A 57,671-nucleotide genomic window follows, 5' to 3' on the forward strand; every position below is an offset into this window, starting at 1 on the left:
TTTAAGATGTGATTCACATCTTTTATTAGAATTTTCAGGGTTGTTTTACTGTTCAATTATCAAGCTTCTCTCAAGCGTTCCCGCTTGTCTGTTGTTCGCTTGTCTTGCGCGACAACGATATATATATTAGCACGCTTTCTCGATGTTGTCAACACTTTTTTTAAGTTTTTTTATTTTCTGCAAGCTCTCGTCTTCCGACCGTCTTTGCAGAAAAGATTTCCTTTCGAAAATCAAAACTCGTCAGTGTCACCAACGAACTTGCGGTGCACAACACAGTATGAATCAACTTACTGTGTAACGGAGAAGGAGGGATTTGAACCCTCGCGCCGCTATTAACGACCTACTCCCTTTCCAGGGGAGCCCCTTCAGCCTCTTGGGTACTTCTCCAGGCTGATCTAACACATAATATTGTATTAGTTCTTTTATTCTCCCGGCTGCATTTGCCAGAAAAAAATTGCACGGTGTCGATATGACTCCGGGCAATAATAACGGAGAGGGTGGGATTCGAACCCACGCGCCCTTGCGGACAAACGGTTTTCAAGACCGCCTCGTTATGACCACTTCGATACCTCTCCACATATTCATTTGTGACGTCCGTCTTCCCGAACGCTGCTTGACAAGTATAACACCCGACACGATCTCCGTCAAGTCTTTTTTTTATTTTTTGCAAAAAAATTTAAAATCGAAAAGAGGACCACATTAATATGATCCTCTTGCTGTCAAAGAAGCCCAAAATGCCGGTTCCTGAATTTTGAGTCCTAGCATGTGCTAGGTGGGTAACCGCACATGTACTTCTGCCGTCCCAGGTAATAGGGCATGACATCCATACATAGATATAGGAATCCCTGTTCAAAAGTGTAGGTTCAAAATGTCAGGAGTGTCGCACACCCCAGGTGATTTCTTTTATAGATAGTATACTCAATTTGATTTCAAAATACAACACTTTCTGCAAAGTATTTTTTCCATTTTTTTGAAACTGCCTCTAGCACAGTTTGTGCAGTACCTCTGCCAGCCGTATCAGTTCTTCCTCCGTTGTATATCTTCCCACGCTGACCCGAACCGTTCCTGTATCTCCGGTTCCGTAAATGTCATGTACATATGGTGCACAATGATATCCGCTGCGCACGGCTATATCGTATTCCGCACTTAGGATGTCTGCCGTTTCCTCCGGTGTGTATCTTCTGAGACGAAATGACAGGATCCCCGTAAACTGCTCCTGAATACGGTGCGCCGGATAAAAACAGATTCCTCTCTGTCCGTGAAGCTCCTTCTGCAGCAATGCGATCTGATGCTGCTCTCTCTGCAATGTTTCCCGTGGATCAGGCAGAACCTCCAGTGCTTTTTTCAGTGCTCCGATCGCCGGTGCGTTACTGCTTCCGGCTTCATAACGTGCGCTTCCGGTCAATGGCATCTGCAGATTCCGGGAATCCACGCCGTTGCCTCCATACAGAACCGGCTCCGGCATTTTGCCGCCGCATACAATAAATCCTCCCGTACCAAACGGTCCGCCAATCCCCTTATGTCCTGCAAAAATTATAAAATCCGGTGCATCCTTTGTCAGCTCAACCGGAACGATACCAAGTGCCTGTGCCATATCTGAAATAACAACAGCACCCGCGGCATGTGCATATTGTGTTATCTGTTTCACCGGCAGGATATATCCGGTCACATTGCTGACCATCACCGCACATACAGCTTTGGGTGCATACGTCCGGAAAAGCTGTCTCGTCTGCTCCAGATCAATGTAACCATCCCCATCTACCGGAAGCAGCCTGATCTGAAGCTTATACCGCAGACGCAAAGTTTCTATCACACGGGCGATTGCATTGTGCTCATACGGCGATAAATACACAATATCCCCCTGCTCCCAGGATAGCCCTTGCAGCACTATATTACACGCCTGAGTTGCCGACGCGGTAAAATAGACATCTGAAGGATCATACCAGCCGGTCTGCGATGCTATTTGCGCCCTCGTCTCATCAATCAGCTTCTGTGCCTGCCGGCTTGCCGGATATGTTCCTCGTCCTGCATTGACGGACATTGTCCGAAACAGGCGATCCATTTCCTGATAAACACACTCTTCTTTTATATATGAGGTTGCTGCATAATCAAGATAGATCATTCTCTATCACCTCCTGCAGCACCCGGATCAAAACCGCTGCTTTCTCTTCCTGTTCCAGTGCATTTCTGGTCTCCCCGATCAGATAATGTATCTGCCGCTTCAGAAGCTGTGCCGTCTGCCCGTGCGATTCATGATATATTCTGCAGCTGATATCCTTCGCAGCTTTTTCGCAAATAACAATTTCCAGAGTCGGAGTCCCCAAATACTTTCCGCCAAGTTTCTCATTCATATAGTTTTGGAGCTTTCCGGCATAAATTTCAGCACTGTCCGGCTGAAAATACTCCATTGTAACCCCCATAAGCTGTTTTGCAAGCCTCTCGGTTTCTTCTACCGATGCCTCTCCACATATCTTCCCGGTGATTTCACAAAGTTCTTTCTGCAGTTTCGGATAGCAGGCTTCCAAAAGACTCTTCTGCGCCTGCAGTGCCTGAATGCATTCCTTTGCATTCTGTGCCAGCAGACAGTCCGGGATGTCCCGATAAAGGAAGGAAAAGAAACGATCTCTCTTCCGGCGGCATGCTCTGACAAATGCTTCCGTCTGCTTCCCGCATGCTCCGGCGCTCCCCATCGACCAGGTATACAGAGGAAGCTTTTGATACCAGTCCGCGATCCGGTCTGCCACTAACTTCGTCCTCTCAAACCTTCCGGTTTTGTCCAGTTCTTCCCGGTCAATGTCAAAAAGACCGGCAAGTTCCTCCTGATATTCCTGTGGATGCAGAAATACATTTTCTATATATAACTCATAATTTGCCGGTTCCTTATCTGCATTATCCAGCGTCTTTCCACAGATCACCTGCTCTACCGCTGCGACGCGGAGCACGCCATCCAGCTTCTGTTCCATCAGCGCCACTGCAAGAAGAACAGGAATAATACCTCCCGGCAGACCATACGGAGGTGCTTGCAGTGTATTGTACAATGTCTGCAGATTTTGCGGACTCTTCCGTGCATCGTCTATAAACCGGTGAAACTGCAGCAGGATCCGATTCATGACAGGCTCTGCCTGTTTGTCTCCGTTCGCCCCGGTCATCTCTGCCACACAGCGGCAAAGACGCTCTTCCTCCATATAAGAGGTTCTCCTCTTATATCCTGTCGTCCGCCCGAAAATTGCATCAATAACTCTCATTCTCACCCGGCGCTGTGTCAGTGTCAAAGCATCTGCCATCAACGTTTCCATTCGAAGTAACGGTGTTTCCGGATAATATTGTTTGCTTTGCTCCCACATTATTTGCAGAAGACGGCTTATACTTTCGCAGGATACCGCACCCTTTCCGGCACGCACTGCCTTCCACCGTCCGTCCACCTTGCCGACAATGATCGCCGGATACGTACTTATCCGATCAATGACATTCTGAATTTCATCCGATGCTGTTATTTCTCCGCGAATCAGACAGATGACAGACTGTTTCCGCATACAGGACTGTTCCAGAACCGTCTCACATTCCTCCGGCGCACATTCCCTGCAGCGATATATCCGGCGCATTCCTTTCTCAATATAATACCGGCACGAAAACAGTATCATCCCATCCTGAAGAAGTTCAACCGATGTCCGGTCTGCCATTTTGTAGCAGGCTGCCATCTGTTCTTCCGGCAGAGACAGGTTCTGTTCCAATTTCCACTGCATTTTCCGGCCAGACGCACCTTGAATAATCTGTACGATTGCCTCATCCGCTCCGCCTGTCGTCTGTGCCGTCCGGTTAAGAAGCCAGGCAGACTCGAACCGTTCCAGATACGGATCACAGTGAAGAACCAGTTCTCCAAGCGGTGTCAGGAATGAGTGCTTTCCCGTCTGTGCCAGTCCCAGTTCTGTAAGCCTTGTTCCGATATTGCGCACAGTAACCGGTGCATGTCCGAGAATATCCGCCCCTATGCGTCCGTTTTTATCAAACAGCTCCGGTCGCCCCTGTAATTCGTGCATTGCTTTTATAAGCCATTCCATCTTTATATTATCTGTTTTCCTGTTCATGTTTGCTCCTCTGCTGCCGCGGAATTGAAAGGATTTTCCGGATATAACAGCCTCCACTAAAATAATTAATACATTTTCTGCATCGAAAACACTTTTCATCATTGATCCGGTAACCTTCTGTATCACAATGCAGTGCACCATGCGGACAAATTTCTTCACAGGCATGACAGCCGATGCACATCTGATATTTGGTGATCTGTGCTTCCACATATCTCCTCGCCTTGTCCCTGCTTTTCGTTCCCATTCTGTCTAAGGCTTCAACAACAATCTTGACCGCCATGTCACCCTCTCTTGCCTGCAGACGAAGAACCGGCATTTTATCCCGGTCAAGTACATAAACCTCACCGAGATGTCTGCTGCCGAGTTCTCTGTGGATCCACCCAAACGGCTTCCACAGTTCAAAAAACGAAGCGGTCACCGGACGTGTCAATTCATAACGATACGCATCCGCTTCATTGACACAGGGCGTATACGAAACGACCGACTGTTTTGCATGCGCAAGACCGTATCCTCCCAGTCTCGCTTTCCATTGTCCGGTGCGGACATACTCTTCCGGATCCTTTTTATTTGTTTTGACCGCAAAATCAAGAAGCAGCCGCTTAAAGCTGCGATGCTGCTGCGGCATATAAATCTGTGCCAATATTTCTGACCATGTACTGTTATTGGGACAGCACCAGCATCCCACTCTGGCATATCCCAGACGATACGCCTGATTAAAGTCAATCCCTGTTGTGGCAATATACAGCCATACATCAAAGTCCTGCCAGTCGATGATCGGCGATGCTGTGATCTGTCTGCCAATCTTGTTTTTATGAGATGTTCTGTCATATTTCCGACGCCCATAAGACTCTGCCCGCCGGATTCCCTGAAAGGACAGGATCTCTCCTTCCGGGAAACACATTTCCAGCCGCCGGTTTAATGCGCTTGTTTTGAATACCGTACAGCACCAGCGCATGACTCTGCTCGGTGGCCCCAGTATTTCACAAAGTGCTTCAAACTGCTCGCCCCTGCTTTTTGCATCAATAAAATAGATATCCGGATGACCTCGTCTGTAACGCCGGATGTATTCCAGTGTCTGCGGAAGTTCTAAGGTAGTATCCGCAAATCCGTGCATCAATTCCATTCCCAGCGCACGGCGCACCAATTCTGCTACAACTGTAGAATCTTTTCCGCCACTGAACGAAACATAGCATTTAGAAATACCATACCGCTCCACGCTGGTTCGGATATAATCCACGGCTTCTGTTTCAAGTTCGCAAAACCGCCTGCAATTAGCTCGCACAAACCGTTCCCGCATCCGGTCAAACTCCCGCGTGTCAATATTTCGGAATGCCTCCGGTATCTTCTGTGCTGCCCGACGGATCTGTCCCTCTGACAGCTTCGTGATCTCTAACGGCAGCCTCAGTCCATCCGCATAATAAATGCCTCCCCCGTTCCACACACTGCTGTGGTCATATGTACCGGGCTCTGCCTCCATCAAAAGCTCCAGAAGCCGTTTTTCCTCAGGGAATACTATACGACAGTCACGTACAAACTCCTCCGCAGGCGCATGGCACAGCGGACAGTTCTTTTCATACAACGGTATCCGGCAGTGTGTACACCAGTAAAGCCGCGATTCCACTTCAACGTGATCCCGGCTTTTGCATATCGGACAGACTGCCTCCTCAATCAGCAGATACGATGCAGCTGCTTCCCGCCCATCTGTCCTCTCCTGTTTTCCCTGTCCATGCCTTCCGTAACACCGGTATGTCAGCATCCCTTTCTCCATTCTTCCGATGATCTGTCATAAAAATCATACGGATCCACCTTCAGGTAACTGCAGATCGCCAAAAACTCCGACGCATTCAGTCCTCTTTGCACCTTTCCGGAAAGAATCTCTCCTGCAACGCCCGTCTTTCCGGCAATTTCCTCTGCCGAAAGATGATGCTTTTGTATATAGTCAACCACTCGATGCGTTATTTCCATGCCTTTCTCTCCTCTCCATTCACAGGGATATTTCATTTTTTCCATTATATCCTCGTTTAAATAGAATTTCAACGCATAGTATTCCCTTTTAAAGAGAATTTTATGTATTACGCACATTTTGAGTGCAGGATTTCTTGACAATGTCATTTTTCGTTTGATAGTATAAATGTAAATAGGGTAAATACTCAGATGGATCGGAGATTCTTATGAAAAATCCAAAAATTGCTGAAAAATTAAAAGAATATCGTAAAATAAATCATTTATCTGTCGATGAAGTCGCAGCTTACCTGCGTGAAAAGAATATTGATGTTGCCACAAAGACAATTTACGGCTGGGAGAACGGACAGACACAACCCAGTGCTGATAATCTGATACATCTGTGCCGCTTTTATAATATCCAGAATGTTCTGGCTGCTTTTGGGTATCTGCCTTCCGGCACAGAGCTTCCGTCTCTTTCCAATCAGGAATACAAGCTGATCGAGGCATACCGGAACCATCCCGACATGCAGCCCGCAATAGATAAGCTTCTTGATCTTAATACGGCAGAGACTCCAGAAAAGCCAGAGACTGAAACGTATGATGCAGATAATGTTCATAATAGTGTGTCATAAATTCTGAAAGTTCTTTTTCTATCTGTTCCGAAACACGAAATGTAAATAAACGCTCTAACGGTGTCGTCACTATAAACTGCAGCGCATAAACTGCGTCCGGACTAAGGCGGTATCCCTTTTCCCTCTGCTCTGACATAAACTTCGCAGCGCAGCTGTCACAAAGAAATCCACCTCTCGAAAAATAAACGCGAAGATTCCCCTGTGATGTTTTACATCCAAGACATTGAAACAATTCAAGTGCTTCACCCTCGATCTGCATCATACGCATCTCGTAGATTACCCGGACAAGCGGCAGTGAAATCTTTCCCCTGGTCATTGCGCTGCATGCCACATACAGAAGCAGAAGTTCATCCGGTGCCTCAACGTTTTCTCTTGTAAAATACCTTGCAAGCTCCGCAAAATAAGATGCATAGCAGAGAGTGTCAAAATCATCTGCTATTCCCGCAAAAAACTTCTTAATCTGCGCAGACTGCACGTTATAGGAGCTTCTGCCCTCGTACAGTCGATAAGTACCAAAAGTAAAAGGGATCGCACAGGCAGAGACTGCGCTGTTGACTCTTCTTGCTCCTGTGACAAAGGCAGAGATTCTCCCGCGTTCTTTTGTCAGCAGCTCTATTCGTTTGTCATATTCCTTTACCGGAGATGCCGTCAGCACCATTCCGGTCACTTCTATCAGCTCCGCCGCCATACCGTGCCTCTACCCTGTTTTCTGTCATCGTCCCGTCAGGACTATGTTCCCTTGTGTTATCATTCTGTCTTGCTCTGCAGTAATTCAGATAATCTTCTATACGTCCGCTTTCCATAAAACAATCCCATCGATTCGGTAATTCCATGATCCGTTCTCCTTTGCCCGTTACTTGACTGCAGGCATTCCTGCCGTCTATTCTTAGGATGGCAAAACGGTCTCCCGGATATACTGGAAGCTTATGGAATCTTCTATATGCCCTTATACACAGCGCGCTTCGGACCGCTTGTTTTTAGAAGCTTTTTGTATTTGGTACGGACGGAACGCGGCATCACAAACCGTATCCCGGATGCCGTGGAACGAAATGCATCATCACCCACTTCATTTAATTTCCTGCCCTGAAATGTAACCTTTCCAAGCTTTCTACAGCCCTGAAATGCCCCATACTGGATCCTTGTTACATATCTTCCGACCGTGACATTTTTAAGCTTTCTGCAACCCCGGAATGCTTCAAAATCGATCATTTTGACATCATAATATATGTCCTGCACACAGATCTTGGCAGGAATACGGATTGCAGTTTTGCTCTGAGCGGCTTTCGTACAGCCGATCAGATTTGCATGTGTTCCGGTATACTCGTAGATCAGTCCCTTTTTGGTAATCTTTTGCTGAACCGGTGCATTCATCACAGACATCGGCGGTTCCTGAGTCGGACTCACACTCGGACTCGGTGCTGCCGATGCAGATGCAGAAGCGGACGGACTTGCCGAAACAGAAGCGGACGCTGTGGAGGTTGGTCTTGGCGTTGTCGTCACCGCCGGTGTTACCGTAACCGCTGCTGCCGCTTTCTCCTCCGTTGCGCCTGACGGCATTGCTGCTGCCGCAAGAAACGCTGTCAGCACACCTGCTGCAAAAATATATTTTAGCTTTCTTTGAAACATCGTATTATTCCTCATTTCCCTCTGAGCGGTAGCCAAAATTCTTAATCAGAAAATCACTGTCCCGCCAGTCCTTTTTGACCTTTACCCAGAGCTTCAAATTCACTTTACAATCTAACAGTGCCTCGATATCCTTTCGGGCATCGGTACCGATCTTTTTGAGCATAGAACCCTGCTTGCCGATAATGATTCCCTTATGGGAATTGCGCTCACAGACGATCGTTGCATCAATATCGATCAAAGTTCCGCCCGGGCGCTCCTTCATCCGGTCGATTGCCACGGCAACACCGTGCGGAATCTCATCACTTAAGTTACGCAGAGCCTTCTCGCGGATAAGCTCTGACACGATCTGGCGCTCCGGCTGATCTGTGATCGTATCCTCATCATAATACTGCGGACCTGTCTCGAGATACCGGAACATGGATTCCAACAGCTCATCCGTATTCTCTCCCTTCAATGCCGATACCGGAATGATCTCCGCAAAATCAGCAATGTCCTTATAAGCATCGATAAAGGTTAAAATCTCTGCCTTTGCTACCGTGTCGATCTTATTGATCACAAGAAAGACCGGTGTCTTGACCTTGCGAAGCTGCTCTGCGATATGGCGCTCTCCCGCGCCGATAAAGGTCGTCGGCTCAACGAGCCAGAGGATCAGATCGACCTCCTTAAGCGTACGCTCCGCCACCGAAACCATATATTCTCCGAGCTTGTTTTTCGCCTTGTGAATGCCCGGTGTATCCAGAAAGATGATCTGTCCACGCTCATCTGTGTAGACAGTCTGGATCCTGTTACGGGTGGTCTGCGGCTTGTTGGAAGTGATCGCGATCTTCTGTCCGATTATCCGGTTCATCAGCGTTGACTTTCCTACGTTCGGACGGCCGATCAGTGTCACAAAGCCGGACCGAAACTCCTGTTTTTTTGCCATGGTACTCCTCCATTTTATATTTTATAAGGTTAGTAATTTATCAAATAAGTCTTTCTCTTCCCTGATGTGGTTCTCATTACCGATCACGCAGATGCTGCCGGTTGAAGCGATCGCCTCTGCCATATCTGCCACAGCACGGATATCCTCTCCGGAACATGCCAGAACCTGATCTCTTTCCTCCTGCAAAACCTCCTCCGGGATCTCAGAAAGATAAACTCCCATAGAGCGCTTGCCCTTTGCTGCCGGCGGCTTCGGGGTATCCAGTCCGCTGATCGTTCCGATAATGGTCTTGAGAAGCTCTCTCTCCTCGGCATCAAAGCTGCGGAGATAATCTGCCGCCTTCCGGTATGCCTCGAGTGTACTTCCAAGACCCGGATCACGGTAGGAAGTAAAGAAGCCCTCGCCGTTACGGATGAGCTGGCAGGATACGCCATAGGCACCTCCCTTGACACGAACCTCATTCCAGAGATAACCAAAATTGAGCAGATGGCGCGCCACATCCAGCACACCACGCTTAATGCCGCTCATGTCCTTACACTGACCTGCAATCGCAACATACTGTACCTCTGCCGGTGTCATAATACCTTCATTAACCGGTTTAAGCTCCATAACAAACGGTGTCATCACATCATTAAGACTGCCGCCCTCTGCCTCCTGTTCAAATGTATCCAGACGTTTCAGGAATGCCGGAAGCTCCTTCTCAATTTCCTTTAATCCATTCCGGTCTGCCGTACAGGATATCGTCAGTCCGGAGCGGGTAAATATCTTCTTCATCAAGGCCGCACAGCCCTTCTGCAGACGTTCCTTTTCTTTATCAAACTGATCGTCCAGCTGTGCCAGATATTCATAATAACCGTATCCGCCGTAGCGGTCACTGAGCCAGTCCACCTCAGAAAGATGGGACATCGCACGCACCATTGCAGCCTGATGACCTGCTGACATCATGCTCACCTTCTTACGTGAGCGTGCCTCGGCAACAACCTCACGCAGATGTTTCTCATCCGCAAAGCTTGTGGTAAACATGATCTGTGCCATCAGATCAAGAGCCTCGGAAAGCTTGCTGCGAAGCACCTTCGTGCTTATCTCAAAGCGTACACGGCAGGCATCCTCTCTGCCATAAAGACGATAGAAGTTCACGTCCGCACCGATGCCGCCGGTATGGAAATTGATCTCTGTATCCAGACTGCTGTAGCTGTAATCCTTTGTATCCATATAGCCAAGCAGCGTCTTAAGGAAGCTCATCTGCGGCATAAATTCCTTACAGTCATCTACGTCAAACAGCAGATCAAGATATACGATATCATTGGTATGAATGTCATGGTGCATCACCGGAACATTTTCAATCTTGCACTCCCTGTTATAGATCGGCGCGATCTTCTTATCAATATCTTCTCTGGAAAGCATCGGGATCTTCTCCAATACCTCCTTTGGAGACGGCTCCTCCTGATATGCCTTTAATGCTTTGGTATCCTCGATCAGCTGCGCAATCTCTTCGTCAGATAAAGATGCCTTATAGGCTGCCAGACGATCCTTTTCCTTCTGCTCTGCCTCGGCAGAAAGTCCGTTTTTCGGCTTCATTTCCACAAGAACAGCATGCGGGTTGTCGATCAGATACTTCCGGATCAGTTCTTCATAATAGCCGGTTCCAAGCTTTTCACGTAGAAATTCATAAGCACTCCGGAAGCAAAGTGCATCATACGGCATCTTATCATCATACAGCCAGGTCTTCATCGTATTGAGACCATAGATCAGTCCCTTTGGGAACATTCCGTAATCGGCTTCTCTTTCCTTAAATTCCATTGCATTGATCGCCGCCTCCAGTGCTTTCTGATCAACGCCCTTCTCCACCTGCTCCTGCAGAGTGCTTTTGATAATATCATAAAATCGCTTGCGCTCACCCGCTTTGGCATTCTGGGTGGTCAGAGCAAAATAGCTCTGGCGCAGAATATCGCAGAAATCAACATCGATGTCCGTTCCGATCCCGGCATCCAAAAGTGCCTGCTTGAGCGGTGCGCCCGGCATCTCTGCCAGAACATACGCAAGCACCTCAAACGCCTTGCAGGTCTTGACATCAAGCGTAATATCCATAGCTGCCGCAAAGGCATAGTAAGTCTTTTCGTCACTGTCCTCATTTTCGGACACTGCATACTCGGTCTCAAGCGACTTCATCTGCGTAAACGGCTTCTGCAGAGGGATCGAAGAATCCAGCTCGATTGCAGGGAAGTCCTTCAGGTAATGCTGATCCATCCACTCGAGACGCTCCTCAATGTCCATGTTACCATAAAGATAAATATAGCTGTTGACCGGATGATAATAATGACGGTGAAAGTCAAGATACTCCTCATAAGTCAGATCCGGGATATTCGCCGGATCTCCGCCGGATTCATTGCCATAGGTATTGTCCGGAAAGAGCCCGTTCATCACAAAACGCTCCAGTTTTCCGTCCGCAGAGGAGAATGCTCCCTTCATCTCATTGAACACAACACCGTTATAGGTGACCGGTTCATCCGGAGCATTTAACTCGTAATGCCAGCCCTCCTGTTTAAAGATCTCCTCATGCTCGTAAATATTCGGATAGAATACTGCATCCATATAGACATGCATAAGATTCTGAAAATCCTTGTCATTGCAGCTTGCAACCGGATACAGGGTCTTGTCCGGATATGTGGTTGCATTGAGGTAGGTATTTAAGGAGCCCTTTACTAACTCCACAAACGGATCCTTCGCCGGAAACTCTCTCGAGCCGCACAGAACCGTATGTTCAATAATGTGCGGTACACCGGTCGCATCCTTTGGCGGGGTACGAAAGCCAATGGAAAATACCTTATTCTCATCCTCATTGCTTAAAAACAAAACTCTCGCTCCACTCTTTTTGTGACGCAGTGCCAGCGCTATGCTGTCGATCTCAGGAATGGATGCTGACTGTTCCAGTGTATATGTCTCCGGTATTTTTACCTCTTGTACGTTTTTGATCCTTGATGCCATAAAAACCTCCATCTATCATTTTGCAAAGTTTCTCTATTTATACTATACCCAAAATCTGTAAAAAAGTAAAACGAAAAAAACGACCGGATACAACATATTTGTGTCCGGTCGTTTCTTTGGATTAATTACAATATTCAATATAAGTCATTAAAACGACGGTAAGCTTCGTCCCACTCTCCGGTATCCTGCGGCAGATACTGCGCCGTCTCAAAGGAAGCAGCAAGAATATCGCATTTCTCAGCGCGTGTCTTGTAGGCGCCGAGTGCATATAACTGTTCCATTACATTACCGACTGCCGTTGCTTCACTTGCTCCGGTAATAACAGGGATTCCGAGTGCATTGGCGGCAAACTGGTTGAGTACCTGATTCTGTGCACCGCCGCCAACAATATAAAGCTTCTCCTCCCAGATAATATAGGGCTTCAGACTCTGATAAACCTGGCGATAACGCATTGCAAGACTCTCCAGGACGCAGCGCACCAGAGCTCCGTCTGTCTGCGGAACCGGCTGACCTGTCTTCTCACAGTAGGCACGAATCTTCTCCGGATAATCTCCCGGCTGCATAAAGTCGTCCGGGCGGATAAAGCTCTGCAGCGGCTTCTCTGCCGCCGCCATCTCATTCATCTGCGCAAAACTGTAGCTCTTGCCTTCGCGTTCAAAGCTGCGGCGAAGCTCCTGATTCAGCCAGAGTCCGATGATATTGACGGTCGGACGGTAGCCTCCGTCCCACGTACCCTCATTGGATATCTTGTCACGGATAACCTGTTCCCCGGTCAGCATGGTCTTGGCGGAAATCCCCATGAGAGACCATGTTCCGCTGGACAGGAAAGTAAATTCCTCTTCTCTTGCCGGTACGGCTGCCACTGCACATGCGGTATCATGTCCTGATACAGACAGAATATGAAGATTCTCCTGTCCAACCTCCTTAGCAATCTCCGGACGAAGTGGTCCGAGATCCTTTCCGGCATAATCAAGCGGTGCCAGAAGCTTCGGATCAATCCCAGCTTTCCGGATCAGCTCTGACGCCCATTTCTTCTCCTTCATATCAAGCAGCTGCGAGGTTGATGCAATGGAATATTCGCTGTGCACCACACCGGAAAACAGATACTCGATCAGGTTTGGCATAAACAAAAGCTTGTCAGCCGCCGCCATCTGCTCCGGCATTGCCTTGTTCAGATAACAAAGCTTGTAAAGTGTATTGTAAGCAAGACTCGCAATTCCCGTCTGCTCAAACGCATACTTTTCTCCGGCTTTCACTGCCTTGTCCCTGTCCTGTTCCTCCGGCACAAGACTTGCGAGTACATCATTCATGTTCTCCTCATCCAGTGCTGCATCACGGTAGCTTCCCGGCATACCGAGCAGATTACCCTCGCGGTCGATCATACCGCAGTCGACACCCCAGGTATCAAAGCCCACCCCCGACAACGGCTCTTTGCACAGGCGCATTCCCTCCTTCATTGCTTCATAAAGCGAAACAATGTTCCAGTAAGCACGTCCGTTTAATGTAGAAAAGTTGTGCGGAAAACGGTGTACCTCCTCCAGTGTGATCTTCGTTCCGTCGAACTTCGCAAGCATTCCTCTTCCGCTGCTGGCACCCAGATCAAATGCCAATACATTCATTGTCTCCATAATCATCCTCCCCATATTCTTCTATACATTGATTCCGTTTGTTTCACGCAGATACTGTAAAAATTCGCGTTCCGGCAAAGGCTTGGAATAAAAATAGCCCTGCAGAAAATCACCCTTTAACCTCTTGAAAATATCGATATGCTCCTGCGTCTCGATTCCCTCCGATATGATCCGTTTGCCCTCGGCATGGATCATCGGTACAAGCTGGTCAAGATATTTGTTCTCGCCCCTGCCATAGGACCACACAAGACTCTTGTCGATCTTGACATAATCCACCGGCAGACTCACGATACTACCGACATTGGAATAGCCGGTGCCAAAATCATCCAATGCGATCTTGGCACCGGAGGACCGCAGTGTCTCCAGTGTCTCCCGGATCTCCTCCTTATCCATAATGCCACTCTCGGTAATCTCCAGGTGCATTCTTGTCATCGGTATCCCGTATTCACCGGCAATCCGGATCAAATCCTGCGCCAGTTCCTCGTAACAGCACTGTACCGGCGAAAGGTTAATGTTGATATCATCAATTCCCATCTCAAAAATATGATTCTGTGTTGCAAAGATACAGGCCTTACGGTATATCTGTTCGCCGAGTGGGATGATATCCCTGTTCTCCTCCGCCACATGAATGAAAAACTCCGGATTGATAAAATTCTTATCCCTATCTTTCAGTCGTGACAGCACCTCCAGAGACGTAACTCGTCCCTTCTCCAACGAATAGATCGGCTGAAAATAAATCTCAATGCTGTCGTTGATGACCGCCTGCTCCACAAGCTCCGCAACCATCTGCTTCTCCTCCGCAGGCTTAACTGCATCATGTGTCAGCGGGATCAGCATTCCCGGCGTATGATGTCCCGGATGATCCGATCTGGCATAGGCGATTCTCTGCAGCAGCTCCTCCACCGTATCACAGCTGTCCTGAATATTTACGGCATAAAAACAATATTCGTGAACGATCTCTTCTCCATCGATCGTCCATATCTTCGGCATCACATCGACAAGCCTCTGATAAACTACCTTCGTCTCCTTCTCATTCGGAAGGATGATTGCAAAGGTTGATGCCGCAATATGATAAAAATCCTGATCGCCGCATTCTCTCTGCATCAGTTCCGCCATTGCCGCCTGGATCGCAGTCAGCTTGGAATCCTCGTACATCTCCGTCATCGCATTATAGTTGATAATACGGAGGATCAGTACAGAGCACTCCTCCTTATATACCATCTTCTCACGGACGGTTTCCTCAAAGCCGTGCATTTTGAAAAATCCGGTCACCTCATCCATATAATAGTCGGAGTTCTGGAGAAACAGATAACAACAAAACAAAACAACGCTGTTGACCGCATATGCGAACAGATAACGAGGAAAAAATACATACTGAAGGATCCTTGCTGTAACAACCGCTACGGGAATCGCAATGATCCAGCGCTTCGTCTTCTGCGGCACAAAGGATACTCTTCGCATCAGGATCCACGGTACCATCACATACAGCAGAGTGATCAGCGCAATACTGTAAAAGCCCAAACCTCTGTGATACATTCCCTGCTCATCATAGGTATATAAAACACCGGTAAACGGGGTGGTCATGATCAGAATAATTCCAATTACAAACGGAATGCACCATAACACCTTTCTGTCACGGATATAATCCAGCCGGTGCAAAAGCTCCATGGCGTACATGGAATAGACCACCGAATACACCAGCGATGCAATGAAAAGCAGAGTATGTGCGACAATTCCGGCGGTAAATGGAATCTGCTTCAGATCTGTAATTCCACAGAACACATCACAAGCAGCAGTCACGACTCCCAGCACCATCAGCCAGAAGAACAGACTGCTTCGGTATACCCGTAAATGTCTCTGTCGAAAAAATACCAGCGTGGCGGCAAGCATAAATGTCAGAGCCGCAAGCTCATAATGTATCTGAACCTCCATCACATTTCCTCCATGTAACTATGTATCTGCTCCGGTTTCATCAAACCGCCGTAATACTTCCCCTGAAGATAGGAAATCTCTCCCAGCTTCTTTACCTTCTCATAATGCTGCCGATCCTCAATGCCCTCCAGGCAGATCTCCCAGCCATTATCCCTAAGCATCTGGATCTGATATTCCAGAACATCACTCTCTCCCTGACAATATCTTTCCACCATATGCTCACTGATCTTAACAACACGAAATGGCATCTTCATGATTCCCTGCAGATTGCAGACATTGTCTCCATACCTGTCGAGCACCACTGTAACACCCTCCTCCATCAGATGCGCAATATGCTGCTCGAGCCGTTCAAACGGTACACTCATATCCTCGGTCATTTCCAGACATAACCGATTGAGCGGAAACTCATACTTTTTAGAGAGAAACCTGTACTCCCTCACTACTGTTTCAGAACTGATATGAAGCGGTGTCACATTAACGACAAGCTTCTTAAAGCCGTGCTCTAAAATTCTCTCGCGCATCGCCATCTCCATCGCACTTTCCAGAGTAATGCGTCCAAGCTCTCTGACATAGCCCATGTCCTTTGCCACTGCCCAGATTGCCCCCTCCGGTATCCATCTGCCGTTCTCGCGAAGCATGTAAAGCTTTGCTTCCACTGCATGTCTCTGCCCGGTATGTGCATCAACGATCGGTACGATACATACATCGCATCGTTTCTCCTGCATGATTTTCTTAAGCATGCGTGCGATCTGAAGCTCGAGATCGATAGTCCGCTTAACCTCTCCCTGATAACGCAGGAGCTGTCTGTCGTGAAGCTGGTCACGAAGCATTTTCTTCATGCTGGCAACCATCTTGTAAAACTCCGCCTGATCATATGCCGCCTCGTCGAGCGTCAGCATATAAAAGCCATAGGAGATCGGTATGCTCTTATTATGAATACGAACCTTTGACGGAAGGATCTGCGCAACTGCCTTATAAAGCTGTACACTCTCTTCCTCACGTTTCTGCAAAACCGCAAAATCCGCTCCATGAATATGAAACTGATTCTGTCTGCCGCCATAACGCCGGAGAATAGCACCGATCTCGCCCATAACATCAGCAAGCTCATCCTCCTCGCAGATTCCCATAATGTTCTGATAATTCTGTATCGTGATAAACAGACAGCTGAATCTCTGCCGGTACTTGAACTTTTCCTGAATGACCTTCCTGAAACCCGCTCTTGAGAACCCACCGCTGATCCGGTCAGAATAGCGGTCCAGATTCTGATACAGCAGATAGCACACAAAGATCATAAATGCCATCGCATAAAACATCAGAAGAATCGAGTTCTTCATCAGAATAAACTGAATAACCACAGACAGGTCAAACACAAGGCATAATATCAGGCAGGAAATGCCTCTGTGTATCCACAGTCCCGTTTTCCTGCTGAATGCCACAAAGCATGCCCCTGCAAAGTAAATATTGACAACGATCAGAACAATTGCCTCCAGGCTGCCTGCATGGTAATGTCCCTGCCGGTCATAATAAAAGATCAGATGTGTCACCGGGCTGGTCACATCCAGTATCGTCACAACAGCAGCCGGAAGGATCATTTCGAGGCTCCGGACGCTCTTAAGAATAAGACGGTGTCCACTGAGCGCATGCCAGTACTGAAAATAAAGCATAGCGATCCCCATCATGGCAACCGCCGGAATCACTGAACTTAAGTTATAAACATAAAAGGAACCCGGAAAAATATATTCCCGCAGAACACGAACTGCCACATCAAGAAATGTAAACAGAAGTCCGGCCCGAAGCAGCTGGTCAAAACAGCGGTTCATATAAAGATCCAGCCAGTTTTTCTTCTTGTAACTGACAGCGATCACTGCGAGAAAGATCACTGCTGCCACTTCATACGCACACTCAGTCCTCATGAGCTCCTCCTTCTGCCATTTCTTTCTTCAATCGATTAAGATCCGCCCTGCTACTCGTCTGCAGCACTGTGCTGAAACAGATTGTACCGGTTCTTGCCGGAACGCTTTGACAGATACAACGCCTTATCCGCCTTCTGATAGATCGTTAAGAAATCCTCTCCGTCCACCGGTGCGGATGCGATTCCGATACTTGCCGAAACCTGAACACTCTTGTCACCGCTGACATACTCTTCCTTGAGAATGTCACAAAGCTTATCGCCTTTCTGTGTCATATACTCGGTCAGATTGTCAAGGTCAAATGCATCAAAGGATGCACACACGCTGAACTCATCGCCGCCAAGACGTCCGATCAGTGCCTTGGCAGGAAATACTTGCTTCAGCTTCTCTGCCGCTTCTGTGAGCACCTTATCTCCATAGACATGTCCCAGCGTGTCATTTACATCCTTAAAATTATCGAGATCGATCATGAAGAATATAAGATTCCCGCTTCCCGCGCGATGCTCAAGCTGGGCTTTAACCCGCTCTTCCATCGTCTTCTTGTTCAGGATGCCGGTAAGCTGATCATTCTCTGCCTTCTCGGTAAGCTCTTTTTCCTGCGTCATCTTGGAATCAATGTTCTCCATCCGAACAACAAACCGCTTATTCCTGCCTGTCTTCTCATGCTTCACCAGTGTTCCCGTAAGAGCGTACCATGCATATGTATCATCCAGCCGTCTGATCAGAAGATCCGTTTTGAAATACTGCTCGCCACTGTCAAAAAAGCTGCGAACTGTGGAACGGATCGGCGTTATGTCCTCATTCACCCAGTTATAAATATCATAGACCTCCACCCCCATGAAGTCTAGCATGTCAAATCCCGTAAACTGTCCGATACTGCCGGTCACTACCAGATGCTGCGGAGAAAATGTGTAATCAAGCCAGATACATTCACTCTGCGCTGCGATCAGATCATAGCGTTCTTTCACCTCATATACTTTTTTATAACGAAGCCCCAGAAATACAATTCCCGCACAAAGTACAACTGCAAGCACAACCAGTCCTGCAATCACAAACGCAGTTGCCGTCCTCGCTGATACCGCGATCACCTGCGTTCTTGTTAAATTCTGCCACATATCGTCTGTCTTTTCCTTTCTGTGTATGTGATTTTCCGTAATTTGTGCCTTCTCTTAATGTACTCTTCTCCATATAAAAGCTTAATGATATAATTATACCATCGTTCGGATAAAAAAGGAAGAATGTTTTTTACTTTCCCATACCAGAACAAAGTGGGCTTGCCCACTTTGCGCGTCACCGCACAATTGCTTATGTAATCTTCCTCTGTGCGGTGATCGCATCCTCGCGGAGCGTTTTTACATTATAGGAAACGACAAGTTTCCTATAATGTAAAAAACGGCTGCAATTTTGCTGCAGCCGCCTCAAAAAAAGAGATATGTTCAACTTTCTTATGCCAGTCCCTCAACCATCTCATGTACATAGTCGTAAATATGCGATCCTGCTTCCCCGCCATATTGGGCAATGATCTTTACAATGGCACTTCCAACGATCGCACCATCTGCAATTGAGCTGTACTTGTGTACCTGCTCTGCGGTGTTGATTCCAAAGCCGACTGCTGTCGGAACATCAGTCACTTCTTTGATCAGTCCGATAATCTTGCTGACATCGGTTGTGATCTCGCTGCGAACACCGGTGACACCCATGGAGGATACCACATAAATAAATCCTGTCGCATCCTTTGCGATCATCTGGATACGATCCTCAGAAGTCGGTGCGATCAGAGAAATAATATCCACATTATGCGCGGCGGCGATATCCGCAAGCTCGCCCTTCTCCTCGTAAGGCATATCCGGAATGATCACGCCGTCAATGCCAACCTCCTCGCATTTTGAGCAGAATTTCTCATAGCCGTATTTGAACAGGGTGTTCAGATACGCAAGAAACACTAACGGGATCTGTGTTTTCCGGCGAAGACGTGCCACCATGTCAAAAAGCTTGTCGGTGGTGCAGCCTGCCTTTAATGCACGGATATTGGCCTCCTGGATCACAGGGCCCTCTGCGATCGGATCAGAGAATGGGAGACCAAGCTCAACAAGACCGGCACCTGCGCGCTCCATCTCCAGTACAAATTCTTCTGTTTTATCAAGATTCGGATCTCCTGCTGTTACAAATCCGATAAATGCCTTTTTGCCGTCAAATGCGTTATGAATCCTAGTCATGTAAATCAACCCCCCTGTATCTTGCTATTGCTGCAACGTCCTTGTCACCACGTCCTGACAGGCAGCAGATAATGATCTGATCCTTGCGCATGGTTGGTGCAAGCTTCATCACATGAGCTACCGCATGGGAGCTTTCGATGGCTGCAATGATTCCTTCTTCTTTTGCAATGTATTCAAATGCCTGTACTGCCTCTTCGTCCGTAACCGGAACGTACTGTGCTCTTCCGATATCCTTAAGATATGCGTGCTCCGGACCAACACCCGGATAATCCAGTCCTGCGGAAATGGAATATACCGGCGCGATCTGTCCGTACTCATCCTGGCAAAAGTAAGATTTCATTCCGTGGAATACACCCTCTGTACCGGTTGCCATCGTTGCAGCGGTACGATCCGTGTCAACGCCAAGACCTGCCGCCTCACAGCCGATCAGCCTGACGCTCTCATCATTGATGAACTCATAGAACATTCCCATTGCGTTGCTTCCACCGCCGACGCATGCCATAACAACATCCGGCAGCTTTCCTTCCTTCTCAAGGATCTGTGCTCTTGCCTCACGGCTGATCACGCTCTGGAAATCACGTACGATCATCGGAAACGGATGCGGTCCCATTACAGAGCCGAGCACATAAAGTGTATCATCGACACGGCTTGTCCACTCACGCATACACTCGTTGACGGCATCCTTCAAGGTCATCGTGCCGCTCTCAACCGCATGCACCTTTGCGCCAAGTAACTCCATACGATAAACATTTAATGCCTGACGGATCGTGTCCTCCTTACCCATGTAGATCTCACATTCCAGTCCGAGAAGAGCTGCGGCTGTCGCTGTTGCCACGCCGTGCTGTCCGGCTCCGGTCTCGGCGATGATGCGTGTCTTACCCATTTTCTTGGCTAAGAGTGCCTGACCGAGTACATTGTTGATCTTGTGGGAACCGGTATGGTTGAGATCTTCTCTCTTAAAGTAGATCTTTGCTCCACCCAGATCCTTTGTCATCTTCTCCGCATAATATAACAGAGACGGACGACCTGCATACTCTTTTAACAGGGTATTTAACTCGTTATTAAACTCCTCATCCTTTTTATAAAATTCATAGGCATCCTCTAATTTCTTGATCTCATTCATCAAGGTTTCCGGGATATACTGCCCGCCATGAATGCCATATCTTCCTTTCTGACTCATAATTTTTCTCCATTTCTTTAAAGTATGATGATGCTGCTATCTGGAATACCCGATAAACTCTCTGACGGCTGCCACGCGGTCTAAAGCCCGCATCATGGTCTCGCCGATCAATACACCGTTGACGTTGTTGTCCATCAGCCGACGGATATCCTCCTTCGTCCGGATCCCGCTTTCCGATACAAATAAAACATTCTCCGGAACACTCTGACGATAGCGGATACTGTTGTTAATGTCAACCGTAAATGTGTGAAGATCCCGGTTATTGACGCCGATCAGTCTCGCCCCCGCCTTTAATGCACGGTCAACCTCCTCCTGATCGTGAGCCTCCACAAGCGCGGTAAGTCCAAGGCTGTCTGCAATCTGAAAGAACCTCTTAAGCTCTTGATCATTTAAAATTGCACAGATCAGAAGCACCGCATCCGCTCCCATCAGCTTTGCCTCGTAGATCATATATTCATCCACAACAAAGTCCTTGCGGATGATTGGAATACTGACCGCCTGACGAATCTCCTGCAGATAACTGTCTCTTCCCTGGAACCAGTACGGTTCAGTCAGCACCGATATTGCACTTGCGCCGCCCTCTTCGTAGTCTTTGGCAATCTCCACATATGGAAAATCCTGTGCAATGACACCCTTGGAGGGTGATGCCTTTTTCACCTCGCAGATGAAGGACAGCCCGTCTTTACCGATCGCTTTCTCAAAGGGATATCCGGTATCGCTGTTCATTGCCTGCGCTTCATCCTTCAACTGTTCCAGAGACCGGATACACTTCTGCTCTTTGACACGCTCTCTTGTCTTTGCCGCAATTTCATTTAATATGGTCATAATCCACCTCGTCTTTATCTGCTCTTTTATGCATTGGTAAGCTGAATAAATGTCTCTAACTGCTTTAATGCCTTGCCGCTGTCGATGATCTCGCGTGCCATCTCAATTCCCTGCTCGATCGTTACATTTTCCTTTGCAATGTGGAAGGCTGCACCGGCATTGAGAAGTACCGCATCACGCTTCGGTCCTGTCTCTTTTCCCTCGAAAATGTTTCTGACGATCTGTGCATTTTCTGCTGGCTCGCCACCAACCAGATCACTCTTCCGGCAGGTCTTTAATCCGAACTGCTCCGGTGTGATCTCATAGGTCTTAAAGTCATCCCCGTTAAATTCACAGACCTTTGTCGGTGCACTCAGAGAAATCTCATCCATGCTGTCCATTCCGTAAACGGCCATGCCTCTCTTAACACCGAGGTTATGAAGTACATGTGCAAGCGGCTCTACAAGACTTTCGCTGTAAACACCATAAAGCTGCATGGTTGCTCTCGCCGGATTTGCCAGAGGTCCCAGCAGATTAAAGAGCGTACGGATACCGATCTCTTTACGGACTGCACCGACGAAACGCATTGCCGGATGATATTTCTGTGCGAAAAGGAAACTTATATTGCTCTCATCCATGACCTTTTTCATTTTGTCCGGCTCAATGTCGATCTTAACGCCAAGAGCCTCAAGGCAGTCTGCGGTACCACACTTGCTGGAGGCAGCGCGGTTACCGTGCTTTGCCACCATCACGTTTCCTGCCGATACGATCAGGGAGGAGATGGTGGAAATGTTGATCGTATTGGAGCCGTCTCCGCCCGTTCCCACGATTTCCAGTGCGTCCTTGTCATTCTCAAAATATTCGCAGTGATCTCTGAGATATTTTGCTGCTGTTGTGATCTCGTCGATCGTCTCACCCTTCATGGAAAGTGCTGTCAGGAACGCTGCCTTCTGTGCATCCGTTGCCTCTCCGGTCATGATCTCCCCCATCACCTGCTCTACCATGTCGTTTGTCAGATCTTCCTTCTTCGTCAAAAGTGCAATTGCTTCTTTAATCATGAATGAAACACCTCCAAAAAGTTTTTAAGTATTATTCTGCCTTCCGGTGTCAGAATTGACTCCGGATGAAACTGTACACCATATATATCATAATCTGCATGCTTTACAGCCATGACCTCGCCATCGTCCGTCTCGGCTACCACCTTAAGGGCATCCGGGATTGTATCCTTTACTGCGGCAAGAGAATGATATCTTGCCACCTCTGCGGTCTCTCCCATGTGTGCAAACAGCGGACAGGATGTATCGAGCTTTGCCACCGACATCTTGCCGTGCATCAGATGCTTCGCATAGGAAACCTCCGCTCCGTATACCTCACAGATTGCCTGATGACCAAGGCACACGCCAAGGATCGGAACCTTTCCCTCAAAGTAACGGACCACATCCTCACAGACCCCGGCATCGGCAGGTCTTCCCGGTCCCGGTGACAATATAATGTGTGTCGGATTCATCTGCTCCAGTTCCTGCGGGGTATATTGATCGTTTCGCACCACCCTGATATCCGGTTCCAGCTCTCCGATCAACTGATACAGATTGTAGGAGAAGCTGTCGTAATTATCTATCAGTAATATCATAATCTCACCTCCATCAGTCTAGCTGATCACTTTCGTTTACTGCATTCATCACGGCTCTCGCCTTATTCAGGCACTCGTTGTACTCGCTGACCGGTACACTGTCTGCCACAATACCGGCTCCGGATCTGACAAATACCTTGCCGTTCTTCTTATAAGCGATACGGATCGCAATACAGGTATCCAGATTACCGGTAAAGTCGATATAGCCGATCGCTCCGCCGTAAATACCGCGCTTGTTATTCTCCAGCTCATTGATGATCTCCATCGCACGGATCTTCGGTGCTCCGGAAAGTGTTCCCGCCGGGAGAACCGCATCCACAGCATCCAGACTGCACTTGTCCTCACGGATCTTTCCGGCTACGGTCGAACCGATATGCATGACGTGTGAATAACGCTCAATGGACATATATTTCTCAACCTTGACGGAGCCGAACCGGCTGATCTTGCCAAGATCATTTCTTCCGAGATCGACAAGCATGTTGTGCTCTGCCCGCTCCTTCTCGTCAGAAAGAAGGATCCGCTCGAGCTCCTCATCCTCTTCCTGCGTCTTTCCTCTCGGCTTTGTTCCTGCTAACGGGAAGGTGTGAAGTACGCCATCCTCCAGCTTCACCAGTGTCTCCGGAGAAGCTCCTGCCACCTCCATGTCATCACTGCTAAAATAAAACATATACGGAGAAGGGTTGATCGTTCTTAAATGACGGTAGGTATTTAAGAGGCTTCCTTCATAATCTGCCTCCAGACGATTGGAAAGCACCACCTGAAAAATGTCCCCCTCATAGATATACTTCTTGGCTCTCTCAACCATATCGCAATATTCCTTCTCCGAGAATAAGGAACGAAACTCTGAAGTAATCCTGCCCGGTTCGATCGGTGTCGGCGTGCCGTGACGGATCAGTTCTACGATCTCATCCAGTTCTGCACAGCAGCGCTTATATTCTTCTTCGATATTTTCCATTCTGGCATTGGCGATCACGACGATCTTCTGACGGAGGTTATCAAATGCGATGACCTTGTCAAAAAGCATCACATCCACATCCTTGAAGCCCTCGGTATCCTCCGCATCCAGATTCAGCTTTGGCTCGCTGTATTTCACATAGTCATAGGAGAAATATCCAACCAGACCGCCGGTAAAGGTCGGAAGACCCGGAACCTTCGGACTTGTGTACTCCTTTAACAGTTCCTTGATTTCTTCCCCCGGATGCTTTACTGTCTTCGTGTGTGCGCTTCCGTTACGGATCGTCATCTTGCCGTTCATGCAGGCAATTTCCAACTTGGGATCGTATCCGAGGAATGTGTATCGTCCCCATCTCTCCTGATGCTCCACGCTCTCCAGCATGTAGCAGTGTCTGCTGACCCCCTTCAGGATCCGGAGTACCTCGATCGGCGTCCGGATATCAGAAAGGATCTCCCGGCTGACCGGTACGACCTTATATCCTTCTCCCAGTTTCTTTGCTTCTTCTAAAGAAATCATCGTTCCACCTCTTTCTTGTCTTTGTACTGCTGAGCGGAGCGTTTTTATGTTGTTCTGAAATACTTATAAGATAACACAAAAAAGTCCCTGACTATCACAGCTATTGTGATAATCAAGGACGGTAAATTCTATAACCGCGGTGCCACCTTGCTTCATGGTTTCCCACACTCTCAGCGAAATACAATCATATTTCCGGCAACTGACGTATGCCTGCACGTCATGAAATACTCGGAAGATCACTTCCTTTGACCATGCCCTCAGTGGTCCATTTAATGAATCGCATCTCCGCAGGTTCTCAGCAATCCCCGCTCTCTGTAGGCGCGTGCCTCATTTTTATCTCCACTTCAACGGTTTGAGATATTTGATTTGACTAATATTATACTCTGATTTTTTGATTTGTCAAATACTTTTCCGACTTTTTTGATATAGTATATATCCTATTTTTGCCGATCATCGTACGCAGGTAGAGATTGCCTCAATAGCAACACTGCCACCGCGCACAACCTCCACACGGTTGATGAACGTTTTCTTGAACAGCTCGATCATATCATTATTATGTGCTTCTGTCTTAACACATTCCACCAGCACGGTATTCTTGTCGTAATCGACGATCTCCATGCCGAAGGTCTGCACGATCCGGAAGATCTCCTGCTTATCCTTCTCACTGCAGCTGTTGACCTTAATGTATAAAAGCTCCTTCTTACGGATCGGAATGTCCGTAAAGTCAATGACCTTGATGACCTCAACACTGCGGTTGAGCTGTTTGATGATCTGCTCAAAGGTCAGATCGTCACAGGTCAGTCCGATCGTCATTCTGGAGATGGTCGGATCCTCCGTTTCTCCAACCGTCAATGTATCGAGGTTATAGTTCTTGCCGGAAAATAAACCGGACACCTTCGCCAGTACACCTATCTGATTTTCTACATATGCAGAAATCACTCGTTTCTTCGTTTCCATCGCCATTCTCACCTCTGCCTTTCCTAGATTTCCATGATCATGTTATCCAATGAATTGCCAACCGGAACCATCGGTGCCACATTTGCTTCCCGCTCAATGATAAACTCTAACAAAGTTGGTGCATTCTTGTGGGAGCGGGCAAATTCAAATGCTTTCGGAATGTCCTTCTCGTCTGTGATGCGCATGCCGTATGCATCGTAGCTCTCTGCCAGCTTGACGAAATCCGGACTGTACTTCGGACATTTCTTATTCGGATCCATACAGTTGTGCTGACAGCTTCTGCGGTAGGTCAGGCAGGTGCAGGAGTATCTGCGGTCAAATAACATCTGCTGCCACTGTCTTACGTTGCCGAGATATCCGTTGTTCAGAACGATCAGCGTCAGTGGAATCTCCAGTGCAACCGCCGTTGCAAACTCCTGAATGTTCATCTGCATGCCACCGTCTCCTGAAATCGCAAATACATCGGCATCCGGATTTCCAAGCTTTGCACCGATTGCTGCCGGGAAGCCGTAGCCCATCGTACCGAGACCACCGGAGGTTAAAAGCTGGCGGTTGCCTTCCAGCTCCAGAAACTGCGTGGTCCAGAGCTGATTCTGTCCAACGTCCGTCGCAACAATCGGACGCTTATAATTCTCGGCAATATAGCGGATGATCTTCTCCGGTGTCAGTCCCTCATAACGCTCCATCGTGATCGGATATGTCTGCTTCCATTCCTTGAGGCGATCCACCCATGCATCGATCTTTAACGGAGAGGCATATTCCAGGATCTTCTGAACCGCAAGCTTTGCATCTGCCACGATCGGCACATCGACGACAATGTTCTTGGAAATAGAAGCCGAATCAATATCAATATGTATGATCTTGGCATTCTTGGCAAACTCGCTGATCTTACCGGTGATACGGTCGTTAAAACGGGTACCGATGGAGAACAGCACATCACATTCGCTGACCGCATGGTTGGCTGCATAGCTTCCATGAATACCGATATTTCCCATGTAAAGCGGGTGACTAGTCGGGATCGCGCCCTTACCCATGATGGTCGTGATCACCGGCACTCCCGTCAGTTCTACTAACTTCTTCATATCTTCATTAGCACAGGCGATATTGACACCGCCGCCAAGCAGGAACAATGGCTTTTTCGCCTTTTTTAAAAGAGAGACTGCTTTCTTGACCTGACCGACATGAACGCTCTCGTTCGGCTTGTAACCGCGGATATTAACCTCCTCCGGATACTCCTCGTCTCCCATAGCCACCTGAATATCCTTTGGCAGATCGACAACGACAGGACCCGGTCGACCTGTGCGCGCAATATAGAAGGCTTCCTTAATGATGCGTCCAAGATCTTCTCTCTTTCTTACCGTAACCGCATATTTGCAGATGTTGCGGGTAATTCCGACAATATCAACCTCCTGAAAGGCATCGTTTCCCATCAGCCCTAAAGGCACCTGTCCGGTAAAGCAGACTAACGGAACGCTGTCATAGTTGGCGGTTGCAATTCCGGTGACAAGATTTGTCGCACCCGGACCACTAGTTACCAGACACACACCCACCTTGCCGGTGGATCTGGCATAGCCGTCTGCGGCGTGGATCAATGCCTGTTCATGACGCGGAAGGATCATCTCGATCTCATGCTCATCATACAGGGCATCAAACAGATCGACCGCCTGACCACCCGGATACGCAAACAGGGTATCTACGCCTTCTGCTTTCAATGCTTTTACAAATAACTCGGTTCCTTTAATCATTTCGTTACCCCTTTCCGTACAGGAGCTTATCGTTCCTGTAAAGTAAAAAAATCCTAAGCCATATACGACTTAGGACGAATATACTCCGTGTTACCACCTAATTTCGGAAAATCTGCTCTTTCTCAGATCGCTTCCGCACTCTGCCGGCACGCAGACACCGAATACCGTGTCTGATATACCGTTCCCCTGTAACGGTGGGAATCCGTTGGATGCTACTTGGGATGTGCTCCTGTTCGTTCCACTGCTCAGAGGCTACTTCCATACAACCGGAATGAGAACTTGCACCAACCGTTCTCTCTCTTAAAATCCGAAAAGTATGTACTCCTCCTCGTCCTCGCTTTTCACTTATAAATAATACAAAATATTACTCTTTTTTGTTGCCGCTGTCAAGTCAAATTGTCCGAAATCCTGACTAATGAACAAACATCATCATGAAGTCAGCAGGAAGGAATTTGGCAAGTACACGGAATCCCTTCATAAGCGGTCCGTATACGGAAACGCTTCTTCCATGCTTTGCATCTACCAGTGCCTGGTACACAACCTTATCTGCCTTTGCCATGGTGAGCTTCTTGTATAACCTGACTGCCTCATAGGTTTCTGCGATATCGAAAAATTCTGTTTTGACCGGTCCCGGACAGACTGCTGTCACGGAAATATCCCTTCCCTTCAGTTCGCAGCCAAGTGCTCTGGAAAAGCTGAGTACATAAGACTTGCTTGCCGCATACACTGCAAAGCCGGGCTGCGGCATAAAGGCTGCCGAGGATGCCATCTGAATGATCTGTCCTTTTTTCGTAATGTAAGGAAGTACAATATGTGTCACGGCGGTGAGAGCACGGCAGTTGATGTCCACCATACCGGTGCAGTCCTTCTCCTGCATCTTTCCGACCCTGCCGATCATTCCAAAGCCTGCGGCGTTGACAAGAATGCGCACATGTGGCTTCTCCTCTTCCAGCGTCTGCTTCAACGCATCGATGTCTTCCTGTCTTCCAAGATCCAACGCAAGGATCTTAACCCTGCGTCCCAGAAGCTTTTCCTGCAGCTCCTCGAGACGCTCCTTTCTCCTTGCAATGATCCAGAATTCCTGAATGCTTGGATAAAACTGCGCAATCTGAATTGCAAACTCTCTTCCCATGCCGGAGGATGCCCCCGTAATGATCGCTACATTTCCCTTTTTTCCCATATAATACCTCGTTTCTTTCTCAGCCCGCAAACTTTGGGCCGCAGGCACAAATTTGCCGTATGAAAAAACTTTGATATATGGTTTTTTCATACTTTCCTTAATCCTTTCATTATTTAGAAGTGCCGCTCAGTTGAAAATGATCGTCCTTCCGATTCTTTTCATCGAACAGGTAATTGTACTGGACAATGCGGTATTCCCTGATCCACTCCTGCAGCTTTTCGTCCGCCTCATCCAGATCATCCCATCCGTAAAGATTTCCCTGTCTGTCATAAAATCCATTTGCACTGATGGATGGTATGTCCTGATACATATCTAACAGAAATTTCTGAAAATCCGTCAGCTTAAGCCCCGCCGTTTCCATCATCAGTGTGGAAAGATAATTGATGGAGATCTTGTCGATCTGCGAGGACTTGATACCATAGTTCGCCCATATCATAAACGGAACCTGATACCGTTTCATGGCATCCTTCTGCGACAACTCATCCGGCAGCTCGCCCATGATATTTTTGTAAAAATAGTCCGGCAGATGCGGCTGATGATCCCCAAAAAATGCGATCAGTACCGGTTCATCCACCTTTTCAAAATACTCCAGCATATTCTCCAGAGCATCGTCAGACATCTTTATCAGAGAAAGATACTGCTCTGCCTCCGGCTGCAGGCTTATATCAGTCAGTTTAACCGGATCTGCAAATTTATAATCCCTGTCATCATATGCACTATGATTCTGCATGGTCACATTGAACAGACAGAGTGAGCTTCCTGCTTTCTTCTGCTCATACAACGATTCCAGCTTCTCGTAATCAGACTCATCGGAAATATATTTGCGTACCAGCACCGGATCCTTGAAATCATCGATGCTTAAAAACTCATCCATATGAAGCAGCGGATAAACCCTGTTCCGGTTATAGCCGGACGGATTGTACGGATGAACCGCGACTGTGCGGTCATAGCCGGACTGCGCCTTGATATTGCTGACAACGCTCGGCAGCTCATCGGTAATATATTGCAGATACGGGTTGCCCGGCAGAAATGCCTTGGTACACCCGGTCAGAAATTCAAACTCGGAGTTTGCCGTGTAACCGCCATAAACGGAGGAATCGGCATAACCCTTGATCGTGTTCTTACTCCGGCTGTTCCAATGGGAAAGATATTCCTGATCCGTCCGAAACTTTCCGAGCACACTCAGATCCGAAAAGGATTCATTCATCACCATAATAATGTTTGGTGATTTAGCAGAGCCCGCATGCGTTGCAAGCACGCTGTTCGTGGAGGAAGCGTCTTTGTAACGGGACAGGATCTCATCCGCCTTCTCCGGCGAATATCCGTCCGGCACCTGCACCTTTGCCTGACCTGCATTTGCCGTTACATAAAGCAGATATCCATATTCCGACATACCGATGCTGTGATCCCAGGTCAGATTGCTGACATCATCAAAAAAACCCGTTCCCAGATTGATCCACACGAAAAAAACCACGCCGACAGCCGTTCCCACGACACCGGCAATCCCTTTCCGAAGGCTGCACTTTCGCGAACGCGCCGGTGTCGCCACAACGCATAACACCAGACAGAGAAGCCCCAGCGAAAGTCCCAGCCACAGCTGCGGTGAACCGTGGTATTTGTACTCTCCTGCCACATTCGCCGCAGTGCGTACCGCATAGATATCCATGTAAACAATCCCGTAACCACGGAATGCATCTACAAAATAATTGGCAGTGCCCAATATCAGCACAAATACTCCTGACAGGAGAAAGGTCAGTCTCATCCAGCGTGTCACAGACACGAGGATGAGATTGACTCCCATCAGGAGCATGATATTTTTGATACTGTATTCCAGACCTATACTGCAGATGTCGCCGCCTAAGAACGTCTCAAGCGTAATATATTCCACAAAGGATAATACCACAAACAGGATTGTCTGAAACCAGTACCGCCTGCTTATTCTGTCCCAGAGCGATTCTTCGTTCATCGTTACTGCCTCTTTTCCTAGTTTCCAAAGCCCGGGAAGAGACTTCCCCAGCCGCCGGACGAACCATTGCCACTCTCTCCGTCATTACTGCCGGAGTCATCGTGTGATCCGCCGTTATTTCCGGAACCATTACCGGAGTTATTGCCGGAATTATTATTGGAATTCTGATCATCGGAGGAACCACTCTGCAGACTGTTAAGGGAGCTTGATCCCTGCAGTGTCACCTTGACCTTCTTCTCGACATAGCTTCCGTTATCACTTCTCTTTAAGGTGATCGTAACCTTTGTTCCCTTCTTGTAGCTGTTCGCCTTTTCCTTGAGACTCTCGATCGTTGTCACCTGAATATCGTTGATCGCTGTAATGATATCGCCCTGCTTGATGCCAGCCTTTCCTGCCGCACCATCCTTGGCTACCTCAGATACATAAACACCCTCCGGCATATTGAAGTTGCTTGCCTCCTCGGACACGGTCTTACCACTGATCCCCAGGTATCCCTTCTGGGCATCGGTCAACACTTCACGGCTCATCAACTCATCAATGATCGGTGTTGCCTCGGAGATCGGGATGGAATAACCAACACCCTCAACAGAGGAAGCGGCGATTTTGGAGGAATTGATACCAATAACCTCACCCTTCATATTTAATAAAGGTCCGCCACTGTTACCGGGGTTGATCGCTGCATCGGTCTGAATTACCTTCATCTTGCTGCTTTGTGAGCTTCCGTCCTCGCTCTGCTCTGTAATCTCACGATCCTTGGCACTGACATAACCAACTGTTACCGACTGACCATAGCCCAGTGCATTACCGATGGCAACAACCATCTCACCAACCTTGCTTTCGGAGGAATCTCCAAGCGCAGAGATCCGGATCGAATTTAGTGTTGACTTCTTCATATCCTTAAGCTTCACGGCGATCACGGCAAGATCTGCGGATGAGTCATTGCCCTTTGTCGTCGCATCGTAAACTTCCTCATCAATAAACTGTACGGAAATCGCCTTGGCTCCATCCACTACATGATTGTTTGTTGCGATCAGAAGCTCCTTGTCGTTCTTGCCAACGATAAAGCCGGTTCCTGCACTGACCTCATCCTGTCCCTGATAATACTGACCGAACAGATCATAGGATCCCTCGCCCTCTGTCGTGCTTGTAATGGAAACGATTGACGGCATCGTCTGCTGTGCAATACCGGATACGTCAGTGGTGCCAATGGCTGCTCCTGTAGCATTCGTATACTTGACATTATCGGTGGTGTAGGCGATCTGCTGTCCGCTTCCGGTCAGATTGACGCCAAGCACCTTGTTTGAAAAATAACATACGCCCTGAAAGCAAACTGCTGCTACAATACCAAATACAACCGCAAAAACTGCACATGCTGCCAGCTTCTTTCCATTGAAAAAGCTCTTTTTCTCCGGAGTGCTGTCCGCTGCGCTGCTATTCGTCCGATAAGCCGTCTCTGACGGTCCGTCGCTGCGTTCCTGCTGCTCTCCCATCGCTGTCCATCCCTCTCTCTGCTGTCCATCCGAAGGATCTGCGGACTGCGACTGTGTATTGTCCGTATGCGTATACCCGCTGTCTGCCGCATTGCTTTCCATGCTGTCCTGCTTCTCAGAAGCATCTGCCGTATTATCGCTTGCATGATAATCCCCGGAGCTTGTTGCCTCCGGCTTGTGGTCTCTGTATGAATAGCTGTAAACGGAGCTTTCCTGCTCCTTCTCCGGCTCCTGACCGGCTGCATCATTACGCTCTACCGGATTGCCATATTCACCCGTATATTCATTCGTATTCTGATTCTTTTCTTCCATAGTATGCAAACCTGCCTTTCCTTCTATTGAAAGAACCAATCTGTGTTCTTTCTCCCTCCATATCTATTGCATAAGTCTATCAATCATTTGTGACATACTTGTGAAAATAGAATAAAAATTTTGTTCCTTTTGTAAATAATATTGCGATTTGCACCGGAAACTATTATAATAAGGTGGTTCAAAATCTTTACAAAGAAGGTGATGTCGTGATAAAGGATAACCAAAAGCTGTTAAATCTGATGCATGTGATCGTGGATGCGATCATCATTGCTGTTTCATATATATTATCCTGGAGTCTGCGATTTGAGGATACATGGAGTCCGCTTGTGAAATGGCGAATCATCCCTGCACCGATCGGTTATATACGACCGCGTCAGGATTACATCAACATGCTTGTTTTTCTGGTTCCGTGTTATCTGATTATATATTATTTCTGCAATTTATACAATCCGAAAAGAACTGCCAGCCGCAGAACCGAGCTTTTTAATCTGATCAAGGCAAATCTGCTTGGTATCATTTACTGTGTTGCCGTCCTTTTCTTTATTAAACAGCAGGACTACGCCCGTCTTTTTCTGGGTATCTTTGCGATCATGAATCTGTGTATTGACTTCCTGTTCCGTATGACAGTCAACAAGATCCTCCGCAAGATGCGTAAAGCAGGCAAGAATCTGAAGCATATCCTTCTGGTCGGTTACAGCCGTACTGCAGAGGGCTACATCGACCGTCTCCGCGTTCATCCTGAATGGGGCTATTTTATTCACGGTATTCTCGATGATCACAAGAGCACAGAGGATTCCTACCGAGGCATTCCGGTGATCGGCAGCATTTCGATGCTCGAGGATCTGCTCAGCACCAACGCTTACGATGAGATTGCGATCACTCTCAGCATTGATGAGTTTTCCAAGCTGGAATCCATCGTGACGATCTGTGAGAAGGCGGGGGTGCATACCAAGTTTATTCCGGATTACAACCATGTAATTCCAACTAAGCCATATACAGAGGATCTGGATGGACTGCCGATCATTCACGTGCGTCATGTTCCGCTCAGCTCTTCTTTAAATAATGCAGTCAAGCGGTCCATTGATATTTTCGGATCACTGTTTGGTCTGATCGTACTGGCGATCCCGATGGCGATCATTGCATTGATCATCAAGATCACTTCACCGGGTCCACTGATTTTCAAACAGGAGCGAATCGGTCTTCACAACAAGGCATTCCAGATGTACAAGTTCCGTTCCATGAAGGTACAGGATGCCTCCGAGGAGAAAAAGGCATGGACGGTCAAGAATGATCCCCGTGTAACTCCGATCGGAAAGTTTATGCGTAAGACCAATATTGATGAGCTTCCACAGCTTGTCAATGTCCTGCGTGGTGATATGAGTCTGGTCGGTCCGCGTCCGGAGCGTCCGTTCTTCGTCAAGAAATTCCAGGAAGTAATTCCACGCTATATGATCAAGCACCAGGTTCGTCCGGGCATGACCGGATGGGCTCAGGTCAACGGCTACCGCGGGGACACCTCCATTGCTAAACGAATCGAATGCGACCTTTATTATGTAGAAAACTGGACTCTTTGGCTTGATTTCAAAATTTTGTTCCTGACGTTTTTCGGTCGGGACGTCAACAAAAATGCATGTTAAACCAACAGTCACGATGTTTGTCGGCTGAGAAAGGAATGCAGAATTATTATGGATAGTTATCGAAGCCGTGCCGCACACAACGAGCGCGTCAGACGTAAAAAGCAACGAAAAAAGCATATCCGTATTTTCATTTTGATCCTCCTGCTGTTTATTATGGCAGGAGTATTTCTGATTCTGTCTCTTGTGAATAAGATTGACGAGATCAAGAATCATCCGCTGGAGCAGGTTTCCCTGAATGAGGGACTTTCCGATCCCAACATGAAGGATTTCACGAATATTGTAGTATTCGGTGTAGATTCCCGTGCCAATGCCCTTCAGGAAAATACACGCAGCGACTCGATCATTCTTGTCAGCATCAATAACAAGACACACAATGTCAAGCTGACCTCGATCTTCCGTGACACCTACACACGTATTGACGGTCACGGGTATACGAAGATCAATCACGCTTATTCCTACGGTGGACCGGATCTTGCCGTCAACACGATCAACCAGAATTTTGATCTGGATGTGCAGGATTTTATCACGGTCAATTTCAGTGCTCTGTCCAATGTGATCGATGCACTTGGCGGGATCACTCTGAACATTCACAAGAACGAGCGCAAGTGGGTCAATGCTTATGCCAGGGATGTTGCAAAGATCAACGGCACATCCTATGAGAAGATCAAAAAGCCCGGAAAGCAGACGGTATCCGGCGTACAGGCGACCGGCTACTGCCGTGTCCGCTATACAAAGGGCGGTGATTTCACCCGTGCCGCACGCCAGCGTCGCGTCATGAAGGCACTGATGACAAAGGCAAAGCACAGCAGTCCGTTAAAGCTCTACCGCGTTTTGAATGAGATGCTGCCACAGATCTACACCAGTCTGACGACACAGGAAATCCTGCAGCTTGGCGTGTATCTTCCATTTTACGACATCAAAACAAGCAGGGGATTTCCGTATAAGTTAGATTGCCACAGAGCATCTGACGGCATTTACTATGACTTTCCAACCACATTGACATCCAACGTAACGACGCTTCACAAGAAGCTTTTTGACACAAAAAACTACACACCAACCAAAACAGTCCAGGAAATTACAGCCGGCATGGGATATTGATCCGCTGCCGGCTTTTGTCAAATCGAAGGGAGTGATTTTATGAAGATCCGTGGAAGACTGATCATTGCTTTTTTGTTTGTTACCATATTTCCTCTGGCTCTGATCGCGGTCAGCTACAATATGATCCTAACCAACCAGGCATCTACACTAGAGGATGATTATCAGTCCGATATCTCTTCCGAAAATCTTTTACTCAATCCGATCCATATTCTCTCAACCGCAACCATGACAGATTTCCGCGATCTTGTTCATGTGGCAGATACCAACCCGGATCTTTTGATCCGCCGGGATTATCTGGACAAGATCAATTCCGATCTGTCCGGTCGTTTTTCCTTCATCGTGGTTCACAAGGGCGGACAGGAGTTTTATATCGGTAACACAAAGGCATATCACCAGCTCAATCCTCTCCCCGGCTTTCGCAGCTTTGAGGAAGGGTATACGGACACCATTTCCATTGATAACGGTTATCTGGTCAAACAGAAGGACTTTTATCTGTCCAGCCATGAATATGCACAGCTTTTCCTTGTGACCGACTATTCCGAAATCCTCCCACGCTGGCGTGAGCTGATCCGGCAGCTTATGATCTCCGGTGCGCTGATCCTGCTTGGTACTGCAGCACTTCTTGTCGTCTGGCTCTACAACGGCATCGTCCGTCCGTTAAATATCCTGCAGATCGCCACCATGCAGATCGGTGCCGGCAATCTGGATACTCCGGTACGTGTCAACTCGACCGATGAGATCGGTGAGCTTTGCCGGGATTTCGAGGAAATGCGGATCCGTTTGAAGGAAATGATCGAGGAACGCATCCGTTACGAGCAGGACACCCGTGATATGATGAGCAACATGGCACATGATCTGCAGACGCCGCTCACCTCCATCAAGGGCTACAGCGAGGGAATCCTGGACGGCGTTGCCAACACACCGGAGAAGCAGGAAAAATACCTGCGTACAATCTCTTCCAAGGCAAATGATATGAGCTATCTGGTGGATCAGCTCTCCATTTTTTCCAAGGTGGAGCAGAATTCACTTCCATATCATTTTCTGGACTTTCCACTGGACAGTTATTTCACTGACTGCATCGAGGCAATCTCATTGGATATGGAAACAAAACACATTACCATGCATTATGAAAATACCTGTCCGAAGGACACGAAGATCCATGCAGACCCGGAGCAGCTCAAACGTGTAGTGATCAATATTATTAACAACGCCGTCAAATATCTGGACCGCTCCGAGGGCAATATCCGGATCCGCCTGTCAGAGGTTCCCGTCAAGCAGCCGTCCGCTCCGCTTTACCGCCAGCTAAATCCGGATGGTACACCGATGGAGACAAACTCAGAGGTTCCTGTTCCGGAACACTTTATACAGATTGAAATACAGGATGATGGTCCCGGCATTGACGCCGAGGCACTCCCTCACATATTCCAACGCTTTTACCGGGCAGATGCCTCCCGTGGATCCTCCAAGCGGGGCAGCGGACTTGGACTCGCGATCGTCGCACGCATCATTGAGGATCACGGTGGCAGAGTCTGGGCGGACAGCACTCCCGGTGAGGGAACCAGTATTTATTTCACCTTGAAAGAGACACCGCAAACCGACGCAACAGAAAACAAATAGATTCGGAGGTATTCATTATGGCTAGAATTTTAATTATTGAAGATGAAACAGCAATTGCAGAACTGGAGAAAGATTATCTGGAGCTCAGCGACTTTGAGGTTGTGCTTGAATCTGACGGAAGCGGCGGTGCCGCAAGAGCATTAGATGAAGATTTTGATCTGATCATCCTCGATCTGATGCTTCCCGGAATGAATGGCTTCGACATCTGTAAGCTGATCCGTGAAACAAAGAACACACCGATCATCATGGTGTCCGCCAAGAGTGAGGACATCGATAAGATCCGCGGACTCGGGCTTGGAGCCGACGACTACATGACCAAGCCATTCAGTCCCGGCGAACTGGTTGCCAGAGTCAAGGCGCACATTGAACGCTATCAGAGGCTGACCGCAAGCGGTATTCCGACCAATGATGTGATCGAGATCCGTGGTTTGAAGATCGACAAGACCGCCCGCCGCGTCTACGTCAACGGAGAAGAAAAGGCATTTACCACAAAGGAATTTGATCTGCTCACCTTCCTTGCGGAAAATCCAAATCATGTCTTCACCAAGGAAGAAATCTTTCGCGAGATCTGGGAGATGGAATCTGTCGGGGACATCGCAACCGTCACCGTACACATCAAAAAGATCCGTGAAAAGATCGAGGACTCCTCCTCCAAGCCACAGTACATCGAAACAATCTGGGGTGTCGGCTACCGTTTCAAAATGTAAAAATAAATATTAATTCAAACTTGAATAAGTGCCTACGCACCTTGCTTCCATTGACTTATGACATATTATAATTCCTCTCGGCTGGTCAGCACTCTGCTGCAGTTCACCGTAAGATTGGCATTGCGGGTGCGGATGTCATCGATCATCGCCTTGACAGACGCATCCTTTGCCAACGCAATTTCATAACGAAGTTCATACATACTGCCCATGTTGATGGTTTTTACCTGAATCAGACGGGCAGTTTTTGTGTATTTCAGCAGAATATCTTCAAAGACTCCCTCATAATCAAGATCTTCCGAGATCACGATCCGCAGGAGATGCTGCTGCACGCCGACATGTCCGATCACCTTGTAGAAAAACAACATCACAGCTCCCACGATCACAGTGATCATCGCCGCATAAGCCAGATAGCCCATACCGGTCGCAAGTCCTACCACGATCGCATAGAATACGCCGCTGATCTCACGGGATGTACCCGGAACAGACCGGAAACGCACCAGACTGAATGCCCCCATGATCGCCACACCGGTTCCCAGATTTCCATTGACCAACATGATCACCGCCTGCACCAGCGCCGGCAGCAACAGCAGCGTCACCACAAAATTCTTCGTATACTCCCCCTGCAGCATGTACACTGCCGCGATCACCAGCCCCAGTACCAGAGACACACATGTACACAACAGTGCCGCCTGCACAGACACACTCCCCGCTCCATTAATCACACTTGCCATCATATTGTTGATTCCTCTCTTTCGTATAAAATGCTCCGTATTTGGAAAAGGATGTGGGATAGATTTTCTGTCTCCCAAGCATCCTGCAAAGCCACAGCGGATATGCACTGCCACATTTGATCTCCATGACGACCTCACCCTGCTCAAAGTACAAATTCTCCGGTTCCTCCCCGTCCAGCGTCAGTCCCCGCCTGCGGTTGCGGATCCTCTGATCGAATGTCAGACGCAAGGACCTGTCCTCTTTTCCGTACAGGGCTACGCGGTCGTATGCGATATACATGTTCGGTCGCAAGTCATATTGATCTCTGGTGTATTCCAGTTCCCGCAGGATCTGGCGATGCACAAAGTCTCCCTCTTCCTGATTTGGGCGTTCCTTCTGCGGCAGGAAAACCTTCCTCACCGTCTCGCTCCGGCTTCCTTTCTCTCTCTGGCAACAAACATCTTTTCCTTCAACCGAGTTCCGGCTCCCGCGCCGCGCCAGAAATTTCTCTGCCTCCGAAAGTGGCATGCTGACCCTTCTCTTATAGACGATGCCCCGGTATTTGCGCTTCAGTTCCACAAACACGTCATCGTTTCGTCCGATTTTCCCATATCCCCGGACGCGCACTTTCTCCTTAAATTCCGGCTTCTGGATGGAATGACGGATCATCTCCTCCCCGGGCGTATCATAATAGACATTGCGGATTGTACTCTGTCCATACTCATCCTCCACCGTATACTCTGCAAGGAACTGCCGGATCCACTCATACTGCTCCCGGCTGATCACATACTTTTTCTCCACCCTTGCAAACGTATCCTGACTCATTCGTATCTTCTCACTCCAATCTTTTTTCCGTTTTTTCGATCCATTGGACGATCCCCGGGATCGTATCTGCCCGGCCTCCGAGAAAATCGACAATGCACTGATAGCTTGCATAACTTCCCCCAATGGCATCTTCCGTCTTATATTCCGCCTGCTCCGTCCCAAAATATCTGGTAAAGAACTGCGGATACAACGGCTCATAGATCTCCCTGATCTTCTTGCACTCTGCCAGTGCATGTTCTTTTTCCAGTTCATTTTCACTGAGCGACAGCAACTTATCCTCAAAATTCCGCCGGAACGAATCATTGCTCATCAGATAGACAAACATTTTGACCAGCGGATTGGCCGTCTTCTTGTCGAGAAGCCCATATTTCTTATAGTTGTCCTCAGCCATGGTATTGGTTCCAATGTCCTCCACGCCGCTGACCCCCCCGAAATCCAGATCATAGAAACAAAGCCTCCATCGCCCGTCAGCATACGGATTGTCCGGATCCACCTTCGTGGTCTTCCAGATCGTCCAGTTCTTTCCCGGCCAGTCCCATTTATTATTCAGCCAGACATTGGCCGCAAAATAGTCCCTGACAGACTCCGGATCGACCAGTTTGGCAAATGCTTCGTAATCCTGCTCATTGCGGAGATTGTCATGGCTGGCGAAGAAAGCCAGCACGTCCTGCAGATAGTAGGACTCATTGTCCTCCCCTTCCGGCAATTTTCCTTCATCCAGCTTGTATCCCAAGGAAAGTGCCTCTGCATCCCCCTTATATGTCACGACATTTTCCTTGGCCACTCCATGTGTCTTCTCAAAATACTTGGCCTGATAATCTTCCTGCAGAATATACAGTCCCCAGTATTCCCCATTCAGATAGACCACGCATGGTCTGGATGCCTGGGTCTCCACCTTCAGATCCGCCAGCTGCTTCTGCCAGTAGGTATCACTGAATTTGGTCGTAAACGCGCAATTTCCGCCATTGCGCAGGATCAGCTTGCGAAAACTGGAAACCACCTCTCCCCGGTCATCCACATCCTTATCGCCAAAAAACGGATAGGAGAAATTCTTCTTGCCATACTTCTTTCCGCCACACAGTCGCAACCCCTTCTGCAGATCTGAGCGCGAATAATTGCCCTGAATCCGGATACCACAATCCTGCTGCAACCGGCAGACCGTCGTCTTGCCATCGCTCTCAAAATAATCCACATGGGCGGCCCGCTCCCAGTCCTTTCCCCGTTGTTTGTAATTGGCGTCCAGACTGCGTCCCTTCTCCACGTCCGGACACGAATCCTCCACGTCCCGGATCAGATCCTCCAGTGCCTTCTGATAAATGTCACCCTTGACATAAATTCCGGTTTTGGAGTCAAACATATCTGATGAATTGACCGTGATAGACATGATCGCCAGATCCTGGCCGGACGCATCGCAGCTCTGCTCAATGCCCTGCACATGCTCCGTCATGTCCCCGACAAAATAACTCTGGGTCACCACATCGGAGCTTCGCCCGGAGGACTGCGCCACCGCGCGCACCACCGTCATCTTGTCCACCTCGTCATCCTTCGGATTTCCGATCGTGCTCACAAAATTCTGTTTCTCACTGTCCCATTCCACATTGACGGCATCGTACTGTGCCGGATCGATCGCCGAGAGCACATTTGCATCTCCACTCCGATCCGTCACGGATATCGCACTCTTATAGGCGATCCTGGTATCACTGTCACGCGGATCGGAGCCATCCAGCGTATAATAGATGTCCCCTTTCTCCGCCGAAAGTTCCAGCTCAAACGGATTCTCATAGCATCCGCTCTCCTGTGAAAATGTCAGTTTGAGCGGCTTGGCATCCGCACCTTTCTGACAGCCTCCCAGAAACAGCGCTGTTCCCAGTGCCCAGAATACACAGGCAGTTCTCCCCCTTCCCCATACTTTCATTTGTCTCATACTTAATCGATCCTTCCCGTTTTTCTTATTAATGCTATTCTAGCGAAAAACCGGGGCATAATTAACCCCAAGAAACTGCATAAAAGTACACCAAAAAAGAGAGACTTGTCAAAAGTCTCTCTTTTTTGGTGTCGATAACTACATTATCGACCTTCATACTTTAATATTTGGCGAACATTATAACGTTCTGTTTTATTTAACATGGTTTGAGTTAATATTTATGACGACAAATGTTTACATTTTTTTTACAAGTTCATCATTGCATGTTCATAAATGATTTCTATAATTGAAAATGTCAAATGGTTAAACATTTGGCAGTGCTTAAAATTTTTTTCATACCTTCTCCTTTAACGGGCTGCTTATTCCGGCGGCTCGTTATTTTTTGTCTGTTTTTATATGAGCATACCGGCGGCAGGGACAAACACTGTTTTATCCCTGCCGCATTCTTATACGATCTGCTGATAGATCGACCGGATCAGGATCACGCCAAACGGACCTAACAGGATTCCCCATACACCGAACAGGCACACGCCGCCATAGAGTGCCGCCGTCATGAAAAACGGCAAAAGTCCCATATTATTTCCCATCATATGTGCTTCCAGAAGATCACGCACGACCACACATAAAATAAAGGCAATCATTAGGATCACTGCCACATAATAATTCTGTCCAAATGCGGCGCAGACTGCCCACGGCACAAGAATCATGCCACTTCCGAGAACCGGAAAGGTATCAAACACGGCGATTCCACACCCGATCAAAATGCTATAGGGATTGTGGACCAGTGTGAGTGACACACTACATACGATCCATATGATCATCAGAATGATCCCCTGCGATTTCAGATAGGCAAGCCCTGACTGCTTGAGTGTGACTGCCACACGATGCACTACCGGGTAAAAGGAGCTTTTGCGATAAATGCGGTGAACTACCTGCATGTCCCCGCAAAGCGCGATCATACTCACAACAATGATCAGTATCACGGTCAGAAACCGTGCCGTTCCCGAGAAGCAGAACGTCAGAAGATTTCCGGCGTGCTCCGAAAGCTTTGCACTGCTGCCCGCGATCACCCCGCTCGTCCACCGGCTCAGATATTCCTGCGCACTTCCTGCCGGCAGGCTCATCCACCGGTCGAAGCAGCCGCACAGATAGCCGGTCTGATTGTCATACAGCTGTAAAAACTCCTGCCGGTACACCGGAAAATTCTGCAGAAACAGCTTGAGCTGCTTCCAGAACTGCCATATTAAAACAAGCACTGCTCCAAAAACAGTGCCGAAAAATACCGTCAGCGTTCCTCCATAGGCAAGCCAGCCCGGAAACCGCCACCTGTGACGCAAAAACCAGATCACCGGGAAAAGCATCCGCATGATCAGATATGCAATGATAAACGGAATAAAGATCACAAGCAGATAACGGAATGCCAGATACACTCCTGCCGTGATAATAAACAGAACGATCAGACGATACCATAATGGGTGTTTCTCACAAAACGCGGCCGGCGGCATAGCACTCATAACAATTCCTGCCTTTCTCTAAAAATATGTTACTTTTACTATGCCCTTTCCTGCCCGATTTATGACTTTTAAGTTTTTCTTTGATTTCTTCAGAATGCGTACATCCTGCCTGCTGACCGGCCGACGGCTGTATCTCGCCACCTCATACGCTTCCTCCAGACGATCAAACCACGGATCGTCATTGTCCTTTTTCATGGCATCGCAAAGCTGTCCTGCCGTATGGGAAACAGGCACCTTCCCGGAATAATGATTCATCACCTGTTTCCGGAACAGATAACGCACCCGTTCTCTGTTATTTCGAAAAAACAGAAATCTCTTCTCCTCCGTTTCAAGCTTCTCCACCACATCCTCTTTGCTGCCACGACGGTGAAATACCGGACGCTGCCCGCGCTGTGGATCCTTCGGACCCTGTGAGGTCAGAATCATCCTTACAAACACATAGATGATCACAGCTCCGATCGCCATGAGTGCGACGATCACGCCAAGTCCCTGCGCATGATCATCATCCACAGCCTCCGGCAGTCCGGTCGGAGACGGTGGCATCGTCATCTCCGGCATCGTATCCGTCTGCGCATTTCCTTCCAGCATATGTGCAAGCATCCGTGCCAGTCCGGCGATCCAAAGGATCAGCCGGCGAAATGCATTGCCGATCACCGCAAAGGACATATCCGCCTGAACAAACGCGATTCCCAGAAACAGCACTGCCATCACCAGAAGCCATCCCGTTACCATCCGTGTATTTGTCCAGAAGATTTTCTCTCCCGGTACATATTTCAGATCACTGCTCTGCTCCAGATATTCCTGCATGCCCTGAAACGACAGGCACCAGAAATGCCCCAAGATACTGATCCCGCCAAGAAACATACCATACACCGAAAGCATCGGATAGCCCTGCAGCTTGCCGTAAAGCATAAAGATAAAACCCTCTGCGACTGCCACCCACAGGGCATTATAATCCCACGACCGGATCTGTCCCATATTTCGGACAAGGCATCCGATCACAAATAATACACCAACTCCGATCGCCGCACAGGTCGCCGCACGTCCGGACGTCAGAAATAATTTCAGAAATAAATAAATTCCAAGCCACGCTGCACCGTGCAACAGATCCAGCGAAATCTCCAGGCAGATGCGCGGTCTGCTTTTGATCCTTACTCTCCTTGCCACACTCACACCTCCCACCAAAGAAATCCTTCTCTTGCCGGACCACTCTCACCCTCCCGGCAGATAATGATCCCATAAACAGCTTCCCCATCCGTGCGCTTTGCCTCGACCGCCGCCCGAATGTCCTCTGTATCCTCTGCTGTGATCACCAGATAACATTTGTCGGTCTCCCCGTCGTTCCCACTCTTTTTGAGCAACTCTGCAAAGCTGCCGGACAGCTGCTCCGTATCCGCCAATGCCAGACGCCGGTCGATTTTCTCAAGATGACTTTTATGAACACCCGCCTCGCAGCTTACCGGCTCCTTCGAAAGAATATCCGTCAGATTGCCGGATAACGAGACCGGCACTCCCTTTTGCAAAAGCTCTGCCGCCAGAGAGGAAGCAAGCGAGATCACCATCTCCTGCAGCTCTCTCTTATGCCTCTCGTCACGACAGTCACCATTTAGCAGGATCTGAATCTCCTGCGAAAAGCTGGATTCATACATATTAACCAAGAGCTTCCCCGCTTTGGCGGTACTCTTCCAGTTGATCCGCCGCATACTGTCCGTTGGACGGTACTCCCGCATGCCGCGAAACGCATACGGATCCTCCTCCAGCTGCTTTCTCGCAAGAAGCTCTCCCTGCATCCTCCGGTAAAGCACATCAAACCGGCTCACATCCCTCTTATACGGGTAAACATAAAGACTCGCCACATTGTCCCGCCGCTCGGAGCAGGTTGCCGTATAAAAGAAATCACGTGCCAGAATATCGATCCGGTCAATCTCATAATAGCCACGCCGGGACGGAACAAACTCCAGCGCTCTTGTGATCCTTCGCCTTCCTCCAACCGCGAAAAGATCTGTCCGGTAATACTGATCCGTCACAGCCGCATTGCCCTCCTGCTCAAACAGAAAGGTATTCGATGCGGTAAACTTCACCTGCAGCGACGACAGAGACATTCTCTTTTCATTGACCACCGTCTCCTCCAGATAACATTTCTCACCGGCACTGACGCCCTTTTTCTGAAAACGAAGCTGTACTTCGAGCCCTCTGTTCCAATGAGTTTTAAAATATTTCTGCTGTGCATAAAGCACAGCAAATGCTACTATAACAGCAATGATCAGCCCCACACAATCACCTCGTCCACTCTTCCGTTGGTGCCGGAATCTGCTCAAGGATTCCCTGCAGAATCTCTTTCGTTGATCCGCTCTGACCGGCACGGTAAGATATTATACGGTGTCCCAAAACAGGGACACATAACTCCTTCACATCATCCGGCGTAACATACTCCCGTCCCTGTATCATTGCGTACGCCTGCACACAATGCAGGTAGGACAGTGTTCCTCTCGGATTGACTCCCATCGCCAGACCATCATGTTCTCTCGTTGCCTGAATGATCTGCACCAGATATTTCTTGACGCTGTCGCTCACATAAATCCGGCGGCATAACTCCTGCAGCTGAAGAATATCCTCACAGGTACAGACCGGTTCAAGCTGCGCCAGCGGATCGTCACTCTTGTAGCGGTCAATGATCGCCAGTTCCTCCTCCATGGTCGGATACCCCATGGAAAGCTGCATGGCAAACCGGTCGATCTGCGCCTCCGGCAGCGGATAGGTTCCCGCCGTCTCCACCGGGTTCTGTGTGGCGATCAGGAAAAACGGAGCCTTCATCCTCCGGCTGACACCGTCCACGGTCACCTGACGCTCCTCCATGCACTCCAAAAGACCGGACTGCGTTCTCGGCGTGGCACGGTTAATCTCATCCGCCAGGAGAATATTACAAAATACCGGTCCCGCCGTAAATTCAAACACACCCTGATCCTGCCGGTAAATATTAAGTCCGGTCACATCCGACGGCAGAAGATCCGGCGTAAACTGAATCCGTCCAAACTCTGCGTCGATCGATGCCGCCAGTGCTCTGGCAAGCTTTGTTTTTCCGGTTCCCGGCATATCCTCCAGAAGGACATTACCGCCTGCCAGAAATGCCGCCATCAGCTTCCGAAATACTGCTTCCTTTCCAACGATCACCTTGGAGACATTGTTCTGAATCTCCATAATCTTCTTGGCAGCCTGTGCCACCTGAATCTGTAACTCCATATCTGTCACCGTTCCTTTCTTCGCTGCTTGAAGAGTCCTCTCATTTTCTCCGAAAAGCCTTGTTTTATTTATCTTATCACAGTGCCCCTGAAATGAGAAGAAGCTTTCATCAAAGCAGCAAAGGCAGACCATTCGCAAACAGTCTGCCTTTTTATTCACATTTTCCATTGGAAATGCTGTTTTATTCCACATTTTTGAGTGCTTCATCCATCGGCACTTTCTTTATCTTACGCATCTGCATTGCTGCAACCACCAGATAAGATATAACGGTCAGAATAAAACACTCCACATAGGTATTCGTCGCGATACCAAACGGAATCCAGCCGCTGTAACCCTTCATGAAGGCAACGAAGATCAGCCGGATCAATTCCGTAACAAGTACAAAGCTGAGCAGCACGGAAAAGATAACCACCCACGAAGTTGCCACCAGATAAAGTCTTCCGATCTCGCCATCCTCGTATCCAAGAATTTTTACCATGGAAATGGAGGTGGAGTTTCTCTCCAGAATGATCTTGGTCAGAAGATACACAACCAGAATAAACATTACAACAGCAAAGCCCTCCACGATCTGGAACATATTCCCCATGGATACCTTGAGCTGATCTGCCATCTTCGTGACATCACGCGAGGTGATCGTGCTGAAAATCTTATTCGTGCTGATATCCGTGATCCTGGAATCCGAAAAGTATGCACAATAATAATCCTTATCCACATTGAAAAGATCCTCGTAGTAGGAATGACTCAGGTAGACACCGATCGTCGTCGGGCTGTCGAGGATTCCCCGAACCTGAAAGCGAATCAGCTTATCCTCATACTGCTCCTTTAACAGGAATGCATCACCGTTCTTAAGCTTATATTTCTCCGCCATACCGCTTGTGATCACAGCACCCTTCTTCGGCAGCTTCGTTTTCACATAACGGCTGTCGTCAAAAATACCATACACGGTTGCCGCCTCCTGGTTATAGCCGTCCATATATGTATTCATCGTATATGCCGCAAACTTCTCGGCATCCTTATTGGATGTCTCCGCATCGCCCTTTAACATATACTGATATTTCGCCATCATATGATCTCTGGATATCTTCGATACATGATCAAGAAGAGGCAGAAACATCATTCCAAATAACAGAATTGTTGTTGCCACAAAAATTCCGAATACCAGCGTCAGATAACCGGAAATATTCTGTAAGATAATGCGTAAACGGAATCGGTTGAAGAAACTAAAATGCGGCAGCTTTACTGCCTTCCGGCGCTTGCTCTTTGTCAGGTCACGGCGAATAAACTGTAATGGCGAGTATTTGAGCTTGCGCATCAGCGTAATTCCTGTCACTAGAAACATTAACAGGATCGGCACAACCGTTGTCAGCACAAATGCCTGCTGATTCCAGAGCGTCTCATATTTCGGAAGGCTATAGCTTGAATAGTACAGATCTGCAATGACCTGCTTCATATAAGAGTAACCCAGTATATTACCGATCACTGCCGCGATCAATGTCACGATCACCGGCATTGCCAGATAATGTCTGAATAATTCTCCCTTTGTATAACCGGATGCCCGAAGCGTTCCGATCACGGTTGACTCCTTTGTGATCGTATGACTGATCGTCACGCCAAAGATAAATGCCAGAACAGCGATCAAGATGTAAAGAAAGGCAAGCATGGAGCCTCTGTCGCTTCCCAGATCATCCCCGGCAAAATTCATCGCCTGGTTGGCGTAACGCGGAACATAATCATCAATACCATTGTCCATATTCAGCACGCCAAGCATGGAACCAAGCATCGTCGCTCCGCCGCCTTCTCCGGCAGCATCCACAACGGTATCCATCAGATCATCCGACCATTTCTTCTCCTCGATGTCATCTGCCGGATCACCTGCATTGTAAGTCCATGCATAGTTATACGTCAGACTCTTTTCAGAGAGGGTCTTAAATTCCTCTTTTGTTCCCATCGCCACACCGAAATTGACCGAATCAAACATCATATCCGTATTATTTTCGAACATAGTCGTATAGTCCGAGAAGGAAACAAGACCGGATACCGTATATGTCTTTCCGTCAATCGTAAGTTTATCGCCCGTCTTTGTCTTATTGTTGTCCGCAAACATTCGGTCGATCACGATCTCATTATCTTTCTTCGGAAGTGCACCATTCATGATACAGAGCTTGTTGATCTCATCTCTGCTCTCATAAATACGAAGCTTTTTTTCTTTCTTGTCCTTTCCCTGATAGGTGCGCTCCACATAAAAATCCGGATAGATCGTGACATCGTCCTTTTCAATCTTCTCGATCACCTTGTCCTTCATTGCCTGCTTCAGGTGAAAATGTCCGTTCTCCACATGATATTTTTGATAACGTTCATTACAGGTTGCGATCATGCTGTCACTTGCGACCATATCGCCGGACTCCAGACCAATGGTCAGCACCATAAACAGAAAGATCACCGCATATTTTCCAAATTCAGAACGAAATTCGCGGAATATTCGCTTATTTAATGGATTTCTCATTACCATTCTAACTCCTCTGCAGATATCTTATTTTCATTGCGGTAAGCCTTGCGGATCCTGCCATCGCGCAGTTTAACCACCGTGTCAGCCATCTCCTTGATGGCATCGTTATGTGTTACCATAATAACGGTATTGCCGTATTTACTGTTGACATCGCCGATCAGCTTTAAGATCTCCTTGGATGTCGTATAGTCGAGTGCCCCCGTCGGCTCATCGCACAGCAGAATATCCGGATTCTTGACAAGCGCACGTCCGATCGACGTTCTCTGCTGCTGTCCACCGGAAAGTTGGTTCGGAAGCTTATGACGATGCTCATACAGACCAAGTGTATGTAACAGATCATCAATATCTAACGGGTGGTCGGAAAGATATGCGCCAACCTCAATATTCTCCTTAATATTCAGATTCGGAATCAGATTGTACATCTGAAAGACATAGCCCAGATGCTCTCTGCGGTATCTGGTCAGACGCTTCTCCGTCATATCCACCATCTTCTCCCCATTAATGGATACATAGCCGGAATCCGGTGCATCAATTCCTCCAATGATATTTAACAGAGTCGATTTGCCGGAGCCGGATGGTCCCAGCAGAACGCAGATTTCTCCCTTGTCCACGCTCAGATCAATGCCGCGCAGCACCTGCACACGGCTGTCACCCTGTCCAAAGCTTTTCTTCAGATCATTAATTTCAAGAAACATGGTACTCTCCATTCTATCTTTTCATTTTAGTTAGAATAAACTAACTAATTGTCATTATACCATTGAACAAAAAAAACAGAAAGACAGTTATTGATAATAATTATCAATAAACATCTTTCTGTTTGATTTTGTACTGATTCCTTTATGAAAACAACGTATTATTTCTTAGCGTTCTTCTGACTTTCTTCCTTTTCGTCCTGTTTTTTCAGCTTCTCAATGGCTTTCTGATTCTGCTGATACAGTTCGTCCACCGTCTGGCTGTAGGAGTTAAGGGCTGTCATCTCCTCGTCAACCTCCTCCTGTGTCATTGTGGCTGCATATGACTTCGCATGGATCTCATTGACGCTGTTCCAGAGGTTATCAAGCTCCTCTTTCTTTTTCTTGCCCTGTTTCTTCTTATCAAGAACACGCTTACAATAAGAAAGCTTATCCAAAACCCCATCTGACTGCCGCTGCAGTGGCGTCTTGTCGACAGTGTTCATGCTTGTTGTCTGCTTTCCGGTCGAATCCGAAGACTTCATCTGGTTCTTAATAAAAATGCCACCAACAGCTGCCGCTACGATAAAGACTGCTGCCAGCACTGCGATCACTGCTTTATCTTTCATTGCTATTTCCTCTTTTCTTAAATGATATCCGTATCAGCATATCATACCGCGAAAACGAAGTCAATGAAAGAGCTTGTGCTTTGCCAAAAATTCAGGAAGCCAGATGGATTAAATAATTTGCCGGAACGAACCGATATATCATATAGTACATTTTGATCGTTAGAGGAGGAATCAGGAATGGACGTTGTCTCTTACACCGTAAAACACAGTCTGAATTATTATATGCGCAGTGCCTACCGTGGAAATGTGAATGCACTTCAGGAGGATTTTCGCGGCTCGCAGCCCCAGAGCGTCATTGTGTCGGCCGATGCAAAAGCCGTTCAGCGCATGACCGAGAAGCTTCGCGCACTGAACTATGATTCCGACCACGAAACGGAGATCCTGCAGACTGCGCAGGCATTCGTCAAAACCTACAACAACCTGATCAATTCCTCTGAGGGCATCAGTGACAGCAGCACCTCGGCTCTCAAAAAGAAAATGACAAAAATACTCCGGAACAGTAAGGAAGATCTGTCTTCGCTCGGCATTGAACTCAAGGGCGATGGCAGCCTGTCTCTGGATGAGGAAAAGTTCTCCGAAGCAAGTCCTTCCAAGATCGGCAAATATCTGTCTTCTGACGGTACATTTTCCCGTTCACTCCGGTCCATCGTCGCCAAAATATACCGTTCCTCCGGCAAGATTGCTACCTACAATTCTTTCGGCGAAAAGACGTCCTTAAATCCGGAGGAAAATGGAAAAACCGTTGACTTATCCCTGTGACATCGTTACAATTTAAATATCAAATCGAAGGGGAAAATAATGCATCCGGATCATCGGCTGCATTATGAATCAACAGAATGTCGCAGAACCTTGGCAGAGAATATACGAAGTTTGTCTCGCAAAATATTCTTGGCATGCTCGGCATTTCCATTTACATTCTGGCGGACACCTTTTATATCTCCAAGGCAGCCGGTTCAAATGGAATTACCGTGTTAAATCTCTGTCTGCCGTTATACAATCTGATCTATGCGATTGGCTCGATGATCGGCGTTGGCTCCGCAACACGTTTTACTATCCTGAAAGCGCAGAGAGATTCCGGCTGCGATCGGTTTTTCTCCAATGCTGTATTTTGTTGTCTGATCATCAGCATTCCATTTATATTAATCGGTGCATTCTCACCGGACGGCATCCTGCGGATCATGGGCGGCGATGCAGACATCGCATCACTCGGTGTTCCGTATGCACGTATCTTTCTGATGTTCGCACCATTTTTTATGATCAATTTCATTATCAATGCATTCGTTCGAAATGACGGTGCGCCATCTCTCGCAATGGCAGCAACACTCGCCGGAAGTTTTTTCAATATTATTTTTGACTATATCTTTATGTTTCCTATGGGAATGGGAATGGCAGGTGCAGCACTTGCAACCGCCCTCTCACCAATTGTCAGTACCTGCATCTGCGGGATCCACTTTTTTAAGAAAGACAATCAGATTCGTTTTCTGTGGCAGCCACCGTCACCAAAACGGCTGTTTCAGGCATGCCAGCTTGGAACCTCCGCATTTATCGGTGAATTTTCATCCGGTGTAACAACCACAACCTTTAATTTTTTGATCCTTGGGATTGCCGGTAATGTCGGCGTTGCCGCCTATGGTGTGATCGCCAATCTTGCTCTTGTGGCAACCGCTATGTTTAACGGTGTAGCGCAGGGCTCCCAGCCGCTGATCAGCCGTTATTACGGTAAAGGCGACACCCTCGCCGCCAGACGGCTTCTGCGCTACGGAATTGCTACTGCTCTTGCCCTTTCCGTTGTAATCCTTTTTATCACCAGAGCACAGACCGATCTTCTGATCGCCATGTTTAACAGCGAGGGTTCCAAGGAGCTGCACGGACTGGCATTTGACGGAATAAGACTGTATTTCCCGGGATTTATCTTTGCGGGTTTCAATATAGTAGCCACCGGTTATCTCAGCGCATCTGACTGCGCATTGCAGGCACTCGCCACCTCCTTTTCCAGAGGTGTTATAGCGATCATCCTGTGTGCGTTCACCTTAAGCCGGATCTTGGGAATGCGTGGTATATGGAGTTCCTTTATGACCGCAGAAATGTTGACCACCATAATGATCATGATCATGCTGGTGTATTTGAACAAGAGGAGGAAATGATTTGAAATTACAGTACAACGAAAATGCAGAATATATGGAACGTTTTCTGCGGGATTACATCGAGGCTCATCAGCTCGAGCAGAGCCGTATCGCTCTTGACATCGCCCTGCGGATGCACCGGGATCAGAAAAGAACCGAGGGGCTTCCCTATGTGATCCACCCCATGACACTCGCCCTGCATGGCATCTCACTCGGCATGACGGATGACAACCTGATGGCAGTCATGCTGTTACACGATGTCTGCGAGGACTGCCCTGTCTGCCCGGACGAGCTTCCGGTCAATGAGACTGTGCGCCGCGGCGTAGACTGTATCACCAAGAAGCATCTGGACGGGGAAGCAAAGCTTGAGACGATGAAGCGCTATATGAAGGATATTCGCGGCAGCAGGGAAGCCTGCATTGCCAAGGTCTTCGACCGCTGTCACAATGTTTCATCAATGGCAGGTGTTTTTTCCGAAAAGCGTCTGCAGGCTTATATTACAGAAACAAAGGATTTCATCTATCCTCTGATGGAGCATGTCAAAGAAGATTATCCGGAATATGACACGATGATGTACGCACTGGAATATCAGATCACAAGCATCATCAAAAGTCTGGAAACAAAACTGCACCAATAACGCTTCCTATGGTTTGAAACATTATCGGTGCAGGATAAGATATCCATTTGCGAAAGTTAACGGATATAATTTCTATAATTTTTCATTTCCTTGGCGGCACGGCTGTGGTACATGTAACTGGAGCTAAACAGTACAAAACCATCACAACCTGCTGCTTTTTCTTTCTTGATCTGACTGACCAGATTGTTGTTCTTGCGGCGCCAGCCCAGATCGGAGGAGCTGTAGGTTCCGGCACGGTAGGTTGCCAGCCCGATATACATCGACGTGTTATTCTTGTTCAGATTCACCCATTTGTTTAACCGGTTAGTATACAGAGAGGTCACCTTGCGGCCCATTCTGTACTGGTCACTCCAATAGATCTGAGGCACGATATAATCAATATAGCCGTCCTCGCTCAGCCAGGTTGCCAGATCGCAGCCAAGGCTTTCCGCATACTCAATATTGCCGGCAGGACTGATACCAAACAAAAGCTTCTCATCCTGCTTTTTGACCGTGCTGTAAATGGTTTGCACCATCTTGTTGATCACACGCTTACGCTTGGCAACAGACACCTTGGAAAACTGTGCCCCCTTTGCCTTCGCCGGATAGAAATAATCATCAAAATGAATGCCGTCCACATTGTAGTTCTGAACGATCTCCGCCACAATGCGCCGGATCCGCTTCAGAGAGGATGCCTTACCCGGATCGTAGCTTACGCCCATCTTCTTGCGGTAAGGATTGAGCCATGCATGAAATGTCATTTTGTTCTTATGTGCCGTCTGTATCAGAATCTCCAGCGGATCATAGTCCGGTACAGACTCAAACATATAGGAACTCCACTTTAAATATTTGCTTGGATAAATGGCATCGTTACATGGAGCCACATGGAAATAGATAGTGTTGATACCGTCCTTCTTGAGCTTTTTGAAATACTTGTTCGCATTGGTCTGAAATGCGGACTGTGACTTGTTGTACAAGCCAGCCGCCTTGTAATCGCCAAAAGAGATCCAGACAGCCTGTACATCCGTAACCAGTGCAGAGCCGGTTGACACACTGCTTGCCGTCTTGGTGGTCTTGGTTGCCGCGCTGCTGCTCTCACCGGATGAATGGCGGAATGCTGTGGTATCCCAGACCATACAGATCAGAAGAAGAACTGTAAGTCCAAGAATGATAAATGATTTTTTACGAAATTCCCGTTGTGTCATAGGTAAAACTCCTTTATGTATTTTAACTGCTATCTTAGATGATACCATAAATATATGTTAAAATCATGTTAAAAATGCAAAAAAAGTGACTATCTGAAAACCACTTACCCGTTAACCGATAGTCACTTTTATTTATTTGGGAATCATACTATATCGTATGAACGATTATGCATACTTAGCTGTACTCAGCTTTACACCAGGTCCCATTGTGCTTGCCAGTGTAACACTTCTGAAATACTGTCCCTTTGCAGATGCAGGCTTAGCCTTACGGATCGCATCCAGAATTGCATTTACGTTATCTGCAAGCTGCTCCTCTGTGAAGGAAGCCTTACCTACAGCAACGTGGATGATGTTAGCCTTATCGAGACGATACTCAACCTTACCAGCCTTGATATCCTCGATTGCCTTAGTTACATCCATTGTTACAGTACCAGCCTTAGGGTTTGGCATTAAACCACGAGGTCCAAGGACACGTCCCAGACGACCTACAACACCCATCATGTCCGGTGTAGCTACTACAACATCAAAATCGAACCATCCTTCGTTCTGGATCTTAGGAATAAGCTCCTCGCCACCAACGAAATCAGCACCTGCAGCCTGTGCCTCATCAAGCTTTGCACCCTTTGCAAATACGAGTACGCGAACAGTCTTACCTGTTCCGTGAGGCAGTACAACTGCGCCACGAACCTGCTGATCTGCATGACGTCCATCAACGCCAAGACGGATATGCGCTTCGATTGTCTCATCAAACTTTGCAACTGCTGTCTTCTTAATAAGACTTACAGCATCCTGTACTTCGTACTGTGTTGCCTTATCTACAAGCTTAGCAGCTTCTACATATTTTTTTCCCTTTTTCATAATATAATTAACCTCCTAGTGGTAGTAACGGCGTGTATTCAATGGCAGTCATCTGCCAGCCTCCCACGACGTTCAATCTAATAACAAGTCTTTTCAATATATAATGATTACATCGAGTTATTTATTAATATTAGTCCTCTACAACAACGCCCATGCTGCGGCATGTACCTGCGATCATGCTCATTGCTGACTCTAAAGAAGCTGCGTTCAAGTCAGGCATCTTGGTCTCTGCAATTTCCTGTACCTGAGCCTTGGTAATGGTAGCAACCTTTGTCTTGTTAGGTACACCAGAACCGGACTGAATCTTGCAAGCTTTCTTGATCAGTACAGCTGCCGGAGGAGTCTTTGTGATAAAGCTGAAGCTCTTATCCTGATATACAGTGATAACAACAGGGATGATCAGATCACCCTGATTTGCTGTCTTCGCATTAAACTCCTTTGTAAACTGTACGATATTAACTCCATGCTGTCCAAGGGCTGGTCCAACAGGCGGTGCTGGAGTTGCCTTTCCGGCAGGAATCTGCAATTTAATATATCCTTCGACTTTCTTAGCCATTTTCTTAACCTCCTATATATTTCCTGACGTACATTCACGTCAAAATTCACACTTTAGTGCGGCGCTTGTATCTCAAGCGGCTTTCTCAGACGATTTCCACATCGTTGAAACTAATCTCAACCGGCGTCTCACGTCCAAACATATCGATGTTGATCGTGACCATACGGTCTTCGTGATTGATCTGGCGAACAATTCCTGTTGTATCTTCCCAGACACCAGACTTTACAACCACGGAATCACCAATACTGAACTCGCATGCCGGAGCATTTGCCTTCAGTCCCATGCTTGCCATCTCTGCATCTGTAAGTGGAACCGGTTTGGATCCCGGACCGACAAAGCCTGTCACTCCACGGGTATTCCGAACGACATACCATGTATCATCATTCAGATACATATTGATCAGCACATAGGCCGGGAACATCTTTTTCGGAACAACCTTTGAATCCTCATCCTCCCCCTCAGTCACATTCAACATCGGGATTGAAACCTCAAGAATCTGATCCTGCAGGTTACGATTTTCAATCGTTTTCTCGATATCCATCTTTACCTTTTTCTCATATCCGGAATAGGTATGTGCCACATACCAATGTGGCTCTTTATCTGCCATACGATCTGCCATACGTCAATCACCCTTATCCTATCTGAAGAATCTTATCCAGGCCAGTCTTAATCACAAAGTCTAACAATGCAATGATGACTGCCAGAATAACTGTAACGACAACAACTGCGGTGGACTCCTTCACAACTGTGTTCTTGTCCGGCCAAACGATACGTTTGAATTCGGCTTTCATGTTCTGAAAAGCGCCTTTTTTCTTTGCAGCTTTTTCTGCTTTCTTCTGTGGTTCGTTCTGCTCTTTGATTTCCTCTTTGATCTCAGAATCTCCCATATCTCACATTCCTTTCATTCTACGAGACTATTTTGTCTCCTTGTGTAATGTGTGTCTTCTACAGAATCTGCAATACTTCTTGGTTTCCATTCTGTCAGGATGGTTTCTCTTCTCCTTCGTCGTATCGTAGTTACGCTGCTTGCATTCTGTACATGCTAAAGTAATTTTTACTCTCACGACACTATTCACCTCCATATTAGTTTGTTTAAAAAAAGACATAAAAAAAAGACCTGTTACATCGCCCGATAATTATAACAAAGTAGAGTTCTTTCGTCAAGAGGTAAATCCCATTATCTGCAACGTTTCTGAACTTTTTCGGGTTCCTTCTGTCATTTCTTTCTATTTTTCCCAATTTATGACTCATTTGATTTTCCCAGTGACATTTTTATGGTATACTTCATAAAACAAACGGAACAAATCGGCAAAGCGAGGTCTTTCTTATGAACAAACTGACAGCTCATAAAAATGATATTATCCTGCTCCTGATTCTTGCGATCGCAGGGCTTTGTGTGACCGGCGGATACCGGCTGCTTCACCGCACCACCGGCGATACCGTCACGATCACCGTCGATGGCAGGACATACCGCACACTCCCTCTGTCCGTCGATACAACTCTTGATATCCCGGGGGCAGACGGCGGCACCAATCATCTGGAAATAAAAAACGGGCACGCCTCCATTACAGAGGCTGACTGCCCGGATAAACTCTGTGTACATCAGACTTCGATCCGCCACAACGGAGAAAGTCTGGTCTGTCTTCCTCATAAGGTGATCGTAAAGGTCACGGCAAATGCATCGGAGGACGACCTGGATGGTGTTGCCAAATAATCGACCCCCATCAGCAATAATAATTAAACAGCATCCCACTGTAAAGTGAGGTGATGTAGGAGTATCCCTTCGGCGGTTTCCCGTAATCCGGATAAGATACGATCTTTTTCTGAATATAATCCATTGGATTGAGCTTGATTTCTTCGTTCTTCTTGCGAAGTCTGCGGTTTAACGCGGAATCTCTTCCGATCAGCTTCTCCATGTCGCCATCCTGCGCTGCCTGCGAGGCAAGTGACTCGTCCATCTTCATCCTGCCCTGCTCATCCAAGGTGATGCCGCAGGATTCCAGCTCAGACAGATATGGCTTTAACAGATTCTGATACTCGCGGATCAGTCTCGGACTCTGTCCGGTCTGACCGCTGTAGTTGTTGGTGCTGTCCACCAGCTTATTGTAAAATCGGATAATGCCGGAGACACCGTCAAGGATCTTGTCGCTGTCCGGAAGATAGGAAATCTGTGCTGCCTGATCACCCGGTGCATACATGGACACCTCTAACGATCTTCCCAGCACGAAGGTATTGCCTAAGGTTTCCTTCGTCTCTCCGTTCCACTCAAAGGAGGCACTGGATGGTCTGGAAACGACATTGTTCATATTATAATAAGAAACAATTCCTCTTCCGTCTCCTCCCTCTCCGGTACGGTCCGCAAACGAAAACAGATTGCCACCGTCCGGCGAGCCCGTCATATTGGACTCGATCCGCATCATGATCTTATCGGCACTTCGCGATACCGGCGTTGCCGTCAGTCCGATCTTCGCCTTATTGATAAAATCACAAAGGCCTTCCATGATCTCACGGTGATTGGCATCCTTACGGATATTGTACTGAAAATCATAACTGTCATCACCAACCGCCACGCGGAAACGATACGTTCCTGCCGAAAGTCCCTTTCCGGTCATATAGTAT

The 57,671-nt window shown here is 47.8% G+C and carries 50 protein-coding genes, 2 tRNA genes, 1 other RNA gene and 1 other annotated feature (1 of these 54 running past the window's edge); of the genes, 9 read left to right on the forward strand and 44 right to left on the reverse strand.

The window, feature by feature from the left end; genetic code table 11:
- Positions 1 to 298 precede the first annotated feature (298 nt).
- The 7 genes from ACZLMD_RS01415 to ACZLMD_RS01445 form a co-directional block, all read right to left on the reverse strand.
- A tRNA-Ser gene (locus tag ACZLMD_RS01415) sits at positions 299 to 387 on the reverse strand.
- A gap of 102 nt (positions 388 to 489) precedes the next feature.
- A tRNA-Ser gene (locus tag ACZLMD_RS01420) sits at positions 490 to 575 on the reverse strand.
- Between the two features lie 147 nt (positions 576 to 722).
- A non-coding RNA gene (gene ssrS, locus ACZLMD_RS01425) (6S RNA) lies at positions 723 to 899 on the reverse strand.
- An 83-nt stretch (positions 900 to 982) separates the two neighbouring features.
- Positions 983 to 2,122 (reverse strand): aminotransferase class V-fold PLP-dependent enzyme, encoded by a 1,140-nt coding sequence (locus tag ACZLMD_RS01430; protein WP_489495001.1) that lies wholly within the window; start codon positions 2,120 to 2,122, stop codon positions 983 to 985.
- A complete protein-coding gene (locus ACZLMD_RS01435; RefSeq protein ID WP_489495002.1) occupies positions 2,109 to 4,085 on the reverse strand; it encodes a hypothetical protein in 1,977 nt (658 codons plus the stop codon). The genes ACZLMD_RS01430 and ACZLMD_RS01435 overlap by 14 nt, the downstream gene beginning before the upstream one ends.
- Positions 4,066 to 5,853: a phosphoadenosine phosphosulfate reductase domain-containing protein gene (locus ACZLMD_RS01440; RefSeq protein ID WP_489495003.1), complete on the reverse strand. Its 1,788-nt coding sequence runs from the start codon at positions 5,851 to 5,853 to the stop codon at positions 4,066 to 4,068. The genes ACZLMD_RS01435 and ACZLMD_RS01440 overlap by 20 nt, the downstream gene beginning before the upstream one ends.
- Complete coding sequence (locus ACZLMD_RS01445) at positions 5,835 to 6,095, reverse strand: helix-turn-helix domain-containing protein (RefSeq protein ID WP_489495004.1); 261 nt, start codon at positions 6,093 to 6,095, stop codon at positions 5,835 to 5,837. The genes ACZLMD_RS01440 and ACZLMD_RS01445 overlap by 19 nt, the downstream gene beginning before the upstream one ends.
- 161 nt (positions 6,096 to 6,256) lie before the next feature.
- Between ACZLMD_RS01445 and ACZLMD_RS01450 the strand changes: the two genes are divergently transcribed.
- Positions 6,257 to 6,661 carry a helix-turn-helix transcriptional regulator gene (locus tag ACZLMD_RS01450; protein WP_489495005.1) on the forward strand — a complete coding sequence of 135 codons (405 nt, stop codon included), beginning with the start codon at positions 6,257 to 6,259 and terminating at the stop codon, positions 6,659 to 6,661.
- Here ACZLMD_RS01450 and recO read toward each other — a convergent pair.
- The 20 genes from recO to ACZLMD_RS01550 all read right to left on the reverse strand — a co-directional run bounded on the left by recO (position 6,585) and on the right by ACZLMD_RS01550 (position 32,615).
- Positions 6,585 to 7,349, reverse strand: a complete 765-nt coding sequence (recO, locus tag ACZLMD_RS01455) for a DNA repair protein RecO (protein ID WP_022306999.1) — start codon at positions 7,347 to 7,349, stop codon at positions 6,585 to 6,587. The genes ACZLMD_RS01450 and recO overlap by 77 nt on opposite strands.
- Positions 7,285 to 7,494, reverse strand: a complete 210-nt coding sequence (locus ACZLMD_RS01460; RefSeq protein WP_147403768.1) for a hypothetical protein — start codon at positions 7,492 to 7,494, stop codon at positions 7,285 to 7,287. The genes recO and ACZLMD_RS01460 overlap by 65 nt, the downstream gene beginning before the upstream one ends.
- A 103-nt stretch (positions 7,495 to 7,597) precedes the next feature.
- Positions 7,598 to 8,287 (reverse strand): leucine-rich repeat protein, encoded by a 690-nt coding sequence (locus ACZLMD_RS01465; protein WP_022306998.1) that lies wholly within the window; start codon positions 8,285 to 8,287, stop codon positions 7,598 to 7,600.
- A gap of 4 nt (positions 8,288 to 8,291) precedes the next feature.
- A complete protein-coding gene (gene era, locus ACZLMD_RS01470; RefSeq protein ID WP_022306997.1) occupies positions 8,292 to 9,209 on the reverse strand; it encodes a GTPase Era in 918 nt (305 codons plus the stop codon).
- A 21-nt stretch (positions 9,210 to 9,230) separates the two neighbouring features.
- Positions 9,231 to 12,194, reverse strand: coding sequence for an insulinase family protein (locus ACZLMD_RS01475; RefSeq protein ID WP_484107017.1), 2,964 nt, complete (start codon positions 12,192 to 12,194; stop codon positions 9,231 to 9,233).
- A 134-nt stretch (positions 12,195 to 12,328) separates the two neighbouring features.
- Positions 12,329 to 13,822 (reverse strand): rhamnulokinase, encoded by a 1,494-nt coding sequence (locus ACZLMD_RS01480; protein WP_158577247.1) that lies wholly within the window; start codon positions 13,820 to 13,822, stop codon positions 12,329 to 12,331.
- Between the two features lie 21 nt (positions 13,823 to 13,843).
- Positions 13,844 to 15,754: an EAL domain-containing protein gene (locus tag ACZLMD_RS01485; RefSeq protein WP_484109445.1), complete on the reverse strand. Its 1,911-nt coding sequence runs from the start codon at positions 15,752 to 15,754 to the stop codon at positions 13,844 to 13,846.
- Complete coding sequence (locus ACZLMD_RS01490) at positions 15,754 to 17,667, reverse strand: EAL domain-containing protein (protein WP_484109444.1); 1,914 nt, start codon at positions 17,665 to 17,667, stop codon at positions 15,754 to 15,756. The genes ACZLMD_RS01485 and ACZLMD_RS01490 overlap by 1 nt, the downstream gene beginning before the upstream one ends.
- 50 nt (positions 17,668 to 17,717) lie before the next feature.
- Positions 17,718 to 18,779: a GGDEF domain-containing protein gene (locus ACZLMD_RS01495; protein WP_482523288.1), complete on the reverse strand. Its 1,062-nt coding sequence runs from the start codon at positions 18,777 to 18,779 to the stop codon at positions 17,718 to 17,720.
- Between the two features lie 330 nt (positions 18,780 to 19,109).
- Positions 19,110 to 19,880 (reverse strand): tryptophan synthase subunit alpha, encoded by a 771-nt coding sequence (trpA, locus tag ACZLMD_RS01500; protein WP_482523289.1) that lies wholly within the window; start codon positions 19,878 to 19,880, stop codon positions 19,110 to 19,112.
- Positions 19,873 to 21,060: a tryptophan synthase subunit beta gene (trpB, locus tag ACZLMD_RS01505; RefSeq protein WP_484104518.1), complete on the reverse strand. Its 1,188-nt coding sequence runs from the start codon at positions 21,058 to 21,060 to the stop codon at positions 19,873 to 19,875. The genes trpA and trpB overlap by 8 nt, the downstream gene beginning before the upstream one ends.
- A 36-nt stretch (positions 21,061 to 21,096) precedes the next feature.
- Positions 21,097 to 21,885, reverse strand: a complete 789-nt coding sequence (gene trpC, locus ACZLMD_RS01510; RefSeq protein ID WP_118561702.1) for an indole-3-glycerol phosphate synthase TrpC — start codon at positions 21,883 to 21,885, stop codon at positions 21,097 to 21,099.
- A 26-nt stretch (positions 21,886 to 21,911) separates the two neighbouring features.
- Positions 21,912 to 22,922 carry an anthranilate phosphoribosyltransferase gene (trpD, locus tag ACZLMD_RS01515; RefSeq protein ID WP_486817792.1) on the reverse strand — a complete coding sequence of 337 codons (1,011 nt, stop codon included), beginning with the start codon at positions 22,920 to 22,922 and terminating at the stop codon, positions 21,912 to 21,914.
- Positions 22,919 to 23,494 (reverse strand): anthranilate synthase component II, encoded by a 576-nt coding sequence (locus ACZLMD_RS01520; RefSeq protein WP_486817793.1) that lies wholly within the window; start codon positions 23,492 to 23,494, stop codon positions 22,919 to 22,921. The genes trpD and ACZLMD_RS01520 overlap by 4 nt, the downstream gene beginning before the upstream one ends.
- A gap of 13 nt (positions 23,495 to 23,507) precedes the next feature.
- On the reverse strand, positions 23,508 to 24,965 hold the full coding sequence (gene trpE, locus ACZLMD_RS01525; RefSeq protein WP_022306986.1) for an anthranilate synthase component I: 1,458 nt from the start codon (positions 24,963 to 24,965) through the stop codon (positions 23,508 to 23,510).
- 450 nt (positions 24,966 to 25,415) lie between these two features.
- Positions 25,416 to 25,928 (reverse strand): acetolactate synthase small subunit, encoded by a 513-nt coding sequence (gene ilvN / locus ACZLMD_RS01530; protein ID WP_022306985.1) that lies wholly within the window; start codon positions 25,926 to 25,928, stop codon positions 25,416 to 25,418.
- A 17-nt stretch (positions 25,929 to 25,945) separates the two neighbouring features.
- Complete coding sequence (gene ilvB / locus ACZLMD_RS01535; RefSeq protein WP_022306984.1) at positions 25,946 to 27,667, reverse strand: biosynthetic-type acetolactate synthase large subunit; 1,722 nt, start codon at positions 27,665 to 27,667, stop codon at positions 25,946 to 25,948.
- A 67-nt stretch (positions 27,668 to 27,734) separates the two neighbouring features.
- Positions 27,735 to 28,011 (reverse strand) — a binding site (T-box leader).
- A 68-nt stretch (positions 28,012 to 28,079) separates the two neighbouring features.
- Entirely contained in the window at positions 28,080 to 28,847 is a 768-nt protein-coding gene (locus tag ACZLMD_RS01540; protein ID WP_118561716.1) for an SDR family NAD(P)-dependent oxidoreductase, read from the reverse strand.
- A 109-nt stretch (positions 28,848 to 28,956) separates the two neighbouring features.
- Positions 28,957 to 30,813: an LTA synthase family protein gene (locus ACZLMD_RS01545; RefSeq protein WP_489495006.1), complete on the reverse strand. Its 1,857-nt coding sequence runs from the start codon at positions 30,811 to 30,813 to the stop codon at positions 28,957 to 28,959.
- A gap of 17 nt (positions 30,814 to 30,830) precedes the next feature.
- Positions 30,831 to 32,615 (reverse strand): S1C family serine protease, encoded by a 1,785-nt coding sequence (locus ACZLMD_RS01550; RefSeq protein ID WP_489495007.1) that lies wholly within the window; start codon positions 32,613 to 32,615, stop codon positions 30,831 to 30,833.
- Between the two features lie 206 nt (positions 32,616 to 32,821).
- Between ACZLMD_RS01550 and ACZLMD_RS01555 the strand changes: the two genes are divergently transcribed.
- Genes ACZLMD_RS01555 through ACZLMD_RS01570 form a run of 4 tightly spaced genes read left to right on the forward strand, consistent with a single transcriptional unit; the run spans position 32,822 to position 37,674 of the window.
- Positions 32,822 to 34,252 carry an undecaprenyl-phosphate glucose phosphotransferase gene (locus tag ACZLMD_RS01555; RefSeq protein ID WP_118561690.1) on the forward strand — a complete coding sequence of 477 codons (1,431 nt, stop codon included), beginning with the start codon at positions 32,822 to 32,824 and terminating at the stop codon, positions 34,250 to 34,252.
- Positions 34,253 to 34,300: 48 nt separating this feature from the next.
- Positions 34,301 to 35,350, forward strand: coding sequence for an LCP family protein (locus tag ACZLMD_RS01560; RefSeq protein WP_489495008.1), 1,050 nt, complete (start codon positions 34,301 to 34,303; stop codon positions 35,348 to 35,350).
- A gap of 39 nt (positions 35,351 to 35,389) precedes the next feature.
- On the forward strand, positions 35,390 to 36,967 hold the full coding sequence (locus ACZLMD_RS01565; RefSeq protein ID WP_482523274.1) for a sensor histidine kinase: 1,578 nt from the start codon (positions 35,390 to 35,392) through the stop codon (positions 36,965 to 36,967).
- Positions 36,968 to 36,984: 17 nt separating this feature from the next.
- Positions 36,985 to 37,674, forward strand: a complete 690-nt coding sequence (locus ACZLMD_RS01570) for a response regulator transcription factor (RefSeq protein WP_455057673.1) — start codon at positions 36,985 to 36,987, stop codon at positions 37,672 to 37,674.
- Between the two features lie 65 nt (positions 37,675 to 37,739).
- Here the strand turns inward: ACZLMD_RS01570 and ACZLMD_RS01575 are convergent, their stop codons facing one another.
- The 10 genes from ACZLMD_RS01575 to ACZLMD_RS01620 form a co-directional block, all read right to left on the reverse strand.
- A complete protein-coding gene (locus ACZLMD_RS01575) occupies positions 37,740 to 38,408 on the reverse strand; it encodes a DUF4956 domain-containing protein (protein WP_455057674.1) in 669 nt (222 codons plus the stop codon).
- Positions 38,389 to 39,210: a VTC domain-containing protein gene (locus ACZLMD_RS01580; RefSeq protein WP_482523273.1), complete on the reverse strand. Its 822-nt coding sequence runs from the start codon at positions 39,208 to 39,210 to the stop codon at positions 38,389 to 38,391. The genes ACZLMD_RS01575 and ACZLMD_RS01580 overlap by 20 nt, the downstream gene beginning before the upstream one ends.
- A gap of 10 nt (positions 39,211 to 39,220) precedes the next feature.
- The gene (locus ACZLMD_RS01585) at positions 39,221 to 41,134 is read right to left on the reverse strand and encodes a CotH kinase family protein (protein ID WP_482523272.1); all 1,914 of its coding nucleotides are present in this window, start codon (positions 41,132 to 41,134) and stop codon (positions 39,221 to 39,223) included.
- Positions 41,135 to 41,580: 446 nt separating this feature from the next.
- Positions 41,581 to 42,648, reverse strand: coding sequence for an AI-2E family transporter (locus ACZLMD_RS01590; protein ID WP_482523309.1), 1,068 nt, complete (start codon positions 42,646 to 42,648; stop codon positions 41,581 to 41,583).
- An 18-nt stretch (positions 42,649 to 42,666) separates the two neighbouring features.
- On the reverse strand, positions 42,667 to 43,815 hold the full coding sequence (locus tag ACZLMD_RS01595) for a hypothetical protein (protein WP_482523308.1): 1,149 nt from the start codon (positions 43,813 to 43,815) through the stop codon (positions 42,667 to 42,669).
- A gap of 2 nt (positions 43,816 to 43,817) precedes the next feature.
- Positions 43,818 to 44,921, reverse strand: a complete 1,104-nt coding sequence (locus ACZLMD_RS01600; protein ID WP_482523307.1) for a DUF58 domain-containing protein — start codon at positions 44,919 to 44,921, stop codon at positions 43,818 to 43,820.
- 4 nt (positions 44,922 to 44,925) lie between these two features.
- Positions 44,926 to 45,888, reverse strand: coding sequence for an AAA family ATPase (locus tag ACZLMD_RS01605; protein WP_118559746.1), 963 nt, complete (start codon positions 45,886 to 45,888; stop codon positions 44,926 to 44,928).
- Between the two features lie 181 nt (positions 45,889 to 46,069).
- A complete protein-coding gene (locus ACZLMD_RS01610; protein ID WP_482523306.1) occupies positions 46,070 to 48,391 on the reverse strand; it encodes an ABC transporter permease in 2,322 nt (773 codons plus the stop codon).
- On the reverse strand, positions 48,391 to 49,089 hold the full coding sequence (locus tag ACZLMD_RS01615) for an ABC transporter ATP-binding protein (RefSeq protein WP_022306970.1): 699 nt from the start codon (positions 49,087 to 49,089) through the stop codon (positions 48,391 to 48,393). The genes ACZLMD_RS01610 and ACZLMD_RS01615 overlap by 1 nt, the downstream gene beginning before the upstream one ends.
- A 158-nt stretch (positions 49,090 to 49,247) precedes the next feature.
- On the reverse strand, positions 49,248 to 49,694 hold the full coding sequence (locus tag ACZLMD_RS01620) for a hypothetical protein (protein ID WP_489495009.1): 447 nt from the start codon (positions 49,692 to 49,694) through the stop codon (positions 49,248 to 49,250).
- 177 nt (positions 49,695 to 49,871) lie between these two features.
- On the opposite strand from ACZLMD_RS01620, the gene ACZLMD_RS01625 reads away from it, so the two are divergent.
- The 3 genes from ACZLMD_RS01625 (at position 49,872) to ACZLMD_RS01635 (ending at position 52,454) form a co-directional block, all read left to right on the forward strand.
- Positions 49,872 to 50,453 (forward strand): hypothetical protein, encoded by a 582-nt coding sequence (locus ACZLMD_RS01625; protein ID WP_489495010.1) that lies wholly within the window; start codon positions 49,872 to 49,874, stop codon positions 50,451 to 50,453.
- Positions 50,454 to 50,530: 77 nt separating this feature from the next.
- Entirely contained in the window at positions 50,531 to 51,838 is a 1,308-nt protein-coding gene (locus ACZLMD_RS01630) for an MATE family efflux transporter (RefSeq protein WP_482523304.1), read from the forward strand.
- A gap of 1 nt (position 51,839) precedes the next feature.
- Positions 51,840 to 52,454, forward strand: a complete 615-nt coding sequence (locus ACZLMD_RS01635) for a hypothetical protein (protein WP_482523303.1) — start codon at positions 51,840 to 51,842, stop codon at positions 52,452 to 52,454.
- 56 nt (positions 52,455 to 52,510) lie between these two features.
- On the opposite strand, the gene ACZLMD_RS01640 is transcribed toward ACZLMD_RS01635, so the two are convergent.
- The 6 genes from ACZLMD_RS01640 to rpmG all read right to left on the reverse strand — a co-directional run bounded on the left by ACZLMD_RS01640 (position 52,511) and on the right by rpmG (position 56,116).
- Positions 52,511 to 53,638, reverse strand: coding sequence for a glycoside hydrolase family 10-like protein (locus ACZLMD_RS01640; RefSeq protein ID WP_482523302.1), 1,128 nt, complete (start codon positions 53,636 to 53,638; stop codon positions 52,511 to 52,513).
- 165 nt (positions 53,639 to 53,803) lie between these two features.
- Complete coding sequence (rplA, locus tag ACZLMD_RS01645; RefSeq protein ID WP_484108646.1) at positions 53,804 to 54,496, reverse strand: 50S ribosomal protein L1; 693 nt, start codon at positions 54,494 to 54,496, stop codon at positions 53,804 to 53,806.
- Between the two features lie 130 nt (positions 54,497 to 54,626).
- Positions 54,627 to 55,052 carry a 50S ribosomal protein L11 gene (gene rplK, locus ACZLMD_RS01650; protein WP_022306963.1) on the reverse strand — a complete coding sequence of 142 codons (426 nt, stop codon included), beginning with the start codon at positions 55,050 to 55,052 and terminating at the stop codon, positions 54,627 to 54,629.
- Positions 55,053 to 55,137: 85 nt separating this feature from the next.
- The gene (gene nusG / locus ACZLMD_RS01655; RefSeq protein ID WP_022306962.1) at positions 55,138 to 55,671 is read right to left on the reverse strand and encodes a transcription termination/antitermination protein NusG; all 534 of its coding nucleotides are present in this window, start codon (positions 55,669 to 55,671) and stop codon (positions 55,138 to 55,140) included.
- Between the two features lie 13 nt (positions 55,672 to 55,684).
- A complete protein-coding gene (secE, locus tag ACZLMD_RS01660) occupies positions 55,685 to 55,939 on the reverse strand; it encodes a preprotein translocase subunit SecE (RefSeq protein WP_022306961.1) in 255 nt (84 codons plus the stop codon).
- 27 nt (positions 55,940 to 55,966) lie between these two features.
- Positions 55,967 to 56,116 (reverse strand): 50S ribosomal protein L33, encoded by a 150-nt coding sequence (gene rpmG / locus ACZLMD_RS01665; protein WP_118559744.1) that lies wholly within the window; start codon positions 56,114 to 56,116, stop codon positions 55,967 to 55,969.
- Positions 56,117 to 56,379: 263 nt separating this feature from the next.
- Here rpmG and ACZLMD_RS01670 point away from each other — a divergent pair, with 263 nt between their 5' ends.
- Positions 56,380 to 56,766, forward strand: a complete 387-nt coding sequence (locus ACZLMD_RS01670) for a NusG domain II-containing protein (protein WP_118559731.1) — start codon at positions 56,380 to 56,382, stop codon at positions 56,764 to 56,766.
- A gap of 10 nt (positions 56,767 to 56,776) precedes the next feature.
- Here ACZLMD_RS01670 and ACZLMD_RS01675 read toward each other — a convergent pair whose 3' ends face one another.
- Positions 56,777 to 57,671, reverse strand: partial view of a hypothetical protein gene (locus ACZLMD_RS01675; RefSeq protein WP_482522104.1) — the 3' portion only. It continues 389 nt past the right edge of the window; 895 of the gene's 1,284 nt are visible here — the last part of the coding sequence; its start codon lies off the right edge, out of view; the stop codon is at positions 56,777 to 56,779.

The organism is Jutongia sp. (genome assembly GCF_057878315.1).

Excerpts from the sequence above, each read along its gene's own strand:
- ACZLMD_RS01560 (WP_489495008.1), top strand. The coding sequence starts at position 34,301 with ATGGATAGTTATCGAAGCCGTGCCGCACACAACGAGCGCGTCAGACGT.
- ACZLMD_RS01445 (WP_489495004.1), bottom strand. The coding sequence starts at position 6,095 with ATGGAAAAAATGAAATATCCCTGTGAATGGAGAGGAGAGAAAGGCATG.
- rplK (WP_022306963.1), bottom strand. The coding sequence starts at position 55,052 with ATGGCTAAGAAAGTCGAAGGATATATTAAATTGCAGATTCCTGCCGGA.
- ACZLMD_RS01565 (WP_482523274.1), top strand. The coding sequence starts at position 35,390 with ATGAAGATCCGTGGAAGACTGATCATTGCTTTTTTGTTTGTTACCATA.
- ACZLMD_RS01590 (WP_482523309.1), bottom strand. The coding sequence starts at position 42,648 with ATGAGTGCTATGCCGCCGGCCGCGTTTTGTGAGAAACACCCATTATGG.
- trpB (WP_484104518.1), bottom strand. The coding sequence starts at position 21,060 with ATGAGTCAGAAAGGAAGATATGGCATTCATGGCGGGCAGTATATCCCG.
- ilvB (WP_022306984.1), bottom strand. The coding sequence starts at position 27,667 with ATGATTAAAGGAACCGAGTTATTTGTAAAAGCATTGAAAGCAGAAGGC.
- ACZLMD_RS01625 (WP_489495010.1), top strand. The coding sequence starts at position 49,872 with ATGGACGTTGTCTCTTACACCGTAAAACACAGTCTGAATTATTATATG.
- ACZLMD_RS01480 (WP_158577247.1), bottom strand. The coding sequence starts at position 13,822 with ATGGAGACAATGAATGTATTGGCATTTGATCTGGGTGCCAGCAGCGGA.
- trpD (WP_486817792.1), bottom strand. The coding sequence starts at position 22,922 with ATGATTAAAGAAGCAATTGCACTTTTGACGAAGAAGGAAGATCTGACA.
- era (WP_022306997.1), bottom strand. The coding sequence starts at position 9,209 with ATGGCAAAAAAACAGGAGTTTCGGTCCGGCTTTGTGACACTGATCGGC.
- ACZLMD_RS01465 (WP_022306998.1), bottom strand. The coding sequence starts at position 8,287 with ATGTTTCAAAGAAAGCTAAAATATATTTTTGCAGCAGGTGTGCTGACA.
- ACZLMD_RS01545 (WP_489495006.1), bottom strand. The coding sequence starts at position 30,813 with ATGAACGAAGAATCGCTCTGGGACAGAATAAGCAGGCGGTACTGGTTT.
- ilvN (WP_022306985.1), bottom strand. The coding sequence starts at position 25,928 with ATGGCGATGGAAACGAAGAAACGAGTGATTTCTGCATATGTAGAAAAT.
- ACZLMD_RS01495 (WP_482523288.1), bottom strand. The coding sequence starts at position 18,779 with ATGTGGCAGAATTTAACAAGAACGCAGGTGATCGCGGTATCAGCGAGG.
- ACZLMD_RS01520 (WP_486817793.1), bottom strand. The coding sequence starts at position 23,494 with ATGATATTACTGATAGATAATTACGACAGCTTCTCCTACAATCTGTAT.
- trpC (WP_118561702.1), bottom strand. The coding sequence starts at position 21,885 with ATGACCATATTAAATGAAATTGCGGCAAAGACAAGAGAGCGTGTCAAA.
- ACZLMD_RS01430 (WP_489495001.1), bottom strand. The coding sequence starts at position 2,122 with ATGATCTATCTTGATTATGCAGCAACCTCATATATAAAAGAAGAGTGT.
- ACZLMD_RS01435 (WP_489495002.1), bottom strand. The coding sequence starts at position 4,085 with ATGAACAGGAAAACAGATAATATAAAGATGGAATGGCTTATAAAAGCA.
- trpA (WP_482523289.1), bottom strand. The coding sequence starts at position 19,880 with ATGACTAGGATTCATAACGCATTTGACGGCAAAAAGGCATTTATCGGA.
- nusG (WP_022306962.1), bottom strand. The coding sequence starts at position 55,671 with ATGGCAGATCGTATGGCAGATAAAGAGCCACATTGGTATGTGGCACAT.
- ACZLMD_RS01640 (WP_482523302.1), bottom strand. The coding sequence starts at position 53,638 with ATGACACAACGGGAATTTCGTAAAAAATCATTTATCATTCTTGGACTT.
- ACZLMD_RS01540 (WP_118561716.1), bottom strand. The coding sequence starts at position 28,847 with ATGGGAAAAAAGGGAAATGTAGCGATCATTACGGGGGCATCCTCCGGC.
- ACZLMD_RS01620 (WP_489495009.1), bottom strand. The coding sequence starts at position 49,694 with ATGAAAGATAAAGCAGTGATCGCAGTGCTGGCAGCAGTCTTTATCGTA.
- ACZLMD_RS01440 (WP_489495003.1), bottom strand. The coding sequence starts at position 5,853 with ATGGAGAAAGGGATGCTGACATACCGGTGTTACGGAAGGCATGGACAG.
- ACZLMD_RS01460 (WP_147403768.1), bottom strand. The coding sequence starts at position 7,494 with ATGGAATTACCGAATCGATGGGATTGTTTTATGGAAAGCGGACGTATA.
- ACZLMD_RS01615 (WP_022306970.1), bottom strand. The coding sequence starts at position 49,089 with ATGTTTCTTGAAATTAATGATCTGAAGAAAAGCTTTGGACAGGGTGAC.
- recO (WP_022306999.1), bottom strand. The coding sequence starts at position 7,349 with ATGGCGGCGGAGCTGATAGAAGTGACCGGAATGGTGCTGACGGCATCT.
- rplA (WP_484108646.1), bottom strand. The coding sequence starts at position 54,496 with ATGAAAAAGGGAAAAAAATATGTAGAAGCTGCTAAGCTTGTAGATAAG.
- secE (WP_022306961.1), bottom strand. The coding sequence starts at position 55,939 with ATGGGAGATTCTGAGATCAAAGAGGAAATCAAAGAGCAGAACGAACCA.
- ACZLMD_RS01670 (WP_118559731.1), top strand. The coding sequence starts at position 56,380 with ATGAACAAACTGACAGCTCATAAAAATGATATTATCCTGCTCCTGATT.
- ACZLMD_RS01575 (WP_455057674.1), bottom strand. The coding sequence starts at position 38,408 with ATGATGGCAAGTGTGATTAATGGAGCGGGGAGTGTGTCTGTGCAGGCG.
- ACZLMD_RS01450 (WP_489495005.1), top strand. The coding sequence starts at position 6,257 with ATGAAAAATCCAAAAATTGCTGAAAAATTAAAAGAATATCGTAAAATA.
- ACZLMD_RS01485 (WP_484109445.1), bottom strand. The coding sequence starts at position 15,754 with ATGGAGGTTCAGATACATTATGAGCTTGCGGCTCTGACATTTATGCTT.
- ACZLMD_RS01550 (WP_489495007.1), bottom strand. The coding sequence starts at position 32,615 with ATGGAAGAAAAGAATCAGAATACGAATGAATATACGGGTGAATATGGC.
- ACZLMD_RS01585 (WP_482523272.1), bottom strand. The coding sequence starts at position 41,134 with ATGAGACAAATGAAAGTATGGGGAAGGGGGAGAACTGCCTGTGTATTC.
- trpE (WP_022306986.1), bottom strand. The coding sequence starts at position 24,965 with ATGATTTCTTTAGAAGAAGCAAAGAAACTGGGAGAAGGATATAAGGTC.
- ACZLMD_RS01630 (WP_482523304.1), top strand. The coding sequence starts at position 50,531 with ATGTCGCAGAACCTTGGCAGAGAATATACGAAGTTTGTCTCGCAAAAT.
- ACZLMD_RS01475 (WP_484107017.1), bottom strand. The coding sequence starts at position 12,194 with ATGGCATCAAGGATCAAAAACGTACAAGAGGTAAAAATACCGGAGACA.
- ACZLMD_RS01580 (WP_482523273.1), bottom strand. The coding sequence starts at position 39,210 with ATGAGTCAGGATACGTTTGCAAGGGTGGAGAAAAAGTATGTGATCAGC.
- ACZLMD_RS01490 (WP_484109444.1), bottom strand. The coding sequence starts at position 17,667 with ATGAGGACTGAGTGTGCGTATGAAGTGGCAGCAGTGATCTTTCTCGCA.
- ACZLMD_RS01570 (WP_455057673.1), top strand. The coding sequence starts at position 36,985 with ATGGCTAGAATTTTAATTATTGAAGATGAAACAGCAATTGCAGAACTG.
- ACZLMD_RS01605 (WP_118559746.1), bottom strand. The coding sequence starts at position 45,888 with ATGGAGTTACAGATTCAGGTGGCACAGGCTGCCAAGAAGATTATGGAG.
- ACZLMD_RS01610 (WP_482523306.1), bottom strand. The coding sequence starts at position 48,391 with ATGAGAAATCCATTAAATAAGCGAATATTCCGCGAATTTCGTTCTGAA.